A 57,671-nucleotide genomic window follows, 5' to 3' on the forward strand; every position below is an offset into this window, starting at 1 on the left:
GAGCTGGGTAGTGTGACGTTGAGCATGCATCGTAAGCTTTCTGATGCTAACTAGAAATCTTTAAATCACTGGATAATAAGTAAGGTGCTATGCAATATCGATAAAGGTAGACGGTGTTCTTCAGCGTCTTAAAATGGCAAAATAGCAGCATATTTATCTATTACCTGTTATTTATTGGACTCTACAATATTGACTAGTATATCAAGATAGAGTATCTAAGCGACACAGACTGACGTGCACCATAGGTAGCCTATAGATATTTCGATAAAAATTGGTTAAAGTAAAATTATACAATTGATAGTGCCAACTGATGCTATCAGATAACGATTAAAACAGTTTATTAAATTATTCATAAGTAAAAGGAAGGTATCATGCGCGGAGTCAATAAAGTTATCATCATCGGTAACCTCGGAGCAGATCCTGAGGCACGCCAATTCAGCAATGGCGGTAGCGTAACCAATATCTCGGTTGCGACATCAGAGCAATGGACAGACAAACAAAGCGGTGAAAAAAGAGAAGCGACAGAGTGGCATCGTATCGCACTTTTTAACCGTTTAGGTGAAATCGCAGCGCAATACCTGCGCAAAGGCAGCAAAGTCTATATCGAAGGTAGTTTGCGTACACGTAAATACCAAGACCAAAGTGGTCAAGACCGTTATATTACTGAGATTCGTGCTGAACAAATGCAGATGCTTGATGGTCAAACTGGCGGCGGTCAGGGTGGAGATAGCTTTGGTGGTCAAAACCAAGGTCAAAGTGGCGGCTATAATAATCAAGGTGGGCAAAACAACCAGAATAACTTTGGTCAGCAAGCAAATAACCAGATGGCACATCAAGGTGGCTACAACCAACCAGCGGCTCAAGGTGGTCAGAACAGCTTTAACAATCAGGCGCCTGCTCAGCAAAACCAGTTCAATCAGCCAGCACAGAAACCTGCACAATCTAAGCCTACAGCAATGCCAGATGGCCCTGTAGATGATGATATTCCGTTCTAACTTATACCTTAGACTTTAATGTAAAAATGCTAAAAAAGCCCTGCAACTGCAGGGCTTTTTTAATGCTTGCTATAGTTGATTCAGTTTAAAAGAGATATAAGGCAACTGAGTGCAGATGTAACTGTGATACTTCAAACGAGGTTAACACTGTAGCTCTTTTATAGAGGATTAACTATATCCAGAAATGTAATTCAGTTGATGCTTTTTAGAATAGTTAAACTAAATTTTTATTAAAGAATTTTTTAATTTATTTAATATGCTCTTAATACCTAAACGATTAAACTTAAGTTTATTTGGTATTGGTTTAATACTATTGGTTTTCACATTAGTTAATATGCTTACTACCTTCTATACTCTATATTGACCGCTTATACCAAAAAACAATTATGATTAGTGACGTTTGGTTTTAAAAATTGCTATACTAACTTTATATGGTGTATAGTTAATATATGTTGACTATCTATAAATAAAATAAATTTCGATGATAATAGCCAAAGTTTTACTTGTTTATTATTAATAAATTGAAAGCTATTTGGATAATAGATCTTTATATGAAATGGTTAACTTCTTCAGAAAGCTCTATAGGAACGACATAGTAAGTTACTGAGTTAATGCAAGACTACCCTCAAGATTAGCAGTATTTGAGAGTATAGTGCATAGAGGTACTACTCTATTATTTTAAAAGTAGATTTTTGTTGAAATATTACTATGGAACTTTCGCAATAGTTAAAATATCAAAGCTTTGTTTTATTATTAGGAAATGCTTTCAAAGCTATAATAGCAATATATAAAGAATGGTGACTTGCGTGTTTAGATTTATCTAAAACTAATCTTATTTAAAATGGATACAATAAGCATCTATTGTCATATATTTTTATCTATGGTGGACTGCTCTAGATACCATTAGAAATTAAATACTCTTCAGAATTAATTATATTTTATGAATAGATTTAATGGCTAATGAACGATTTGTTCCCCGCATGTTTTCACGAAAAACAATACCTCAATAGAGGCCACACTCTTATTCTATAGTTGGATTTATTATGAGCAAAAATAACGCAATTGATTTAGAAAATTTGAACGTAGATGAGTTACGTGCTATCACTGAAAACGCTCAACAACTTATCGCCAAAAAACAACATCAACGTTTGTATGATGCCTATATGCAGTTCGAGCAGATTGCAGAAGATAGCAATGCAACGATTGAAGAGATACTGAAAGCTGGTGAAAAGTTAGAGAAAAAACGCAGTATTAAATATCGTAATACTGATGACCATAGTGAAACTTGGACTGGCCGTGGCCGTAAGCCAACGTGGTTAGTCGAAGCGCTAGCAGCAGGTCGTGATATCGAAGATTTTGCTATTTAATTAGCTGTTTTCTTATAAAGTTACTTTCTGTGAACCAGTTTGAAATTGCTACTGATAATGGTGTATTTACAACCATTTAGCGACAGACATAGCTGCTTTCGAGAAAATAAAAGCCAGTATCTTTACTGCCAGTATTTTGGCAAAAAGATACTGGCTTTTTTTCTGTCATCTATATGCCATTGTTTGTTATGATAATGACGTTTTTGTCTTATATAAGAGTTATACGTCTGTGGCCCAAGTATCTGAGTTTTCTCATAAACGTCCCCGTAAGCTCTGGTGGCTAGTTGGGTTTGTGTTGTTTGCGCTATTTGCCATTTTGCAAATGCCAGCAGCATGGTTACTTGAGAAATACGCGCCAGATACGCCTTATGTCCAGCATGTATCTGGCAATGTATGGCAGGGTGCTGCCATTTGGCAGTTGCCTATGTCATCGACGTCGCTTACAGGTATGGCAGAATGGTCATGGCAGCCTTGGCAGTTACTCATAGGTAAGCTAGGTGCGGACGTCAATATTCACTCAGCACAGACACGTCTGAATGGGAAAGTTAAACTTGGTCTGAACTCATGGGAAGTTGACAACATGAGTGGGAAAATTGCACCTGAGACGCTAGCGAGTGTGGTCAACTGGCAACTGCCAAATACCCCTATTCAAGTAAACAATGTATCGCTAACGCGTCAGGCTGATAAAAGTGACGCATCTAGTAGTGAGCCTGCTAAAGACGATGGCGGGTTTAGTGCAGCGGATGGTCAATTGACTTGGGTTGGCGGCGAGGTAGGCTATCCTAGTGGTGGCAAAGTTTTTTATATTACGATGCCCGCTCTAATAGCCGAGCTTAGTACAGAGCAAAAAAACAATAGAGATTTGCTGCATGTTAATTTATTGAACAATCAAGATAAGCGTTTGGGTGATCTGTATCTCGATAGCGATAATATGCTCGATGTCAGTTTGACGCAGCGTTTGCTAGAGAACATGCCTGAGTATAAGGGACAAGCCCCTCAAGATACGCCAGTTGTCAGTGTGCGCCAGCCATTGCTAGCTGGTTTGGGGGCGAACTAAATGCTTAATATCGCCGCAAGCCTAAAACCTGTTATCAATACTCTCAATCGCTTTTCAGGTTGGCTATTATTGTTAGCCATTGCTTGGCTATGTTGGACAGCCGCTCGTCTTTTATGGCTATTGCTAGCAGCACCTTTAGCGCCTGCATTGCCTTTAGCGCCTCTACAGAATAATGCCAAATCCACCAACGATTATAGTGGCTTATTTGCAATCTTTGCTGATCCCGATCCTGTTACCGCAGCTGTGCAACCACCTCCCAACATTGAGCTCAAAGGCGTACTACTAGCCATACCTGAGAGCATGTCTTCCGCCTTATTGAATGTTAATGGCGAAGTCAAAAATTACCGCATCGGTGATGAGCTAAAAGACAGCGATTATACGCTCGTGGCTGTTGACTGGAATTCAGTTATCATCGCTGATGCTAACGATAAAGAAACCGTCATTAAAATGCCAGAGGCAATGCCATTAGACCAAAGTGATATGCTAGCAAGCGGAATAAGTAATCAACGTTTGCCAAATAATAGCATGTTGCCTACAGCGCCCCAGCCAGTACAAAACGCTGTTCCTGAGACAGAAGGGACAACTGGCGCAGACACTTCAAGTAATCCACAGTCGGCTATCGAAGAAGCGGTTACGGCCTTGCAAGAAAACCCCGCCAGTTATCTAAGTAGAATGGGGGTGATGGCATCAGGTGAAAGTTACCAAGTCACAGCGGCGATGCCTGCTGGCCTACGTAATCGTTTAGGGCTAGAGCCAGGCGATAAGGTACTGACCGTCAACGGACAGAGCGTAGGTAATAACCCAGCGCAAGATGCTGGTGTACTTCAGCAAGTACAGCAAGCAGGTGAAGCGCAGATAGAGGTTCAACGTGGTGAGCAAGTTATTACGATTCGCCAGCAGTTCTAGCAAGGTAGGTTTTTAGCAAAATTGCTCCCTAAACACTCAGCACATAGTAAGCAATATCACTGTAGGTAATCATCAATATGGTAAGTTTTCAGAATTTTTCAGCCACGCCTTTGTACCGTAGCCTGCAGCGTTTGATGCGCCTGTGTCGTCCACTTTGTCTAGCAGTACCATTATGGGCTGCTGGTGTTGGTCTTGCCAATGCTGAGAGCTGGAAAGTCAATTTGCAAGACGCTGATATTAAAGCCTTTATCAATGAAGTTGCGACCATCACCGATCAAAATTTTGTGCTTGATCCACGGATCAATGGTAATGTCACGGTCATCTCCAACAAAGCCCTGTCCCGTGATGAGATTTATCAGCTCTTTCTAAGCGTGATGCAAGTGAATGGTATCGCCGCGATTGAATCGGGAACGACGACAAAACTGGTGCCAGATAATATTGCTAAGCAATCTGGTGTGGCGGTTGATTTACGCGGTGATAGTGTTGGAGAGTCGCTCGCTACTCGAGTTATTTATTTGACCAACACCCAAGCTGCAGAAGTATTAGGGGTTATTCGCCCATTGATGCCGCAGTCGGCTCACGCGGCCGCTGTACCTGGTGTCAATGCGCTAGTATTGTCCGATCGAGCAGACAGCCTTAATCAACTGACGGCCCTTATCCGTGATTTAGACAGTAATGTAAATGACAGTTTGCAAGTGATACCACTACGCCACGTCGATGCCGAACGTATGATGGAGTTGATTAGCGCCTTAGTCTCAAGTGCAGGTAGTGGACAAGCACAAGGTGGCAACAATCAGTTAAAGGTAATTGCTGATACGTCGAGCGATAGGTTGCTGGTCAAAGGCAGTCCTGAAATGATTGCTAAAGTCCAAGAAATGGTCAATCAATTGGATACGACGCCGACCAGACGTTTAAGTGGTCTCCGTGTCTTTCGATTAAAGTATGCTAGTGCTGGTCATATCGCTGATATGTTACGCGGATTACTTGCTAATCAATCTATCAATAGTGCTGGCGCGACCTCGACGTTAGAATCAGCTTCGCTAAATGATGTAAGTAGCACAGGCGCCGCAATTAATAATGCAGCCAGCGATAACCTTGGTAGTAGCAGTGCGGCCGCTGTCTCGACTAGCAGCACAAGTGGCACAAATACAGGAGTGGGCGGTCGTCCGTTTAGTATTATCGCTGACGAAACTCAAAATGCCGTTATCGTCAATGCTGCACCTGAGCTAATGTTTGAGATTGAAGATGCGGTCAACCAATTAGACAGTCGCCGCGCACAAGTATTGATTCAAGCCGCTATTGTTGAAGTGTCAGGCGATGATGCCACCCAGCTAGGTGTTCAGTGGGCGTTAGGTAACGCCAATAGTGGTTATGGAGTGGTCAACTTTAATAATGTGGGAGCCAGCGCGACGACACTTGCGGCTGCCGCTTTAGCAGGGACGAGTACGGCAGGTATTAGCGCTGCTGCTAGCTCTATCGCAGGTGCATTGATAGGTATTGGAGACAGTCGTAAAGACAGTCAGGGCAATACAGAGTTTTATGGCGCTATTTTACAGGCGCTTGACTCTTCTACCAGCGCCAACTTGCTGTCCATGCCATCGATTTTGACACTCGATAACGAAAAAGCCAGTATCTTGGTTGGTCAAAACGTACCCTTTGTTACGGGCTCTTTTACCACCAGTGGCAACAATTCAAACAACCCATTTCAGACAATTGATCGTCAAGACATTGGTATTAATCTGAATGTCATTCCTCATATTGGTGACAATGGCACCGTACGATTAGAGGTATCGCAAGAAGTCTCGTCAGTCGTACCAGGTAGTACGGGTAATGCTAGTGGGCTAATTACCAATAAAAGCCTTATTAATACGACCATCCTAGCGGATGATCAGCAGACGATTGCCTTGGGCGGCCTGATGCGTGACAATACCACCACACGTCAACAGAAGGTTCCTGGACTGGGTAATGTTCCTGTTATCGGTAGACTCTTTCGTTCTGACAACGACAGCACCCAAAAGAGCAATTTGATTATCTTTTTACAGCCGACTATTTTACGTGATGGCGGCGCGGTAGCGAGTGTAACTGAACGCAAATTCAATCAAATGCGAGTGTTGCAGCTGGTCATTGATAAAAACGGTACGATTAAGCAATTACCATTGAGCGGCACTGAAGGTTGGAATGGTAATGTCAGTGCAGATTACGAGCTTATGCTGCTTAATCCCCTTATCCCTAAACGTGATCAAGCGCCGAAATCTACCTCGCAAGGTTTTACGAGAGTAGATAGTCCTAATAGCGGTATCACGACCTATCCTCTTAATCGTTAAAATATTAGCTATATATATAACGGTTCATGTGATTCAACTGACATAAATTAATGTACGATGTGATAGATACTAGTTACATCGTACATTAGCTTGCGTATTCATAACACAGATAAACATAGCCGCTTTTATATTTGAGTATATTAGTTACTAATAGAATAATGAATTACGTATTATGTTTTCCGCTATAGTAAATCAGAAGCTAAAATGACAGATGATAAAAATACAAAAAAATGGCTTTTACTAAGTGTGGCTGCAACTGCGCTATTACTCATCCCTAGGCGCAGTAGTCGAAAGGACAATACGGAGACAGTAAATAATCATAATACCGTATCTGAGGGTAGTGATATTGACGATGCTCACGAGAATGCAGCTAATAAATAGAAGCTAGTAATTAAAAAGTAGAAGATTAAAAATGCGTCTATAGCAATATTCTTATATAAAAATACTTATTTAGGAAAAACTGTTTAGCATTTACTATTCAATTCTATGTTTTGAAAAGTTAGTTTTGGAGTTTATTAATGTGTGGCAACGAATCAGCGACCAATGCTGAGAGAACAAACGCTCGAGAAGCTTTAAAAAATGTCTATCCTCTTATAGATACGCATACACATTTTGATGCTCCAGTATTCGACCATGATCGCAGGCAACAGGTGGAGCAAGCTTATAGTCAAGGTGTCCGTCACTTAGTGCTAGTAGGTTATCTGTATCAGTATTTTGATCGAATGTACGATACTCAAGATTTCATCAATAAAATGTCGCAATCGTCTGCGACGAAAGCAAACAACCAAGATAAGTGCGATGTTGCAGCCCATATCGCGCTCGGTTTACATCCTTTTTATATTGAGCAGCATACCGATGATCATTTGATACAACTTGAGCAGATAGTAACTGATAATCGTCCATTAGCCATTGGTGAGGTTGGATTAGACACCTTTACCGATGCAATGAAGCAGCCTGATATGTTTGCTAAACAAAAAAGGTTCTTTGCGGCGCAGTTGGATATAGCAGTAACCCACAATCTGCCAGTGATGCTGCATATTCGTAAAGCGCATGCTGAAGCGCTCGCAATATTAAAAGCGCATAAATACGATGCGCATAAATTAGGCGGTATTGCCCACAGCTTTAGCGGGGGTGAGCAAGAGGCGAAGGCTTTTGTAAAATTGGGGTTTAAGCTTGGTGTTACGGGTCAAATTACCAATCCGAATGCCAAAAAACTGCGCCGTGCTATTCAAGTAGCAGTTGAGAGTCATGGCATCGAATGCTTGGTCATTGAAACGGATTGTCCAGATATGACACCTATTATGTGTCAGACAACGGATGATACTGATTCACATAATAGGAATGTACCAGCCAATCTGCCATGGGTATTGGCAAGCTTAAGTGAGCTATTAGAAATACCACATGATAAACTTGCCAAGCAATTATGGCAAAATAGCTGTGATGCTCTGAAAGTAGACTGGGCTTATTCAGTGTAACTGTGCTATTTATAAGAAAAGCATAGCTGTAATTAGAAGCTAAAAAGTACTAGCCGTATAAATGATAACCAAAATATTTGAAAAGAGAATTTGATCTGTTATGAGTGACACGCGACAATTTGAACAACTGGAATTCGACGAAGACAGCCTTGTACAAGATGGATTAAACCAACAGGATGAGCAGTACGATCGTCGTTTTCAAGGTACACGGACACTATATGGTACCTCTGCGGTTGATACTTTTTCGGCAGCTCATGTCTACATTATTGGTGTAGGAGGGGTTGGCTCTTGGGCAGCCGAGGCGTTGGCTCGGACAGCAGTAGGAATGATTACGCTGATTGATTTGGATGTATTAGTTGCGTCTAATGTCAATCGCCAACTGCCTGCATTGGACAGCACATTTGGACAAAGTAAAATTGAAGCAATGGCAACTCGTATTAGAGAGATTAATCCCACAGTAATGTTAAATTTAGTCGATGACTTTTTGACGGTAGATAATGTCGCCACACTCCTACCAAGTCGTGAAGCAGTCAAATCCGCTACTGCTCAGGGCAAACCGATTGTTATTTTAGATTGCGTAGACGATATGAATGCTAAATTAGCAATCGCTTTACACTGTCGTTTTAATAAACTAAAGTTGGTCTGTGCGGGCGGTGCAGGTGGTAAGATAGATCCAAGTCAGATTAGAGTAAGTGATTTGCGTGACTGTTATCAAGACCCACTACTAGCAAAGCTACGCAACAAGTTACGCCACGAGAAAGGCATTAATAGTGCTTTAAAAGAAAAATTTGGTATCAAATGTGTCTATTCGACAGAGCCGCCAATTGTAGATAAAAGCTGTCAGACAGGTGGTCTACAGTGCGGCGGTTATGGCTCAGCAGTGGTCGTTACATCAGTGGTGGCGATGATTATGGTGAGTGAAGCATTACAATTATTAATAAGACAGACGAGTCGTAACTAATGCGTCTGATATTATTTAATGGAGTTTATCTTGTCTATGTCTAACTCGCCAAAGCAGAGCTACCCTGTAGCAGTAGATGAATCAGAGCGTATTAACAAGCTGAAAAAGTATCAGGTACTCAACGAAGATGAGGAGCCTGCATTCGATCGACTAGTCGCGCTGGCAAAGCTGTTCTTTGATGTACCAGTAGTTACGATTACCTTTATGGATGAGGACACCCAATATCTAAAACCAGCTTGCACATTTGAAGATGCGCCTGAGAGTATAACCAAAGGACCACGTGATACGGCTTTCTGTAATTATACAATATTGTCTAATGAAGTATTGATAGTACCAGATACATGGAACGACAGTCGTTTTAGCCAGAACCCTATGGTCACAGGTTTCCCATATTTACGATCCTACATTGGGGCACCTATTATTTTGTATGAGGACAATAAGAATTACCGCCTAGGAACTTTATGTCTTATGGATACGAAGCCTAATCATAATTTTAGTGAGCAGCAGTCAGCGATATTAGTAGAGTTTGCAAAAATGGCAGCTGATGCTTTGCAGTTGCAGGATAAGCAACGTGATGCAAAGCACGCTAATGAAATGAAATCGAGCTTTTTGGCTAATATGAGTCATGAGATTCGTACACCGATGAATGGAATTATCGGTATGGTAGATATGTTAGGTGATACCGATCTTAGTGATGAACAGCGAGAATACGTTGATAATATTAAGGTTTCTAATGAGCATTTGATGGTCATCATTAATGGTATTTTGGACTTATCGAAAGTCGAGTCTGGAAAAATGACGATAGATTCTATTCCATTAAATTTATCTAGCTTATGTAATGAAGTCGTCAGTTTGTTTGCTATAAAGGCGCGCCAAAGAGGCTTGACTTTAGATTATCATTATACTGAAACATTATCGCCCTACGTTAAAGGGGATTCTGTACGGCTTAAACAGATTATCGCAAATTTAGTCAATAACGCGATTAAGTTTACTCGTGAAGGTGGTCAAGTAAGTATCGATGTCAAACATATGGACAATTGTTACTGCCCAGATAACATTGATGAAAAATTCGTTAGTACGAGCCAAGAGAAAGAAGCAAACAAAACAGAAGGCGATAAGACTAGTCAAAATATGACTTTGTGTATAGAAGTTAAAGATACAGGGGTCGGCATTAAGCCAGAATCGTTAGAAGCTATATTTGATGCTTATGATCAGGCAAATAAATTTACTCATCGTCTTTATGGTGGCACTGGACTTGGACTTTCTGTTTGCAAATCTCTAGTCGATTTAATGGGTGGTCATATTCATGTGAGCAGTGAAGTAGGGGTCGGTACGACATTTAGTGTCTTATTGCCGTTAACTACTATTGATGAAGACAAGTATGAGACATGGCAAGACTCCAATGATATGACGATGATCGAACCTAGTCACGAGCGAGCTGGTCATATATTGTTGGTTGAAGATGATACTGTTAATGCGATTATTGCCAAAAAAGCACTAACTAACAGTGGTCATACCGTGACTCATGTTACGGATGGTCAGCAAGCAATTGAGGCTTTTGCTTTATTTCCTGAACGTTATGATGTGATATTAATGGATCATCACATGCCGATCATGGACGGTGTACAGGCAACTATTAAGCTGCATGAATTATATGATCCCCAAGTATTGCCGCCCATTATTGCACTGACTGCTAATGCAATGGACGGCGAGCGTGAGAAATATCTAAAAGTTGGTATGCAGGATTACTGCACCAAACCTTTTAAGCAAGAGCAGCTAAATGCCTTAGTACAGTATTGGCTGATACAGAAGCAATCATTGGCAGAAGAGTAACTTACTAGTTATTAGTATTAGCGCCATTGATTATCATTTTGATGTAACTATGATCGGTAAATATAAAAAAAGCTTAACCGCCTATATGGTGGTTAAGCTTTTTTATTGATGATAGAGATATCAGTAAATATCAACTACTAGTCATGTTCGGAGCAATAATTAGTTCACGCGAGTTTGGTAGTCGCCAGTACGCGTATCAACACGTACCACTTCACCTTGTTGCACGAATAATGGTACACGTACAACGGCACCTGTCTCTAATTTAGCAGGTTTGCCACCACCGCCTGAAGTATCGCCGCGTACGCCAGGATCTGTTTCTGTGATTTCTAACTCAACGAAGTTAGGCGGCGTGACTGACAGAGGAGCACCATTAAATAACGTAATGGTACATAGAGCATTGCTGTTTTCTTTTAACCACTTGATTGAGTCACTCATTGCGTTTTTGTCCGCTTGAATCTGCTCAAAGCTCTCAGGATGCATAAAATGCCAAAACTCGCCATCGTTGTATAGATAGTTCATTTCAGTATCCATCACATCAGCAGCTTCTAAGCTGTCACCTGATTTGAAAGTTTGTTCCAGTACTTTGCCACTACGAAGATTGCGCAACTTAACACGGTTAAAGGCTTGACCTTTACCAGGCTTGACAAACTCGTTTTCAAGAATGGCACAAGGATTGCCATCAAGCATCACTTTTAGACCAGCTTTAAATTCATTAGTAGAAAAACTTGCCACAAGAAACTCCTAGGGGTTGTAAATATAATAGTAAGACATAGGGCTGACTGTACCAAAATTTTCTGTTATGCCAAGTATTTACGGATTAACGAGGATACTTTGATAGGCTAGACACTAAGGGCGTATAATATCGGATTTTGGGCACAGGTAATAGGCTGTCATGATAAACCATTTAATCACACAAAAAAACTGGCAAACGCAATTATCGGAAGCTATTACATCTGTTGATGAGCTATTGAGTATCCTCCAGCTTGAATCAATGCGTGCAGAAGTTTACGTACCTAAGCATTTTGAACTGCGTGTGCCGCGTGGCTTTGTGACAAAAATGGCTATTGGCGACCGTAATGATCCCCTGCTTAAACAAGTGTTGCCAGATCAGCAAGAGCAAATCAACGTCACAGGCTACGTAGCAGATCCACTAAGCGAAAACACGCAAAACCCTGTGAAAGGCTTGCTTCATAAATATCAATCAAGAGTGTTATTAACGATTACGGGTGCGTGTGCTATTCATTGCCGTTACTGCTTTCGCCAGCATTTTGACTATAGTGCCAATATGCCGACTGCTGATGCAAAAGAAAATATCATCAACTATATTAATGCAAATCCTGAGGTCAATGAGGTAATTTTGAGTGGTGGTGACCCACTGAATGTGACTAATAGACGTTTGTTTTCATGGTTAGATACTTTGGAGTCTCTTCCGCAGATTACTACCATTCGGCTGCATACGCGCTTGCCATTAGTAATACCCGCACGCTTGGACGCTACATTGTTAGAGAGGCTGTCTCAAAGCCGCTGCCATATTGTAATGGTTATTCACTGTAATCATGCCAATGAGCTAGATGCACCAACCGCTGAATACTTGCAACGTACTAGAGCAGCTGGAGTTACGCTATTAAACCAAGCCGTGTTGCTAAAAGGTGTCAACGATACTCTTAACGCACAAGTAAAGCTTAGTCAGCGTTTGTTTGCTTGTGGCGTGCTACCATATTACTTGCATGTGTTGGACAAAGTGGCTGGCGCGGTGCATTTCGATAGTAGTGAGCAAGCAGCGATTGAGCTTTATTGGTCATTGTTAGCATCATTGCCAGGTTATCTCGTCCCTAAGTTGGTCAGAGAGTTACCGAATAGACCTTTTAAAGTGCCGATTGATATTTACAGCAATAGCTAATGTAGGGCACTATAACAATTTAGGGGAATTAGTAAACAAAGAGCGGCTCTTAAAAAAGATGCGGATAGTATCTTTAAAAATCAAAATCTAGGATTTATGCTTTTTTATAAGTGTAAATAGATATATGATTGGAACAGGATATAGGTTGTCAATATATCAGTTAATCAAAAGCATATAACGCTAGTTTCAAGACTCTGCCAGTATGTAGGTATTGTCAGAGCGTACTGCTAGTTTCAGGCTCACAATAAATAGATAGCATCACTTTTCTATAGTCGAGCTTCACAAACATTTTTTATGCCATACATGTATTTGTACTGCTGCATATTACTGATTGCCTCAGAGTGACTAATAGAGAGTAAAGATACTGATGATAACGTTATCAATGTTTCAAGAGCATTTAGATTCTACAGAGCCATTACCTCCACTATCTAATCGCTCAGTAAATGGTCAAGAGCGTTACTTGTTAAAAATGTTGGCAACGCTACCTACGCTTACCCAAGAACAGCAAACAGAGCATTTAGAGAGTTTACTGACAGTATTACGTGAATCCAATATGGATGAACAACAGCGTCTTAAATTGATGGTAACAGTCATTGATGCCTCAGACCGACTGATTGCAGCTTTTAGGCAGCACTATATCTATGAGACAGGCGCGCTTAGTCAGGATCAGATGTCTTATATCGCTCAAATGCAATCGCTACATTATTTAATTATCATGGTTTACGACAAAGTCATACGTCGTGAGACGCAGTTGTCAGAAGCCTCCTTAAACCAATCTTCTGGTAAAGGTTGGCAGCGTTTTTTTGGTGCTGAGACTAAACCTGATAGCACGCTTGCTATTGCGATTTATCAATCACTATTAAGATACCAAAAACTATTAGCAGAAGAAACACTGTGCTATCGAAAGCCATCAGATTACCTGTGGTCTAAGGTCAATCAGTTGTATTATCTGGCTCATCAGAGAAAAGTGACTGATATTGATTTGAGCCTACATACCGTCACGAATCAAACACACAGTATCCATCAGCTATATTGCCAAATCTGTTTGCATCACTTGTTAAATTTGCGTGCTATGAGGCGCCCGAATATCTTACTCGTACAGCGTCTATTGCCTGACTGGGCTAAACACATAGTCGCGACAATGGAGCCCGCCACCGAGACAAAGGTTTTTGTTGATCTTCATAGTAGTAAGCCACCAAGCTATCTAACAGTCAACTCTCATATCAACCCCTATGAAGATCGTCATGACTGTCTATTTATAGAACTGACACCGATAGTTGAATATTTTGAGTCACGTAAAAAAGACTTTATCGAGGAAGGTGGTACAGTAGAATATAGTCTGATTAATGCTATTTCGATGACCATTAGCTACCGCTATTTGCAGCCGCCACCTACCTTGCCAACCAAATATACTAGCAAACAGCAGGCAAAGTTAATCACCAATTTTAACGATATACACTACCATGTAAGTCATTCAAAAACTTTTGCCAATTTAATCGCTATCAAACATCTACGAGAAGAGGACAGGCCTTTATACGATACATTTGATAGCGAGCGTAGCCGCAGTGGCGTTATAAACATTGAGATATTTGACGACTATGAAAGTTCTTCAGCATATCGCACACTGCATTTGTTGCCAAAAACTGGTAAGCCTAATGAGAATGTTGCCGACGAAATTATTTTCAATAAAGAAGGGCTTAACGTAGAAAAAACTGTCCCTGACCTTTCTAGGACAGCACCTCAGCCTTTACACATTATGAGCCTAATTTTGGTCTATGGATCTGAAAATACAGAACAACCTAATTGGTCAATAGGGGTAGTACGCTGGTTCAATGTCGATACTAAAAATCCAGAAGTAGAATGGCAGGTACTTGGGCATAAAATTGTGGCATGTGGATTACGTTTGGAAGGCAGTAAAACGCGAAGTCACCATTTTGTACCAGCATTTATTCTTGGTAAAGATGAACAGCTACAGACGACTGGCACACTAATCGTACCACCTTCGTACTTTCAAGCTGATGATAGAGTTGTTATGCGTATTGGTAATAAACAAACCTCCCTACGATTAGGTCGCAGGCTGATGATGACTGATAAGTTTAGTCAATATGAGGTTGCTCAGTTATAGCGCTTAGGGATGCTTAGATGTGACAGGAGTTTCAGGTCATAACGAAGAATTTATATAGATTGTCGCCATTAATATAGTAGGCGACGAAGGGTATAAGTTAATCTGCAGTTGGTCTAATTATTGTCTATAATGATAAATATTGTTACTCTGACTTTTATGATATTTCTAACTATAAAATAATTATCATAGTGAAAACTCAGTCTATACTGATAGAATTCATAGAATATTAACGCTAGCGTCTTTTATGTGCTAGGTTAGTTTTAGACAAAGATGTAAAGTAACAAAATAATAGATAACAATACGTACGACTAAAAGGCTCCTTATGCGCTCTCAATCTCTTTTAAATTTATTGGTGATCAATGACGATCAGCTCTATGCTGAACGTCTTGTGCAGTTATTGAGTCCTTATTACGATAATGTGAATTTGGGGTTTTTGGACGATAAAGAAGAGCTATTAAAACTTCTGCGCCAACCGTGGGATGTACTGGTATTTGGCAAAGCTTATAATATGAGCTTTACAGATGTGGTAAGCCTCGTACAAGAGCAAAATATCGATCTGCCAATGATCTGTTTAACGAATGAAGAGATAGCGTCGACTGCCTACAATGAGTATGAGCTACCGACTGTGATTAGTGGCACGATGGTCAAAGCGCTTGAAATGGATCAAGAGATGCCAGTGGTAATGGCTATTTGTTTGCAGCATAATAGTTTGCGCAGTCGCCGCGAGCTAAAAACCTTACGTCAAGTGCTTTCTGAAGCAGAACAACGTGCCAATGTGTTGATTAAGAACTCTAAGAGCGCGGTCGCTTATATAGACGAGGGTATCCACATATTTGCTAACGATCCCTATCTTCAGCTATTCGGCTTTAAATCGATGAATGAAGTGGTAGGCGTGCCTATTATTGACCTGATTTCAGGTAGAGATAATGTTCAAGGGTTTAAACAATTTTTACGTCAATTTGACAAAGGTAGTCGCAAAGACGTTGAGTTTAATTTTGAAAGTGTACGGACAGATGGTAGTACTTTTGAAGCGAAACTACAATTGGCATCAGCCACGTTAGAGGGCGAGCCAGTCATTCAGATTATTATTCAGCAGAATAGTAATAATAGTGCGGAGGTTGCTAAGCGTTTAGCTGAAGCTGAACGTAAAGATAATTTAACTGGCTTAGATAACCGTCGTGGTTTTGAAGAGCAGATGATAGCAATACATCAGCAGGCGTCCCAAGGACTAATGACCGCAGCCCTGCTATATGTGCAGGTTGATAATGTAGGAAAAATAAGAAGTAGCTTAGGTTTACAAGGAATAGATGCAACGGTCAAGCAAGTTGCTCACACGTTGACTGAGTTAGTACCTGATGGACATGTGAGCCGTTTCAGCGATACCGTATTCACGATTTTAGTAAAAAACAAGACGACGAGTGATATTGAAGAACTTACTGCGCATATCGGTTCGTCTATAAAGGGTATGTTTATTGAAGTTGATAAACGTACAACCAATACAACAGTTAGTATTGCTATTGTCAAAATTGAAAAAAATACGGTAGAGCCTGTCATTATATTAGAACGCGCCATGGATGCTATCAGCCAAATTATGGTAGAGACTTCTAATAATGGTGGGTCTTACCGTATATATGACCCAAGCGAACATGCCAATAGCGATGATCATGCGCTTGCTGAGTCATTAGTGGATGCCATTACTAATAACCGTTTTGATCTATCATTTCAGCCAATATACGACATCAATAACGATCGTAGCGACTTCTTTGAAGTGTATCTACGGTTACCTTTGTCAGATGCTGACAATACGGTATTAACTCCTGATCAATTTATGGCGGTGGCTAAAAAACATCAACTGTTAGAAAAGATTGATCGATGGGTGCTTATCAATGCTTGTAAGAAAATCAATGACGTCCGTAAAGTTCATCCTGAGGCTAAGTTATTAGTACAGTTAACCAATGCTTCATTGGTTGATAAAAAACTGCCGATAGTGGCCAGCCAATTGATAAAAGCGGTAGGCGGCGCAGCTGGTGTATTAACCCTACAGTTCAATGAAATAGATATTTCTGATCACTTAACCGTCGCCAAGTCTCAATTTTCTGCGCTTAACGATGTTAACTGTCAAATAGGTATTAATAATTTTGGCTCGTCTGTCAAATCTATTGAAATTGCCAATTTTGTCCAGCCTGATATGGTACGCTTGGCACGTAGCTATATCCAAGATATTGGTGCAGCAGAAAATCTAGAAACGGTTAAGTCTCTTATTATGCGTACTAATGACATTAAAGTCGATGTACTCATGCCTTATATTGAAGATGCAGCCACGATGTCAGTCGCTTGGAGTGTGGGCGCACGCTATTTACAAGGGTATTATTTAGAAGAGCCTAGTAGCACAATAAAGGTAGCGAGTTAAAAGGCCAGTACATCATATCGTTTATGTCATGGCGATAATATTCCTCAACCAAAGATTGCTAAAAATGTCCCTTATCAGTAGATATCAAATGAGCAGCCTTTTGGCTGCTGTTCTGTTGCTTGCAGCTTGTGAGAAAACGCCACCTGACCATCGTGCTCCTGTGACTCTGCCCTTATATACTGACGGCGATGCAGACAACGGCTCGATAATTTATAAAGATGCTTGTGGACAATGTCACCAACGTAATGCGGGTCTGAATAAAAAAGGCCCACAATTAATGAATATATATGGTGCGCCGGCTGCCGAGTTAAAAGATTATACCTACAGCAAAGGGCTAGAAGGTTCAGGTTGGGTATGGGATGCAGAGACACTCGATCCATACATTGCAGATGCCCAAAAAGCCATGCCAGATTCCAAAATGCTGTCTGACCCGATGCCAGATGCGAAAGAGCGTGCCGATATCATCGCTTATTTATCTACGCTCCGTGCCGCTGCACCAACCGTTACAGATGATGTGAACTGACTTATCATCGTTATGACCTAAAAAATGAGCCAATAACCTACTATGACCCATGCAGCTAACAATAGATCATTATCTACCTCTCATATAACAGCGAATCCGCTCAGCCAGTCCATACCTAGTACGGCTGATTTTCAACGCAATCAGCAGCAAATTGCACAGCTGTTAGCGCAATTAAATCAGATTGTATTGGACAAGCCGCAAGCAGTTAGGCTAGCGCTCAGTTGTATATTAGCGGGCGGTCATTTGTTATTGCAGGACTTGCCTGGTATGGGTAAGACGACTTTGGCACAGGGCTTGGCACAGTTGTTAGGTTTGAGCTTTAGCCGAGTGCAATTTACCAATGATATGTTGCCTGCTGATATTTTAGGTATGAGCATCTATGACCAAAGTAAACAGCAATTTGAGTTTCGTCCGGGACCTATCTTTACACAGTTATTACTTGCTGATGAAATCAACCGTTCCAGTCCCAAAACGCAGAGTGCGCTACTTGAAGCGATGGAGGAGCGACAAGTCACGCAAGATGGCCAGACTTATCCTTTGCCACAGCCGTTCTTTGTCATTGCCACCCAAAATCCATTGCAGCAAGCAGGTGTCTATCCGCTCCCAGAGTCGCAGTTAGACAGATTCTTATTATGTTTGTCATTGGGTTATCCATCGCCTGCTGCAGAGCGTGAGCTGCTAAAAGGTAAAGACCGTCGCGAGCTACTCAAAGATTTGAATACGGTACTTGATACTGAGGCTGTACTATTGGCTCAGCAGGGTGTCAGACAAGTTTATGTAGCAGATACTGTATTGGATTATTTGCAGAGAATGGTTGCAAAAACTCGTGCAAGCCAAGAATATCACGGCTTATCGCCTCGCGGCGTGTTGTCACTACAACGTGCTGCCCAAGCGCATGCCTATGTATCGGGATACATGGAAGTAACCCCTGAAGATATTCAAGCAGTATTTGCTGCGGTTACTGATCATCGCCTCGGTCAGCGCTTTGTACCTGCGCATGTGACTGGTGGTCAAGCAACAAAAACTATCGCCCAACGTATCCTAGCAGAAGTGTCAGTCGTCGCTTAGCAGCTGACAGACTGTTTGACCGTATTGATTAACTGCATCGGTGAAACATAGTGCTACACATAGTCAAATCTATATAATTTAGAAAAAATATCAAAGTCACTCAGTTCACTATTTACGGTATTTTCACCCGCTCTTCTCGTATTCGAATTGTCCTAAATCAACTATATCGTTCTATTCGTGAGTTTGTTTGTCAGATGATATAAATACAAATGATGACAACATTGTCAATCAGATGGTAATAATAAGGTAGTCATGAGCTTGTTACCAAAGGCCTTAACCGCACCAATAAAATCAGCTCTGAGCCGCTGGTTTGCCGCGCGCGCACCTAAGAGTGATAGTGCTACGCTTAATTTGCGTAATGTCTATATTTTCTTTAGTCGTGAAGGAATGCTATTCGCCGTATTGTTAGTAATTACCTTTATCGCGGGTATCAACTATGGCAATAACTTAGTGCTTGGTTTGTGCTTTTATCTGGTCAGTATTTGGCTGATTAGTTTTCATGTTACTTTTGCTCATATATCTGGTCTGCAAGTGCGTCTGCTAGAAGTCACTATGACAGAAGCTGGCCTGCCTGTCTGGATTACGCTGCAGTTGAATAGTGATAGTCGCCAACCACGGCGTCAGTTGCTATTTGAATTTGAGCAGATACCCAATAAGAAAACCAAAAATGTCACAATCGCGCAAAGTTCAGTGCTCATCACGCGATTACAAGGCGAGCAAGTCATTCGACTGCCTATTCAAACCATTAATCGTGGCCAACTTGAACTACCACGGTTAAAAATAAAAACAGTTTATCCTCTAGGTATCATGCGTGCATGGTCTTACGTATACTTTGCGCGTACAGCGTGGGTATATCCAAAACCTGAAGTTTTTGACTGGCAAGCAAAATATGCAATCGCAAGCTTAGAGGACTTACCAATAGGTGGGCAGTATAGACAGGGTCAGGACGACTTTGAGCGATTAGATAATTATGTCGAGGGTGAGTCATTGGCCCGAGTCTCTTGGGGGCATGTAGCGCGGGGACAAGGTATGCTGACCAAGCACTTCGCTGATCCAGTCGGTCATGAGCAAACGCTTGATTATGCAGATATGCCAGCTGCACATCACGAGCAAAAACTTGCACAATTGGCTTATGGAGCATTGACGCTGGGTCAGCTAGGTGTACCGTTTCAAATGCGTTTACCTAGTGATACTCCTGCTACTGCAGAGATGAGTAACGGAGAATCCTTTGCGCAAGCATGCTTGCTAAGGCTTGCGAAAGCACCATGACCAATTCTAAACGCTCATCTTCTGCTGATGTTGATATACTATCCACAGAGTATTCTGTGGTCGATGCTACAAAAACGGCCAGCTTTGAGCAGTTGGCTTTAGGTCAAAAGGTCTCGTTTCAACCTGAGCGAAATGACGCTAAATGGTATCGTAAGTTATTTGCACTGCCAGCTTATTATTGGGTATTAATTGCCCAAGTCGTCGTCGTGTTACCGCATGCCGCACATTTACCATTATGGTTGATAGGATTTGCCGCCGTCAGTATCGCCGCTCAATTGCCTTATATCAAAGCTAAATTCAAAAAACTATCGCACCTAAAGCGTATTTATCAAAGTGTACAAATGCTAGGCTTTCTGCTGGGGCTATTAGGTCTGTGGCTAACCTACAATACGGCATTTGGGCTTGATATGGGCGTGGCATTTTTGGTGTTATGCCTAGTTAGTAAGCTATGGGAGCTGTATAAGCGCCGCGATGCCTATGTCGTATTGAATTTATCATTGTTCGTGCTTGCGGCATTGTTTTTGATGGACCAAGGTTTACTGACTACTTTAGAAGTGATCGTTGGCGCAGTCATTGTATTGCTAGCATTTATTGCGCTTAATGATGATAGCAATGCTAACGGTGATGGACGCTTGCGTACATTGGGCGTGTTAGGGGTTGGTGCATTGCCATTATTGGTGGTGCTATTTTTGTTTTTTCCGAGACTGCCACCACTGTGGTCCGTACAGCTCTCAGGTCAGCAAGCCGTTACAGGTGTGTCTGATAGCATGTCTCCTGGTGATTTTGCCAATTTAGGGCAGTCAACTGAGCTAGCCTTTCGGGTAGAGTTTGCTGATGAGCGCCCACCACAACAGCAGCTGTATTGGCGCGGTTTAGTATTTAGTGATTTCGATGGTGTCACATGGCGTCCGGCTTCCCAAAAGGATCAATGGTCGTCGAGATTGCAAGCACCTGCATGGATTCAGAACGCCTTCGCTACTGTACCTGATGAATCAAGGGCGGCACCTGTCAATTACAAGGTTATCTTAGAACCCACTCAGCAAAACTGGCTATTTGGTCTTGATTATCCGTTCTCCCAGCAGCCAGATATTAATACTACCTCTGAATTTACTTTATCAAAGGATCAACCTGTTAAGCAGCAGCTTCGCTATGATGTGTTGCAGTTTGCACAGATGCGTATTGATCCAGTTCTGACAGAGGCATCAAGACGTGAGAACCTTGCCTTGCCTAATGAAGGTAACCCTCAAGCACGCGCGCTTGCTAAGCAGTTATTTGAGCAGTCAGGTTCAGACCCTGTTCGCTACATCGCTGCTATTGAGCAATGGATCAATCGAACAGAGTTTCGCTATACGCTGTCGCCACCACGGCTCAATACCAATCGTATTGACGAATTTTTATTTGAAACCAAAGCAGGGTTCTGTGAGCATTATTCTTCAAGCTTTACCTTTATGCTACGCGCCGCTGGTATTCCTGCACGAGTAGTAGCGGGTTATCAAGGCGGTGAACCAAGTCGTAATGGTAACGTATGGGAAGTGCGGCAAATGGATGCACACGCATGGACTGAGGTTTGGCTTGAGGGCCAAGGCTGGGTACGTGTAGATCCGACAGCATTTGTGGCGCCTGAGCGAGTAGAGCAAGGCATGAATACGATGACCCAGCAGCAAGGGGCGGCTATGTTTGGCAATGGTGCTAGTGCACAGATCAGCTATCAGCAGTATCAAATGCTGCAAACGCTACGCCGATTATCAGACCAAGCGAGCTACTATTGGCAAAAAGACGTAGTCGGCTATGACCAAGACAAACAGGCCGACTCGCTACTCAAATGGTTCAATATCAGCTCAATCATGCAGCAAATCATTTGGTTAGCCACCAGTGCGGTTTCCGTTATGGCTATCTTAATATTTGTCATTTGGTATCGCCGCCGCAAACGATGGCACCCAGCAGACCTACCTCTTGCTCAGCTCTCAAAACGTGTTGCCAAACATGATAAATTATTAGCTCGCAATGATAATGAAGGGCAGCTAGCTTGGTTGGAACGTTTGGCATCAGCTATTGATAGCCGTAAGGATAACAATGCTCACTCTGCTATAAGTCAGCTAACAGATAGTAGCGACCCAATCGTTATTCAGACAAAGCTTATTGAAATTAGACAAAACTACCGTCAGTTACGCTACGGACGACTGAGTAGATTTGATAGCAGTCATAGCGAGTATCAAGAACGACTCAAACAACTTAAAAAAGATGTGCGCGCATTGTTATAAAGGTTTTTGGTGATAATGCTATTAAGTTGCTAAGGTGTTTTGAGCTAATTAAAAAACAGATAAGCGAATTAGTGAATAAGTAGAGAGGCGGTTATATGGCGATATATGTAGATTTTGTGCAGATAAAATTCAAAGGCCATAAGTGGTGTCATATGTTGGCGGATAGCTTGCAAGAGCTGCATGACTTTGCGGCGTTTATTGATGTGGATGCGCGTCTATTTCATCGTAACGCTAGCTATCCTCACTATGATATCACGGTTCAAATGCGTGAAATCGCTATTGCACAAGGTGCTATTCCTGCCGATAGAAAAAAGATTATCGAGTGTGCAAAGAAATTAAAAGTAGAGCTGAATGACCAGATAGAGCAATCTAGTCATTCTTAATATGAGGATTTTTCAAGTAAATAAGTAATGTTTCAATTGTCTGTTCACTTATCTAATCGAATGTATATTTATTCAACTATACCAAACACATTATTTTGCCGTTGCTGCAGTACTGATAGCGTTAAGTGCTTTTGAAATATTAGCAATCTCAGTATCGCAACCTTTGATATTGTGACGTGTCTTGAGGTAGTCAGGGTTGTTGTATGACAGCCATACTTTCTTATCAGCATCTTCGCTAATCAATATTTTTTGCGGCAAATCAATGGCAACGGTTTGCTCACAGTTCATTAATGGCGTACCCGCTTTAGGGTTGCCAAACATAACGACTTGCGTTGGTCTCAATGATAAGTCGGCACTCTGTGCATTTTTCTGATGATCGACTCGTGCAAATACTTTCATACCCTTGCTTTCGATCACTGAGACCAGTTTGTCTGCGGTATCTTGGACGGAGTGATGACTCTGTAAAGTTACCAAGCCTTTTTCGGCATTGATAGAGGTTGTGGTGTCTGTCATAGTACCGGTGCTATTGGTTTTATCCAACAGCGTATCAATACTGGCACAAGCGGAAACGGCCACTGCCAGCGCAGCGATAGAGACGATTTTAATCATAATTACACCTTTAAGTTGTCTGTAGTATGGTCAGTCCTAACTATAATGAGCAACATCGAATATTCATTGTGCGTAATCAGGTCTGTGATTGCAATACGTCTTAACAGAACGTTAAACCAAATGTTCTGCCAAATAATCTACGAGCAGTCTAATCTTTGGTGATAAATGACGGTTATGCGGATAGATGGCCCAAATGCTTTCTTCGGGCTCTCTATAATCATCAAGTAAACTGACCAACTCGCCGGATGCTAAATACTTTTGCACATAATAATCAGGCAGCTGTACGATACCCAGACCTTTTAGCGCAGCATCGACCAGACTATAGCCGCTGTTATATTGCACCGTACCAGAGACACGCAGATTCCTTTCTACGCTCGTTTGTTGGTTATCCGCCTTACCATGAGTATTACTATTCTCTTTTACTTTAGCAGTATCTATAAAGTGCCAGTAGTCACGAGTACCTAGTAGGCAGTTATGTTGACTTAAATCACTCAGTTGGTGTGGTATGCCGTGTTTTTTTAGATAAGAGGGCGCAGCGCAGACAAAGTTAGTGCGCAAGCTAAGTTTTTTTGCCATCATCGTCGAGTCATGCAATTTGCCGATACGAATGGCCAAATCATAACCCCCTTCAATCAAATCAATTTTCTGATTACTCAAAAAGGCAGTCACTTCGATATCGTGATACTGCATCATAAAATCATTGATAAGTGGTAATAACTGCTGCTCACCATAAGTAACGGGCGCTGTCAGTTTGATTCGGCCTTGGGGCTTTGATTGTAAGTTGCTTACGGCTTGCTCAGCGGCATCCAAGCCGTCGAGTACACTGCGGCAATGCTGATAGAATACACGTCCTTCTTCAGTCAGTGAGACCTTGCGCGTGGTTCGATATAGCAGCTTTATGTTTAAACGTTTCTCTAACGCGCTGATCTGGCGGCTGACTTGTGCAGTCGAGATACCCAGCTCTTTTGCACCACGCGTAAAGCTCTCGAATTCTGCGACATAGACAAACTCACTAATTCCTTCCCAGCGCATGATTATTACCAATATGTAAAAGATATTTGCAAATATAGCATATTGTTATCCGCTCAGAAATAAATATAATGGTTAGTATCAATGTAAACAGATGGTGTTTTACTGTCATCGATGCTTGCCTATAGAGGGCAGGCAAGATAAGCTCAGTCTATCTTTATTTGTTTTAACTATAGATATAGTAAACGCCAGAAGCCATAAAATACTTTAGCAAGTGACTAGAATGGCTTGCACTTATCGTAAAACTGTTATGTCATTACCTATAAAAAACAATCAATTAAAAAGAGAGATTTTTATGTCAGATAAATTTATTAAATCAAAAGCCGCCATCGCGTGGGGTCCAAAGCAGCCGCTATCTATTGAAGAAGTGGACGTCATGCTGCCACGCAAAGGTGAAGTATTGGTCAAAATCGTTGCCAGTGGTGTGTGTCACACAGACGCTTTTACCTTATCTGGTGAAGACCCAGAAGGTGTGTTCCCTGCGATCTTGGGTCATGAAGGTGGCGGTATCGTTGAGCAAGTTGGCGAAGGCGTGACCAGCGTTCAGGTCGGTGACCATGTCATTCCGTTATACACGGCAGAATGCGGCGTCTGTAAAATGTGCCGCTCAGGCAAAACCAATCTTTGCTCGGCAGTGCGCGAGACTCAAGGCAAAGGCTTAATGCCAGATGGCACCACACGTTTCTATAAAGATGGCGAGCCTATCTACCATTATATGGGTTGCTCGACTTTTTCTGAGTACACGGTTTTACCAGAGATTTCTTTGGCTAAAGTTAATAAAGAAGCGCCATTAGAAGAAGTTTGCTTGCTTGGTTGCGGCGTAACTACCGGCATGGGCGCAGTCATGAATACTGCAAAAGTCGAAGAGGGCGCTACAGTGGCTATCTTTGGTCTGGGCGGTATTGGTCTGTCAGCGGTCATCGGTGCTGCCATGGCAAAAGCCAGCCGTATCATTGCGATTGATATCAACGAAAGCAAGTTTGAATTGGCTAAAAAACTAGGTGCAACTGACTGTATCAACCCGAAAGATTATGACAAACCGATTCAAGAAGTGATCGTTGAGCTAACCGATGGCGGTGTTGATTATTCGTTTGAATGTATCGGTAATGTCGATGTTATGCGTTCAGCGCTAGAGTGCTGCCATAAAGGTTGGGGCGAGTCGGTCATCATCGGTGTGGCCGGTGCTGGACAAGAGATCTCAACCCGTCCATTCCAGTTAGTGACTGGTCGAGTCTGGAAAGGTTCCGCATTTGGCGGTGTAAAAGGTCGCACAGAACTACCAGGTTATGTCGAGCGCTATCTAGCAGGTGAAATTCCTTTACAGGATTTCATCACTCATACGATGCCGATAGAAGACGTCAACGAAGCATTTGACTTGATGCACAAGGGCGAAAGTATCCGTACGGTTGTACACTTCTCAGAGTAGTTAATGACAGCAGTAAGGACGTTATTGTCTTAGAAATACTTTATTAAAAAAGGCTGCTTCGATATTGAGGCAGCCTTTTTTTTAATGTTATTTGCACACACGGCTTTGTGATTGAAAGTATCAAGCACTTTTTTTGCTAATGATTTGATCCGCTAATGTCGATAAGTCTGATGCGGTCAAATCTGGAACTGGTACATTGGGCGCGTTTAGCATCGCATTATAAGGACGGGTCAAAAATGCACCGCGACAACCTGCCGCTTGTGCGCCTATGGTATCTCAGAGGTGACAGGCGACAAGGCATAAATCTGACGTATCAACGGCTAGCGTATCAGCCACCAATTGGTAAGTATCAGGTGCTGGCTTGAATTTGCCAACAGTCTCAATACTAAAGTGCTGCTCAAAGAATTGACTGAGTCCTGCTTTTTCTAATGGCGTTGGAGACGCACTGCTTGCTGAATTGGTCAGCGTGACCAGTCGAAACCCTGCATCGCGCAAACGAGTCAGGGCTGGCGCTGCATCAGGATGCGCAGGCAACGCGCTCATTCTTTCTTTGAACTCATTGATATCGTCGTCTGTCAAAGTCACTTGTCTGATGTTAGCAATCATTTGCAATGCACCAACGCCGAGCTCGCCAAAAGGCGTATAGAGACCGGATAACGTCATGGTCTGCGAGTACAGTACTAGCTGAGCGAACCATTCTCGCAGCACTCTTTGCTTGCCAAAGACGCGCGTGAATAAAGGCGTTAGCGTGTCGATATCGAGCAGTGTTTCATTGACGTCAAACACAATAATCGAGGGAAAGCGTTCAGAAGACATAAAGTATCCTTTTATAGAATGACATTTTTATAACGTCAGGTGGTTTACTCAGTCATGTTGGCCAATTGCTCTAAAATACTGATGTAGTTCTCGACCCCTTGGGCACCGCTGACCAGATGACGCTCATTAAAGATAATCGCTGGTACACTATGGATGCCTTGCTGTTGCCAATGCTGCTCTTCTGCTCGTACTTCTTTCGCAAAGAACTGACCTTCCAACACTGCCAATGATTCACTACGATCAAGCCCAGTCTCTGCTGCAATATCGGCAAGCACATTGATATCTGAGATATCTCTGTTATTGGTGAAATGCGCAGCAAACAAAGCTTGCTTTAGCTCATGCATGCGGCCTTGCTGATCAGCGAAATGTAGCAGCTGATGCAAGTTAAAGGTGTTGTGCATACGTGTGTCATCATTGAAATTAAATTCAAAGCCAACTTCCTGTCCAGCTTCAGTCATTCTGACTCGGCTAGCATCTGACTCTTGCTTGGTAGAGCCGTACTTCTCGATGATGTGCTCACGTAGGTTTTGACCTTCGCTTGGCATATTTGGGTTTAGCTCAAACGGGTGCCAGTGGATAGTGTGAGCAGTATTGGTTTGCTCAAGCGCTGCTGCCAATTGACGATAGCCGATGAAGCACCAAGGGCAGACGACGTCTGAGACGATATCTATTCGGAGTGGTTTTTCTGATGTACTCATATTTCCTCGCGGGTATTATTATTTATGTTTTATTTGAGATGTATAGATAGTGGCATATCAGTTGGAATCAAGCAGATATACCTAGTTATCAGACAACTATAACTAGTTACCATATATCAAGTCAGTTCATACTAAGAGAATGACTAAGTGATTACAATGTAGTCTGCGCAGTCGGCGTTGCCAATTCGGTAGCGTAATTGTAACCATTACTAATAAGAAAGTAGGCGTTTTTGCAATACGCTGACTCAGTCATAACAAAACCTACGAATACTTAACCAAGCAGGCATGGTCATAAAATAGCTTTTTATTTAAAGTGTTTTCGTTGGAATGATAATTGAAGAAAAATTCTAAGCAAGAATAAAAAATTAATATCAATAATGGAGTCACAGATGAAAAATATCACTGAAGCGATGAACTGGCGCTACAGCACAAAAGAATTTGATACCCATAAGAAAATCTCAGCAGAAGATTTCCAAAGTCTAAAGGATATTTTGCGCCTCAGTCCTTCGAGTACCAACATTCAGCCTTGGCATTTTGTCATTGCTGATGATGAAGCTGGTAAAGCCCGAATCGCAAAAGGCACTGAGGGCATGTATGAGTTCAACGATGCCAAAGTAAAAGGTGCCTCGCACGTCATTGTATTCTGTAGCCGTGTCTATGCAGATGATGAGTTTTTGAATGACATCTTAGAAAAAGAAGATGCAGATGGTCGTTTTGCAGAGCCAAAATTTAAAGAGCAAATGCATCAGACGCGTAAAATGTTTTTAGACATTCGTCGTTATGAGCAAAAGGACGAGCCACATTGGTTGATAGAGCAATTGTATCTTAATATGGGCGCTTTGCTACTAGGAGCGGCAACTTTAGGTATTGATGCGGTGCCGATGGAAGGGGCTGATTTAAAAGCACTTGATGAAGAGTTTGATTTACGTAGCAAAGGCTACACCGCTGTGGCAGTCGTATCACTTGGTTATCGTAGTAAAGATGACTTTAACGGTGAGCTGCCAAAATCACGTTTTAATGAAGAAACGATTATCACGAAAGCCTAGCCAGTTATTAGCTAATCCAAGAACGGATTTAATAGACATATCTACTAAATACTATACGTAAAAAGTCTATTTAAGAGCCTCATAAACTGACTGTTTATGAGGCTTTTTTTATCGAGATTTACTTTTAGATAACCTTAAAAACTGAGGATAAAAAATATACCACCTATTAGCAGCACTAACATTTCGATACTCTTGCAGATTAGAAACTACACTGGAATCCCTACAAAGTAAAAACAAAACAACTGTTTTCATACGTCATAATAAATTTATTGACGCTGTCATTTTGAAGCGTATTTCATCATTCTATTATTTTCATCTGCCAGCGAGAAGCCAGCATGTCTACTTTGACCTTAACAATCAATAAGCAAGATTATCAGCTTGAAAATCTTGACGCCCGTACGACACTGCTCGACGTCTGTCGTCAGCACCTACAAATTACTGGACCCAAAAAGGGCTGCGACCACGGTCAATGCGGGGCTTGTACCATGCTCATTAATGGACGACGGGTCAATTCCTGTCTGACACTCGCCGTTATGCATGATGGTGATGACATCACAACGATCGAAGGCATCGGAATGCCAGAGTCATTATCGGCATTGCAGCAAGCGTTTAAAGACAATGACGCTTTTCAGTGCGGATATTGCACGCCTGGTCAGATTTGTTCAGCGACCGCATTGATAGAAGAAGTGAAACAAAATTGGCCAAGCCATGTCAGCACAGATTTGCAAAACCCTGATGGTCGCCTTGTACAAGAAATTGCTGAGCGCATGAGCGGTAATATCTGCCGCTGCTCAGCTTATCCAAATATTATCAAAGCCATTTCACAAGTGCTTGAAAGCCAGGTATCAGATAGTCAAACACAAGAGCCTAGTACTCAAAAAGCAGACAACACAGTGCAAAACTCAAGCGTGACAGGTATCTGGTCACCGCCACCGAGCGAGGCGCAACTTGGCAAAACCTCAGCGAATAACAAGACAGCAACTGCTACAACAGGAGGCCGCTCATGAAACGCTTTGAATACAGTCGTGCTGATGCACCAGAGCAAGCGGCAATATCTGCCAGTACTGAGGATGCGTCTTTTATCGCAGGCGGTACCAACTTATTAGACTTGATGAAATTGGAGATTGAAACGCCAATTAAATTGGTTGATATTACCCGTTTAGAATTAGAGCAAGTCGAAACCACTGCTGACGGTGGTTTGCGTATCGGTACGCTTGTGACCAATAGTGATTTGGCAGCGCATCCTGAGGTTATTGTAAATTATCCAGTATTATCCCGAGCGATTTTGGCAGGAGCGACTGGTCAGTTGCGTAATAAAGCAACGACTGGCGGTAATTTCTTGCAGCGCACACGTTGTTATTATTTTTACCAGACAGACAGCGCCTGCAACAAGCGTGAACCGGGGACAGGTTGTCCTGCTATCAATGGCGAGAACCGTACGCTAGCTATTTTAGGCACGAGCGATGCCTGTATCGCTCAGCACCCATCTGACATGGCAGTGGCGATGCGCTTGCTGGATGCCACTATCGAGACAGTTAAGGCGGACGGCTCGATTCGTACTATCAATGTAAAAGACTTTTATTGCTTACCGAAAGATACGCCGCATATCGAAAATGTATTAGAGGCAGGTGAGTTAATCACTCACGTTGTATTACCTGCGCCTATCAAAGGTATGCACACCTATGACAAAGTGCGAGATCGTGCTTCTTATGCCTTTTCACTCGTATCCTGTGCAGCAGTAATAGACGCTGATGATAGCGGTAATCTAAAGACGGTACGATTGGCATTTGGTGGTATCGGTACGGAGCCATGGCGTAATGAAGAAGTTGAGGCGCTATTAACAGATACCGATGGCAATACTGATGTCATCACGCAAGCCGCTGATCTGTTATTGCAGGATGCCAAAGGTAATGGTCAAAACGACTTTAAGATACCGTTGACGCGTCGCCTACTAAAACAAGTCATTCAGCGCGCACTAGCGGGCGAGGGAGCATAATCATGTCATTATTTGAATCAATCACTCAGTCAGAACCGACCAAAAAAATGACTATGGATGAGCCTGTTGAGTCTTTGTTTAGCACAACAGCGAGCAAACTGGTTGGTAAGCCAATTAACCGTGTTGACGGCTCGCTGAAGGTTAGTGGTCAAGCGCCTTACAGTGCTGAAATCCATTTAGACAATAAAGCGTACGGTGTCTTGGTCGGTGCGACCATTGCCAAAGGACAAGTCGAAAATATCGATAGTAGTTCTTTAGATGGCATCCCTAATATTATCAAGGTCGTGACAGACCCTAAGCACTTTTTGCGTAATTCGCAGCAAGGTGGATTAAAAAAAGCCCCGAAGCAGGGAGCGACTGAGATTTTTTATCATGGTCAGCCTATTGCGGTGGTCATCGCTGAAACCTTTGAAGCAGCAACGGAAGGAGCGAATGCGCTTAAAGTCACTTATAAAGATGAGACTGACCAAGCGGCATTAAATTTTACCAAAGAGTTGTCTAACGCCCATGAAGTTGATGAGAAAAAAGGCTCTGATAAAAATTATGTCCAAGGTGATCCTGAGCAAGGATTAGCTGATGCTGAGGTAACGCTTGATCGCTTTTATCATACGCCAAGTCAAAACAGCTCTGCGATGGAGCCACATGCGACATTGGCACATTGGGAAGGCGATAAGCTCGTTCTTTATACGGCCAATCAAATGCTGGCGTCTTGTAAGCAGCAAGTGATGGATGCGCTAGACTTAAATAAAGATCAAGTTCAATTAATTGCGCACTATGTCGGTGGTGGGTTTGGTAGCAAGCTCGGTATTGCGCCTGAATCTATTGCCGCTGCAATTGCGTCAAAAGAGCTTGGTCGTCCAATATTGATTACCATGACCCGTCCACAAGTGATGGAAGCGACAGTTAGACGCTCAAATACTCGTCAGCGTATCGCAATCGGCTGTGATAAAGATGGCGTTATCGATACGTTGATTCACGATACCATTTCTAGTAATTTGCCAGACGAGGCGTTCTTTGAGCCAACTGCCTTGTCTACGCATTATCTATACAGTGGTAAAAACCGCCGTGTAAATTATGAAATGGTCGACATGAATCAAGTGTTATCAGGTTCGATGCGTGCGCCTGGCGAAGCGGTCGGTATGATTGCCGTTGAATGTGCAATGGATGAATTGGCTGCGCAATTAGACCTTGATCCTATAGAGCTACGCCGCCGTAATGAACCCGAAAAAGACCCTAGTAAAGACATTCCGTTTTCGACGCGCCAGCTGATTGCCTGTATGGAGCAAGGTGCTGAGCAGTTCGGTTGGAGTCAGCGCAACGTAAAGCCTGCCAGTCAATTAGAAGGTGACTGGTGGATAGGCACAGGCATGGCTGCCGCCGCACGTGGTAATCAGTTACAGTCTTCTGAAGCACGAGCAACTCTGCAAATCGATAAGTCAAAAGCGCTCGGTGTCAAAGCAGTCATCGAGACAGACATGACAGATATTGGTACAGGGTCTTATACAGTGTTTTCTCAGGTAGCGGCAGATTTATTAGGACTACCTATTGACCATATCGAGATGAAGTTAGGCGATAGTGCCCTGCCACCTGCATCAGGTTCCGGTGGTAGTTGGGGCGCTGCGAGTGCAGGTAGTGGTGTCTATCTCGCTTGTGAGCAGTTGCGTGAGATGCTAGCAGAAAAAGTCGGTCTATACCCTGATACGATTCAGCTGGATAAGGGTCAAATTAAGCAAGTAGGCAAGCACGATTTGACAGCGGTAGAGACAGCCAAAGAGAACGGTCAAGCGTTTGCTGATAGCACTATTGATAAAATATCTGAAACTACAGGAGTCTCATTTTCAGAGAATGTATTAGAAGAACAGTCAGAATCAGAAAAATATGATTTTGACAATACAGAATCATATGCGCTTGCTGACGTGATCGCAGGCTATGAGGAGCAAAAAGTCAGTGCCAAAGGTCAGATAAAGCCAGGTAAAAATGGTAAGAAGTATCGTCAGTCCTCTTTTGGTGCAAACTTCGCTGAAGTAGCCGTGCATAAAGTCACTGGTGAAATTCGAGTCAAACGCATGACAGGCGCATTTGCTGCAGGTCGTATTCTTAACCATAAAACAGCGACTTCGCAATGCTATGGCGGCATGGTATTTGGTATTGGTTCAGCGTTAATGGAAGAGGTCATCCATGATAAACGTGACGGTCGCCTATGTAACCATGACCTCGCTGAATATCATGTGCCGGTCAATGCAGACGTACCACAGTTAGATGTGATATTGGTCGAAGAGGATGACCCTTATACCAACCCAATGCATATCAAAGGTATTGGTGAGACGGCTATTGCTGGTGCTGCCGCTGCAATTGCTAATGCTGTCTACAATGCCGTCGGCGTACGTGTTTATGATTTTCCGATTACGCTTGATAAATTGCTTTACGAGATGCCAGAGTAATTTTTTGAGCCATATGTACGACAGGAACCCGCTTAATGAGCGGGTTTTTATAACTCAATCAGCAGTATATTTCGTCATTATCAAGAAAATAACTACCAAATAAGAGGCGTTATGAATCAGGTCGCTGACATTCTTAAGCTGGCAATCAAAGCTAAGCAACAGGGTATTGATGCTGTATTGGCAACGGTCGTACGTACTGAAGGCTCAGCATATCGCCGTGCTGGCGCGATGATGCTTATCTGTGAGGATGGTCGCTCAGTTGGGATGATTAGTGGTGGCTGCTTGGAGCCGCACATTATCAAACGTGCCTTCTGGCTTACTCGTAACGGTGCCAATGTGCAAGTTTATCAGACGGGTGATGACATTCAATATGCTGACGATGGCCAAGCGCAAGCAGGCGTGAAGCAAACTAATTCTGATATATATGATGGATCGGATAACGGTTTAAATGACGGTTTAGATGACGGTTTAGATGTCGGTTTAGATGAAGAGGACTTTGATGAGCTAAATTTTGGATTGGGCTGTAATGGGCGGGTGCATGTATTGTTTGAGCGACTAACGACAGCAACGCCATTGTTAGAGACAATCCGTAATGTTCGACGCACTCAGCAGCCGATTACTGTAGCGACTTTGATTCGTGCTAACGACTATCAGCATCAAGATTCTATAACGCAAAACAGTGATAAATTGCAAATTGGGATGCGTATTAATTTAGATGAATACCGCAGTTTGGGAAGCGTTTCTGCACTAGGGAAAACAGCTCTTTCCAGCATACTTGCCAATACTGTAGAAGAGTTAGCAGAATATAAGCTGTCTGATAAAAACGCCAAATATGTGACGGTGGAAAACGGCGAGGTAACAACAGAGTGGCTTGTGCAACGCCTGCAACCACAATTGCGTCTATTGATTTGCGGGGCAGGTAATGATGTGATGCCACTGGTGACCATGGCTAAACTACAAGATTGGCATGTGACAGTTGTAGATAGTCGCGCGCAATATGCGACGCGTATGCGGTTTCCTCAAGCAGACACTGTGATGTTGCTACCTTTAGATGATAGTGAATCTTTGCTTAAGCTAAGCAATAACGCAGCAGTTGCCTTGATGTCACACAGCTTGAGTCAAGATCGCGCGCGCCTAGCAATACTGCTCAAGCATCCAGACAATTATAAATACTTAGGACAGTTAGGGCCGAGCTATCGTACCGAACGCTTAATTAATGAGATTAGCATAAACCTTAGCAATCCTACTATGTTAGAAGCTGGTATTCATAAATTGCATTATCCGATTGGTTATAAGCTGGGCGGAGACGGCCCTGAGGCACTCGCGCTTGGCATCATGGCAGAAATAAATACGGTCATGCACAATAAAACTGCCTCAATAAGTGGCTCACACAGTAGTTTCTCAAATATCTCAGCGGTGAGTAGTGATACAGATGCCAATACTGTCCAGAGTGGCGTATGAGTAAGCGTGCATTTAGAGAAGGTGCTGAACATACAGAAAGTACTGAACAGCAGAGCCAAAATCATGCGGTTATTATCTTAGCAAGCGGCCTCAGTCAGCGTCTCGGTGAACCCAAGCAGCTACTCATTAAGAATGGCGAACCGTTGGTTACTTATATGACTCGACTGGCAACAACTACCAATCCGCAAGTTATTATAATTGTCATCCCTGATAATCATCATTTGATTGCTAGTACGATGACAGAGTTGGCTAATCAATATCCAACGGTTCAAATAGTGGTGAACTCGCAAGCTAATACTGGTATGGCGCACAGTTTGAGTCTGGGTATTGAGACAATTGCTGCTTTTGAATCGACTTCAATCGATCGAGTGCTCATCATAGGAGTCGATCAAGTATTATTAGATGAGCCACATTTAACGGCTTTGCTAGCGGGCGAGCAGCCAGTAGTAGCCAGTCGCTATCACAGCTGGCAACGTTTAGAAAAACATCAAAATCGAGATAAAACGGTATCTGATATCACAGGTCTACCTTTAGCAATTAACTATAAACTGCTGAGACAATGGCAGTCAGAATTGATAGGAGATAAAGGGCTTCGTTACCTCATTAGAGGGTTGCCCGCTGATCAAATAGGTGAGGTCGATAATGACCAACTTAGTTACGATATTGATACGCCCGAGCAGCTAGCATTTGCCAAACAAAAAGGCTGGCTTGATAGCTAGCATAATTAATTTAATTTATTTTGAACAGTATTCATTTTGAACAACGAAATGCGAGAGAGTAAAATTATAAATACGATAGAAACCGAACGACTGTACCTACGACAATGGCGAGCGAGCGATTTTGCGCCATTCGCTGAGATGAATGCTAACCCTGAAGTGATGGAATACTTTCCTAAGTTATTGACTACTTCCATGAGTAATACTATCGCCAAAAAATGCCAGTCGCTGATTGATGATAATGGGTGGGGTTTTTGGGCGGTGAGTCTAAAAGAGACAGATACTTTTATTGGTATGGTTGGGTTAAATCATGCGCATGCCGACATGCCATTTTCTCCTGCTGTCGAGATTGCTTGGCGGCTACATAATGACTATTGGGGATTAGGGTATGCGACTGAAGCTGCCCGAGCATCTCTGAATTTTGCCTTTGTTGAACTAGGGATTGAGGAAGTAGTTTCATTTACAGCAGTCATTAATAAGCGCTCACAACTGGTTATGGAGCGCCTTGGTATGACCAATACACAGAAGGATTTTTTTCACCCTATGCTTGAGTCTAATCATCGGCTCGCTGAGCATGTGCTGTACAAAATAACTCGGCAGCAATGGCAGGATACTGTGCTTACTTAATTGCATTGACGGCTGGCTTTTACTCTGTTTGGCTACTATTATCACGCGAAAACGTCAGAATATGCCCTTTAAATGGTAAGTCTAGGTAAGTCGTATTTTCAGGTTTTACATGCTTACTACTAAAGCCGAATTCAGTCATCTTGTTGGTTAGTTTGTTCTTGCGACCGCGACCAGGATCGACCACGATGACCTCGCAAGTCGGCATAGCATGACGGTCAATGAACTCAGCTAATATGTCAATGTGTTGGTCTTCATAGAGTAGGTCACTACCGATAATCATATCAAACTTACCAAGATGGCTATTGTCCTCTGCCCAATCTAAACGCTCAAAATTAATCTCTTTGTTATTATTCAGCGTGGTATTCCTATCAAGGAAATACTCAACCGTTGGATGATAGTCAGTCGCTGTGATGTCCGCATGCCTATGATTCAGTAGCAGACTAGAGAGCGCCATACCGCAGCCAACTTCCAAGATACGTTTGCCTGCAATATCGTAATCAAGCATATGATTGGCCAGCACCAAGCTTGACGGCCATATCACCCCAAACATCGGCCAAGAAGCGGAGCAAATGCCAAGTTTTAACGCTTCGTCATCAGGGTCACTAAATTGTTGATTGTCACGTAGTGTACAAATATGAATGTCGGTGTTGCCAATTTCAATCGTTTGATAACGCACGCGCACAGTGGTCAGCGAAGTCATAAACTGTCCTAAAAAATAAGCAAGAATGCAAGGTTTGGCAGGGGTTGCCGATTTCGGTAGGGTACAACGTTGAAAAAGATAATTAAAATGTTGGAAGCGGTATAGATGTTTGAATGATTAGAGATTTGTGGCAACTTAAGTCGTGGCAAGAAAATACTTAAGTATGTGAGGAGAGTATGACCTAAATTCTCACAAGTTATTGTTAATTCTGAGAGTATTGTTATTGCTGCGTAGAGTTGGCTGATATTAAAGAGTGATATAGATAAAAATGGTACGAAAAAGATTTATATGAGAATAAGCGGTGCGCTTGATTTTAGCTAAGCGCACTGCTTATGCTCGCGTAAAAGATTGAGATTAGGCATCATATCAGTCGATACAGTGGAATGAATTAAGCGAGTTAAATCAGTTAAGAAACCTCCTTAGTTAAGAAATCTCAATCCAGACGTTTTAAGTGCCCATACCAGCTCTACAAAGGCACGACTATTGGTCAGAGGTTCGCCATCGATGATGAGAACGTAGCCTGCATTGTCTATCCATAAAAACACAAAGCTGGTCTCAGGAATGAGTAGGTCGACCTGCTGAAAAAACGAGATGGCCTGACTCTCTACTGCCCACCCACGTTGCTTTTGGCGGAGCATAAAGCCTGAAAAATCAGCGGCGGCGACACTGAGCATGTCCGCTTCTTCTTGACTATAGCCAACTCGCGCTAAACAAAACCCTTCATCAGAGCCGATCGCGGCACGGCGTTTACCAGATAAGCTCGCCACGACATAAGGCAAAAACTGGTCCAATGGCAAGTTAGGCGCTGGTAAAAACAGTGACAGCTTTTCAATCCAACCTTTTTCGATAAAGCTCTGTAGCCATTGTTCAGAATAGCGCTGAAGCCAGTCAGCGGCGAGCAGTGTCTGATCATAAGATAGCAAATCCTGTAATGCCAACTGCTCATCAGTCGGTTCGTTCTGTGAAAACGCCTCAAAAATACCAGCTGGCGTCAGGGTAAGATAGGTTTTATCAGCATTTAAGTAAGAGGACATAGTAACTACCATTATGATAAAAGTGATTAATAAGTAACAAATTAAGCTTTCATATCGTTGAGTTCAAATAATTTCGGTACAAGGAAACCGAGCGTAAGTTATACATTATTATGCTTAGCGAGGATAACGATGTAGCGGATTTATGTGGATTTGACTATAGTTTGATCGAGATGTTGTTGGCAGTTGTCCCAGCGTGCATCGAACTGCCAATCACTTCTACCCAAGCGAAACCATACTAGCGAAAATGCGAGACGATCATTGCGCGCAGTACAATGGGCAAAAAACTCATTTTCGATTTGCTCAATCGTACCCCAGTCTTCGTCATCACGCGCTTGCATCAGCTCAGTGGTGATGTCTTTAGCGATTTCTCGGGCATCGTCGCTGCTGATACGCAGCCGTTGCTTTTGCTCATTGAGAGAAGGGGATATCAGCACACTCCAACGAGTGGCCAACATACTATTGCGCTGGATGTATCTTTTCTTATCAATGCAATCGCGAAAGCCTTGCTGGACATGAGGATACAAACGATCTTTGATACGAGTAAATAGGTTGTTTACATCATATGGGATATCAAACCAGCACCCATAAAAAAAGTCCGCTACAGCGCCTTGTAACGGCTCTTTCTCCGTCAACAGTAACGCTGCATTGATACGCTGCTCATGAAAGTGACGGTTGTTGGGTGCCAAAAATACTTTACGAGAGTAAAACCGCAATACTCGATGCGCGACTCTTTCATTTTCTTTGATCAGGTCTGAATCAGACATAATAATACCCTCCTGTCATCGCTATTATTACGACGGTGCTTGCTTCAGTGATAATGATGTCATACGACAAACGATGACTTCATTTCGCAAAATAGCGCTTGATATCAATACAATGATTGAGCGATTAGTCCAATAACGTTTGCATCAAATCAATCATAAATTCGGCATCTTCTTCGCTCATTGGCTCAAACCCTTGAGGCATGCCAAGCTCAGCCAAGGCCTCTTTACCATCTGCATCGTTGTGCAAATTCAGGATGGCTTCTAGGAAGATTTGTGCATCGGGAAAGTCTTCTTTAACAAGGAGTACATGGCTAATATCAGCCAAATCACTTTCGATAAGTACCGATAGCTGAGTCTTGGTCAAGCGTGAAAAGCTATGAAAAATCTCTGCCAAAAAGAACGCGACATGGGCTTCACCTTTGATGACTTTGCGGGCAGCCGCTTGATAGGTCTCGGTCACATCCCAGTTGAGATCAGACGCTTCTATATCGACGGCTTCTAGCAATCGCAAACCAATCAGTTTGACATCTCGGTTGTCAGCCATCGCGACATTAGCCCCTGCTTGAATGTCTTCCAAACGGCTGATAGTGCTATTGGCAGCGGCTGCAATGATCATTTCATCAGATTTACCGATAGGTCGCGCAATGGCTCGATAGCCTTGCTCTCGGATGAGAGTGGCTGCATCAAAAGGGTTGGCGTAAATAATTTGAATGTCACCAGCATCAATGACCTGCTCTTGCTCAGCGTGAGAGGCAGGAATATTGAGATGCATGTTTAAGTTGGCACGTTTTTGAATCAAGGTGTTGAACATGTGCCAGCCTGCAAAGCGATCAGGCGAAAAATCAGGGGCGATTAACATATTGTGTGTCGTCATGACTTAGCCTTCCTCATCTTGTTTCATTTGGGCATATTGAGTCATCGCCGCTTCAATTTTGCTGCGTGATGGTTTGCGTCGTACCGAGGTGTAGCCGACGGTTTCGCCGCGACGCACGTTAGGCACCACAGTGGCATAAACCCAATAATGACTGCCGTCTTTGCATAAATTTTTGACATAGCCATGCCATTTTTGTCCAGACTTAGCCGTACTCCATAAGTCTTTATAGGCGGCTTTTGGCATATCAGGATGACGCAAAATATAGTGCTGTTGGCCAATCAATTCATCTACATGATAGCCACTGATTTCGACAAAGGCGTCGTTGACGTGAGTGATGATACCGTCGAGATTGGTACGCGAGACAATCAGCTTACCGTCTGGGTAGGGGCGCTCTAGACCAGTATCATAGACAGTCCGTGAGGTGCCATCATGATAAGTCATCGTGATTTGCTCAGCAAGCATATCGGATTTGTGTGCATCAGGGATTGGAGAACCCATGGTCATCTCCTTCGTTAATCGTTATATCGTCAATCCTCTATAAATTGGATACGGTGTCAGCCTTGCTTAGCCTACTACTTGTAGTACTCTCACTCGGCTTCCTTGTATTCAAATTCTATTGAACCGACTATATTTATAGTAATTAAAAAGCTAATAAATTCGATAAGCAGTCGCTAATCAAATGAGCTTTGCCAACGCTTCTGAGGCACGCTTAATATCTAGGAATATCAAGCCAAGCTTGGCATTGGGTTTTGCCATGATGGTGAGTACGGCTTCATCGCCTGATGAGGTCATGATGACGTAGCCTTTCTCGCCTTGAATCATAATGCGATCAATACTACCGCGTGCCAACTCGCGTCCTGCACGATCACCCAATGATAATAATGCTGCTGACATAGCACCCACGCGATCTTCATCCACGCCGGTTGGTAGAGCTGAAGCAATCATAAGACCATCGTTAGAGATTAGCGCAGATGCTTCAACATCTGCTGATGAACTGTTTAAGTCTTCCAATATCTGCTGAAATGAATCTGTACGCATATCGCTTTCTCTATACTGTTTGTTAATTTTTATTTATGAACTATAGTTAGCCAAAAATAACCCTGTTTAAAAAAGGGTATTATAAATCCTTACTAATAATATTGATATAGTAAATCCCTATTTAAAGTGAGGTTATGAAGTTTTTTTTCTTCAATTCCATAAAATTTGCAACATTGTTATTAAAAAAGCCCCAATCACTCAATGATTGGGGCTTTTTTAATGACGATAAATAAAGGTAGGTTGATTACAGTGTCTCGCGCCATTGTCCTTGAACCATGATACCTTTGATAGGGTTTAAGCCCATCTGATAGGCCAAGTCAGCGGGACGAGCGATATCCCATAGCGCTAAATCGGCATCACAGCCAACCTCTATTTTACCTTTATTAGGTAGTCCTAGTGCCTGCGCCGCATAAACGGTCGAGCCTGCCAGTACTTCTTCAGGCGTGAGATAAAATAGCGTACAGCCCATATTCATCGTCAATAAAAGCGACGTTAACGGTGAGGTGCCAGGATTACAATCGGTTGAAATAGCCATAGGAACTTGATGTTTACGTAATGCCTCAATCGGTGGCAACTTGGTGTCACGTAGCGTATAAAATGCCCCTGGCAATATCACGGCAACGGTATTGCTAGCGGCCATTTTTTTGATATCTTCTTCTGACAAGTGCTCTAGATGATCGCTCGATAGTCCTTTATATTCAGCAACTAAGGCACTACCACCTATATCGGATAGCTGTTCAGAGTGCAGTTTGACTGGTAGATTTAATGAGCTAGCCACTTCAAACACTCGTCTAATTTGCTCTGTACTAAAAGCGATATTTTCACAAAAGCCATCGACTGCATCGACTAAACCTTCTGAGTGTAGAATGGGTAGCCACTCGCAGACTTGCTCAATATAGTCATCCGCACGGTCCTGCTCGTGAGACTTGTATTCAGGTGGTAGAGCATGCGCTGCTAGATAAGTGGTGCTCACATGAATGTCATATTTTTCGCCCAGTTGGCGAGCGACCGTGAGCATTTTGCGTTCAGTGTCCAAGTCCAAGCCGTAACCAGACTTAATTTCGATACTGGTGACGCCTTCTTTCATGAGCGCGACTAAGCGTTTTTCACTTTGGGCAAATAGCGTCTCAATACTGGCAGCACGGGTAGCACTGACCGTCGCGACAATACCGCCGCCTTGTGCAGCAATCTCTTGATAACTAACGCCTTGCAAACGTGCTTCGAACTCATTGCTACGATTGCCACCATAAACGATATGCGTATGGCAATCGATGAGTCCAGGCGTTATCCATTTACCATTTACATCCGTGATTTGGCTAGCTTGATATTTAGACAAATGAGCAGTGATTTGATTCTGTGTGCCAACCCAAGCGATTTTACCGTTTTTAATACCGATGACAGCGTTCAGTAATTGTCCATATGGGATGCTATCAGCGTGCTCATTTGTATCTACACATGCATCAATACCAAAACCATGCTGCGCTGAAAAAGTCGCAATATTGGAATTAATAATAATATGATCAAGTGATGTCATAGTAGATGCATCTAGCGTTTGTTCTATAGGATTTTTCGATACGGAGTTCTTTAATTCATTCATAATATGCTCCTAACTATTGGGAGGCTAATGTGTTTAAGCGCTAAGTAAATGCTGCTCTACAATAGTCGCTAGTAAGCGAGCAGCGACTTTGCAGCTACGACTGTCAATATCAAAGGTAGGGTTAATCTCAGCAAGGTCTGCCATTTTTACTTTGCCTGATGCCATGATGGTTTTGACCATACGCTCAACAAAACCAAGATCAATGCCGTAAGCAGCAGGTGCGCTTACACCGGGCACAACACTAGATGGCAAGCAGTCCATATCGACGGTTAAATATATGATATCGACCTGATCTACAAAGCTTTTGACCCGCTCAGCAAGTGTATCCCAAGGCTGATCATGACAGTCTTCATCACTAATGACCTGTACGCCCAATTGCTCGGCACGATCGAAAAGCGCCGCCGTGTTAGAGAACCGACTGACGCCAATGCAGCAATAGTGAAAAGGCTGATCGTGTGCATTAAGGTGCTCGGCAATTTGGCGAAACGGTGTACCGGAGGTCGCTACATCAGACTGACGAATATCAAGATGGGCATCAAAATTAATAATTCCGATAGTAGGCGCTGTGTTTGTGCTGACAGCTGTATCGCTTGTATTTTCTAACGCCTGCCATAATCCTAAAAAGCTACCATAAGCAATGGCATGACCACCGCCAAGCCCGATGGGTAGACCACCTTGTTTGATAACATTGCTCACTGCATCGGCATATTTGAGCTGAGCTTGCTCAAGAGAGCTGTCGGCAAAGCCATCATTATCATCACAATGAATGTCGCCAGCATCACCCAATAAGGTTGGTAATTGACCATCAAAACGTTGTTGCAAATCAGCGATGACTGGCAGCGTAGCAAAAGCTCGACGAATCAATGGCGGAGCAGCTCTAGCACCTACGCGGCCTTGATTGCGTCTGACGCCTTGATCACAGGCAAAGCCAATTAGTCCGATATGTTGTTTCTCGTAGGGCTGAGCAAGCTGATACCAATAGCGGGCACGTGCAGTCTCAAACGGCTCTGCACGTCCTGTCCACTGGCTCATATCAGCAGGTGTATGGCTAATGCGTGTGGTAGTCGTTGCTGTTGTTCTCGCTATTGTCATCGCTGCTCTCCGCACATCAATATTTATTTAGACTCATACCAATCGCTGCGTAGTGACTGCCAATGTTCAGCAAGCGTACCGTCTAATACCAACTGCTTAGCTGCTTCGATATCAGGGGCGAGGTAGCGATCTTTATCATAGAAAGTCACTTTCTCACGTAGTTTTCGATGCGCCACAGTCAACGGCTCTGACGTATCTAATCCACGATGAAAATCAATCCCTTGACCAGCAGCCAATAGCTCAATGCCGATGATGGTGGCAGTGTTTTGCGCCATCTCGTATAGGCGGCGTGCGCAATAGGTGGCCATAGACACATGGTCTTCTTGGTTGGCAGAAGTCGGGATACTATCGACGCTACCAGGGTGGGCGATAGATTTGTTTTCTGAAGCCAGAGCCGCTGCGGTCACATGCGCAATCATAAATCCTGAGTTTACCCCAGCGTTATCAACCAAGAATGGCGGCAGACCACCTGACAGCGTCGCATCGATTAGCAAAGCGACACGGCGCTCAGACATCGAGCCAATCTCAGCGATAGCTAACGCTAGAATATCTGCGGCAAAAGCCACTGGCTCAGCATGGAAGTTACCACCTGATATAGCAACTGGCCCATCTTCGTTATTAAAGATAAGTGGGTTGTCTGTCACCGCATTAGATTCGATGAGTAGCGTTTTCCCTGCTTGGTTGATGATATCAAGGCAAGCACCCATGACCTGCGGCTGACAGCGTAGGCAGTAAGGGTCTTGCACTCTATCGTCTTGCTCACCGTCATGTGAGGCACGGATAGCACTGCCTTTGATGAGTTGACGATGTGCTTTGGCGATTTCGATTTGACCATGATGGCCACGTACTTCGTGAATACGCGCATCAAATGGTGAGTCTGATCCTTTGGCCGCATCAATCGACAGTGAGCCAACAATGGTCGCAGTCTCAAGCAAGTCACGCGCTAAGAAATAACCACGTAACGCTAGAGCAGTTGAGACTTGCGTACCATTGATAAGCGCGAGGCCTTCTTTAGCTGCAAGAGTAATAGGCTCAAGTCCATGCTGTGCTAGAGCGTCAGCAGCAGGTACTTTTTTGCCAGCAACAAACACATCGCCTTCACCCATCATCGCAAGTGTCATATGCGACAAAGGGGCTAAGTCACCAGATGCGCCAACTGAACCTTTGGCTGGGATATTGGGTGTGATTTGATTATTGATTAAGGCAAGTAAACTATCAACTACCTCGCGGCGTACGCCGGAAACGCCTTGCGCCAGACTGGCAACTTTCATTACCATAATCAGTCGTACTACGCCGGCAGGAAGAGCTTCACCAGTACCCACTGAGTGAGAAACGATTAGGTTACGCTGAAGTAGCTCAAGCTGATCATCACTGATACGTGTCTTAGCAAGTAGGCCAAAACCAGTATTGATACCATAAGCGCTTTTGTCTCGCGCAATGATGGTACGTACATCTTCATGCGAGGCATCTATCGCCTCATAAGCGCTCTCAGGCAACGTCAATATGACAGGCTGCTCGTAGATATCACGTAGCATCTTAAAGCTAAGCTGGCGAGGATGTAGGGTTAGTTGTTTGATATTGCTCATAAGGGTAATCCTAGTGTTGTAAGCGGGGTTAATTATATTATTTTTAAGGTATATCGTTGTGAGGGTAAGCTGTTTGGGCGCTTTTAGATCATTTAATGTATCTTCTTTGATGTCATTTTTATTAACCAATCCAGTTCATATACAGCGCCAATTGTCCAAACGCTGCGGCTAGCAAAATACTAAAAACCACGCGCTCGAACCAAATAATGACCATTTTGCCAACAGAGACAGGAATTTCAGTGGCAAGCACGCATGGGATCATGGCTGAGAAGAACAGCACACTGCTAATGGAAATGACCCCTGCAACATAGCGTGTCAGAATATCTGCCTCACTTAGTAATAATGCTGGCAAGAACATCTCAGCCAATCCCGCTGACATTCCTTTGGCAGCGACGAGCGGTTCTGGTAAGCCGCCAAGCCATGTAAAGGGATAAAGAAGCAAACCTAATGCATCGAATACGTGTGTATATTTTGCTAATAGTAATCCTGTTAAGCCGACAGCGATGATAGATGGCACAATGGCGGCTGCCATCGTTAGGCCATCACGAAAGTTAGACCACAAGATTTGTTTGAGGTCAGTGGCACGGCGTGAAGTGGATAATCCCAAGTCAAACGCAGCTGCTAGCCGTGTACCATGTTTATGGTCTAAAGCGGGACGTTCAACGCTATCATCAAAGAGACTAATAGGCGGAATACGAGCAGTAATCGCAGTGACAATAAAGGTAATTACCAATGTAGACCAAAAGAACACATTCCAGAACTCCATCAGACCAAGCGTTTTGGCAACAATAACCATAAATGCCGCCGATACAGTCGAAAACCCGGTCGCAATGATAATGGCTTCACGCGCTGAATATTGCTTTTGCAAGTACACACGATTGGTGATGAGTAAGCCAATGGAGTAGCTGCCGACAAAGGAAGCAACAGCATCAATCGCTGATGAACCTGGGGTTTTCCAAATAGGTTTCATAATTGGCTGCATGAGCACACCAACCATTTCTAGTAAGCCAAAACCAACCAAGAATGCTAATATCAACGCCCCAAGCGGTACAATCATACCGACTGGTAAGGCCAGTTTTTCAAACAGAAAAGGCAGCATGTCCTTTTCCATCATAAAGGCAGGCGCTATGTCAGCCACATACATCACTGCCAACATCAGACCGATGATCTTGAAAGTCGTCATAATCATGTGAGTGATATTTTTACGCCATGAGCCATCGATAAATGGCTTACTCACGCCATAGAGCATGAGTAAAAACAATAGCGTAACGGACAAAGTATGCTGCTGAGTCACCAGATAGGTCGCACCATGATCGAACAAAATCGTGCTTTTCTCGCCAATGGTAAATGGCACAAAAAACATCACCAAACCGATCGCACTGAATACGATCAGCTGTATTAATGCAATAGGGGTTGATAGTAGTTTTTTCGATGATGTCGTTGTAATTTCATCGTTCAGACTAGATGTCGTATTTTGCTCAATCATATTATCCTCCTTGATAAGACGCCGATTATGTCCTTATACCCAGCTACAGCGTATAAGAACAAGGGACAAACTATTTGACCATTGGCAAATTTAGACCATAGTCTTTCGCTGTTTTAATCGCCAACTCATAACCTGCATCGGCGTGACGCATAACCCCTGAGCCGCAGTCATTGACCAGTACTCGTGCTAAGCGTTTGGCTGCGGCGTCAGTACCATCCGCGACGATGACCATACCTGAATGCTGCGAGTAACCCATGCCAACGCCGCCGCCATGATGTAGTGATACCCACGTCGCGCCGCCTGCCACGTTCAGCATACCGTTTAATAACGCCCAATCAGATACGGCGTCTGAGCCGTCTTTCATACTCTCTGTTTCGCGGTTTGGACTGGCGACAGAGCCCGTATCCAAATGGTCACGACCAATAACGATCGGGCCTTTTAGCTCGCCGTTTTTGACCATTTCATTAAATGCCAAACCTGCTTTATCACGCTCACCAAGACCTAGCCAGCAGATACGAGCAGGCAAGCCTTGGAACTGAATACGTTCCTTTGCCATATCTAACCAGCGATGGATATGTTTGTTTTCAGGGAATAGCTCTTTGATTTTTTGATCAGTCTTATAAATATCTTCTGGATCGCCTGATAACGCTACCCAGCGGAAGGGGCCTTTACCTTGGCAAAATAGCGGACGAATATATGCAGGGACAAAGCCTGGGAAGTTAAAGGCATCTTTGACCCCTTCATCAAAAGCGACCTGACGGATATTATTACCGTAATCAGTCGCTGGAATGTCCATCGCTTGTAAGTCTAAAATCGCTTGGACGTGTACGGCACAAGACTGAGCAGCGGCTTTGGTCAGTGCTGCATGTTGCTCTGGATCTTCTTGAGCAGCTTTCCATTCTTCGACCGTCCAACCGCTTGGTAGATAGCCATTGATCAAGTCATGCGCTGATGTTTGATCGGTAACCAAATCAGGCTTCATGCCACCAGCATTAGCACGCTTGACCATTTCAGGTAAGATATCTGCGGCATTACCAAGTAGGGCGATAGAGACAGCTTCGCCAGCGTCAGTATGTTGTTTGATCAGCTCATAAGCGTGGTCAAGATTATCTGCTTGCTTATCGACATAACCAGTACGTAAGCGGAAATCGATACTAGACTGCTGACACTCGATGTTTAACGAAGTCGCCCCTGCAAAAGTCGCGGCTAGTGGCTGCGCGCCGCCCATACCGCCCATACCAGCGGTCAAAATCCAACGACCCGCCCAGCTACCGTCATAATGCTGACAACCCGCTTCCACAAAAGTCTCATACGTACCTTGGACGATGCCTTGCGTGCCGATATAAATCCAGCTACCTGCAGTCATCTGACCGTACATAAATAAGTCTTTGCGATCCAACTCGTTGAAGTGCTCCCACGTTGCCCAGCGAGGCACAAGGTTGGAGTTGGCAATCAATACGCGTGGTGCGTTTTCGTGTGTTTGAAACACGCCGACTGGCTTACCAGACTGTACTAGCAACGTCTCATCATCTTCTAACTCTTTTAGCGATTCTAGGATTTGATCATAGCTTTCCCAGTTGCGGGCTGCACGCCCGATACCACCATAGACGACTAGGCTTTTTGGGTTTTCTGCCACATCAGGATGGAGATTGTTTTGCAACATGCGATAAGGGGCTTCGGTCAGCCAGCTTTTGCAATGTAGCGTGCTACCGGTAGGCGCAGCAATATTACGGCTCTCATCGCGGCGAGTCAGCTTAGTCTCTTTGTTGGTTCCGTTGTCAGTAGTCATGATCATATCCTTGTGATAGCGAATAGGGCGATAAAGTCATCAAAGTAAGTGTCTTACAGTCAGTCTAGATATTTATTTACTAAGCATTTATCTACTACTAGGCGTTCATCTAAATTCATAAAAATATCGAATCGATAAAACAAATTTTCTAGCACTGCTGTAAAGTTGTATATACAAATTATCAAAGATACTTTTTTCATGCAAGGTTTTTTTTCGTGAGCTGATTATTTTTGTTATTCACTTAGCCGATTTAGATAACATCGAGTGAGTTGAAAAGCGCCCTAGTTAATACTGAACGCTCAGACATTTTGACTAAGGCTTGCACGGTGGTCTCGTGATATTATGTGGTCATTCCTATTAGCAAAACTGACGGTCAAGGCGGATATGACAAAGACGATTCCGGCGTATCAACGCATAAAAAACGCCATACTAGACAATATTCATTCTGGTAAGTGGCAAGCGGGCAACGCAATTTCGACAGAAATGGCACTGGCTGAAGAGTTTGGTGTGTCAAGGATGACAGTCAACCGTGCGCTAAAAGAGCTGAGCGAGGAGCGGGTACTAGAGCGTCGACAAGGGTCAGGGACGTTTGTTGCGCAGCAGCAGTTCAACCATACGTTTGTTGAGGTACGCAACATCGCTGAGGATTTGAAGTCGGCCAATCGCGACTATGAGGCACAGGTCGTGAGTAAGCGTGCTATTACGGCTGATATGCTCGATAATGAGCTGCGTCGTAAGTTTGGTATTGATGAAGAGTCTGTGATTGATAAAGGGACTGTACCTGTTAACACAAGCGCTCGGACAGACGCCAAGGATGAAGCTGTCCTGTATGAAGTAAAAATTATTCACTTTGCCGATGGTCAGCCCATACAGTTTGAAGAACGCTGGGTCGATGCCAAAAAAGTGCCGAAGTTTATCGATCAGGATTTTAGTGTGGTCAATACCAGTGATTACTTAATTGCCAAAAGTCCTCTAGAGAGTGGTAGCTATACCATCCGAGCATTGGCAGCCCCTGATGAAATAGCTGAGTTTTTGCAAATTGCGCCGCAGTCACCAACGCTTGTGCTGCGTCGACAGACCTATTCAGCTGGCCAAGTCGTTACCTTTGTCAAAATGTGGCATGCAGGTGATCGCTACCAGTTTTCGGGTGAGTTGTAGCAGATATAGTCAAGCCTATACAAATCCGATACATCGTCATCCTCGCTAAGCATACTAATGTATAACTTGCACTCGGTTTCCTTGTATCGAAATTATATTGAACTGACTATAGCTTACGTATGCTCACTGATTTTGTACGTTTTTCTGTCCAAAGTGAGATACTATATCCATAAGCTGCTATTTAATAAGATAGCAATTGCTCTTACTTAAAGTCGTCAGAATATTTGAACAATCGTTAAAAATTAAAATATAATATAGAAACAGTATTGAAAAATAGCCCAAATAGCCTCAAATCGGGCAACCAAAGCCGAATATCATAGAGGAGCTTATATTGTTCTTCTGTGTCGGCTTGCCCTATTTATTAGCACCGTATATTTTATTAGTGCTGTGTGTCTTATTAACATTATGCGTTTTTACTTTATTCATTCACTCTTATAAGGACGTCTTATGAAACGTCGTACTCTCTTAGCCCTTGCCGCCAGCACTATGTTCCTTGCCGCTTGTGGTCAATCTACTACCAACGAAGCCGATACCAGTGCAACTGACAGCGCTGCAACAGGCGGTTCTGATTTGCTACAACGTATCAACAACGGCGGCACTATCAACGTCGGTACAGAGGGGACTTATCCTCCGTTCACGTATCATGATGAGAGCGGCAAACTAACGGGTTATGATGTTGAAGTAACGCGTGCAGTCGCGGATAAACTGGGCGTAGACGTTGAGTTTAAAGAAACCCAATGGGATGCGATGCTGGCTGGTTTGGATTCAAAACGTTTTGATATGGTGGCTAACCAAGTCAGTTTGACCACGCCTGAGCGTAAAGCAAAGTATGACAAAGCAATGGCTTATAGCTGGTCAGGTGCGGTTGTATTGGCACCTACTGATGACAACCGTTATAGCTCGTGGGAAGGTCTAAAAGGTTTACGTACTGCGCAATCACTTAGCAGTAACTACGGTGAGCTTGCAGAGCGTTATGGTGCAGAGATCGTTCCTGTCGATGGTATGGCACAAGCGATTCAATTGGTTAAGCAAGACCGTGCTGACTTTACGATGAATGACAATCTAGCCGTATTAGATTATCTCAAAAAATTCCCAGATTCTGATCTTGAGATTAAATTAACTGCACCTGCTAGTGAACAAACTGGTTCAGGTCTAGTGCTTATCAAAGGTGATGATGAAGTTGTAGCAAAACTGGATGAAGCGATGGCTGAATTGGCGGCTGAAGGCACACTTACCAAGCTTAGCGAACAGTTCTTTGGTGCTGATATAAGTCAACAAAAATAATGCCAGTTTCTATCATGTCAGCTTCTGTAATGTCTACATCATGGTTCGCGGACTTATTGGCAGTACTGCCATTTATGAGTCCTGATCGAGCGCAGATTGTCATCTCGTCGTTTTGGCCAATGCTCAAAGGCGGTATCTATTATTCGATACCGCTGGCATTGATCTCATTTGCGATTGGTATGGCCATTGCACTAACAGTGGCATTGATTCGTATCATTCCGCGTGCCACTTGGTTCCATGAAATCATTTATCGGCTCGCTCGTGTCTATGTGTCCGCCATTCGCGGTACACCGATGCTGGTTCAGCTGTTTATTATTTTCTATGGTCTGCCAAGTGTTGGGGTGAAGCTTGATCCCTTTCCCTCAGCGATTATTGCATTCTCATTGAACATCGGTGCGTATGCATCAGAGACAGTGCGTGCTTCGATTTTATCAATACCAAAAGGGCAGTGGGAAGCAGGCTCGACGGTTGGTCTGACGTATCTACAGACTTTCCGTCATGTAATTTTACCGCAGGCGCTTAGAGTGTCGGTGCCGCCGTTGTCTAATACCTTTATCAGTCTGGTAAAAGATACCTCACTTGCTTCACTGGTACTGGTCACTGAGCTGTTCAAACAAGCACAAATTATCACGGCTCGTAACTATGAGTTTATGCTGGTCTATACAGAAGCGGCGATTATCTATTGGGGTATCTGTCTGTTCTTGACCTTTATCCAAGGCAAGCTTGAAACTCGGCTAGATCGCTATGTGGCAAAATAAGCTACGTAGTAAAATAAATTATGGCTCAATAGACACGCCCTAGCACAACAGGAATTTTTATGATCAAAGTCACTAATATTCATAAAGCCTTCGGTGGAAATCAGGTGCTAAAAGGCATCGACTTGACCATCAATAAAGGCAAAGTGGTCGTAATATTAGGACCTTCAGGATCGGGTAAAACCACCTTTTTGCGTTGTTTAAATGCGCTAGAGATTCCTGATCAAGGTGTGATTGCTTTTGATGACGATAGCTTGAGCGTCGACTTCGCGACTAAGCCAAGTAAAAAAACGCTATTAGCCTTACAGCGTAAGTCAGGTATGGTGTTTCAGTCTTATAACTTGTTTCCACATAAGACAGCCATTGAAAACTTGATGCTTGGGCCTACGGTCGTACAAGGGCAGAGCAAAGCACAAGCCCGTGAGCAGGCATTGGTACTACTGGAGAAAGTTGGACTGTCGGACAAAGCAGATCTCTATCCGTTTCAGCTATCTGGTGGTCAGCAGCAGCGTATTGGTATTGCCCGTGCGCTGGCTATTGAGCCATCATTGTTACTATTTGATGAGCCAACTTCTGCGCTTGATCCAGAGTTGGTACAGGATGTGCTTGAGACGATGAAGCAGCTAGCCTCTGAAGGTTGGACCATGGTTGTAGTAACTCACGAAATCAACTTTGCTCGTGACGTTGCCGATCATGTTGTTCTGATTGAGGATGGTCATGTGGTTGAAGAAGGCAGTGCCAAGCAGCTGTTTGAAGACTCAAAGCATCCTCGTACGCAGGCATTTTTGCAACGTATTGAGCAGTAAAAACGTTTGTTTTTGCGTAAGTAATGAAACAAAAAGGCCCCAATCATGATGCAATGGTTGGGGCTTTTTTTATCGCAATAAATAGGACATATTTCAAATAATAGACAGTAAACTATATTTTTTGTCGTTGCTTTAACCAGCGAGGTACGCGAGTAGCAGTACCATTTAATACAGCATTTAACAAAGCCGCCAGCAAAATAAGCGCCACGCCCAGATATTGAATCCAAGACAAAGATTGATGCAGTAACAGCATCGCGAGCGCAATCGCAGTTAATGGCTCAAAAATCGTAAATACCGATGCACGAGTGGCAGGCAGCTTCTCTAATGCCTTCATATATAGCCCAAATGGCACGACGGTTCCCAATAATGATAATCCTAAAACATAGCCCCAAGTCATCAAGGGGAGATCTAATAGCTGATCATAAGTGTTATAGGTCTCAGGCAAGAGCAGTAGTACGCCAGCACTAATGATAATGGAAGTGAAAAACACCAAAGGGGCAGGGTGAGCATAATGCATCGCGCGCTTGCCCAATACGCCATATAACGAATAACACATCCCTGCTGATAGACCGAGTAAAATGCCCCAGTTAACTTTTGCTTGTTCACCTAACATGGTTAAGCCTACGCCAAACACAGCCATCAATGCAAGTAACACTGATTTGCGAGTAATGGACTCACTCAGTAAGAATTTTGAGAACAATAAGCTAAATACGGGTGCGGTATAGAGTAAGGCAACGGCAGGGCCAGCACCAACATAACTGACCGCAAAAAAGTAGCAGACCGACATGCCAAGGACACCTATCAACGACTGCATCGCCATTCCAAGCCACTGTTTTGGCTGTAATTTGATAAGGTGTGGCCACAGTTTTGGTAGCATGGCTAAGATGATAAAGGCCGCCGTGACAATGCGTAATATGGTTACTTGCCACCCACTAAATCCAATTTGGTTGAGATAGGTCGAGAATATACCCAACGTACCCCAGCAAATAGCAGCCGTAATGATTTGAATGGTGCCTAGCCATGATTGATGCGAGTGGGTCGTCATTCCGTTGTCGATGTTTGCCATACTGTTTTCTTCTTACGATCTAAGTGACACAAGATGTTGTAAGATTGCTGTTGATACAATCTCTCCAAGCAATGCTGAAATAAGAAAAGACAACCTGATTAAAGGCTGTCTTTTGTTTGTTCTTTTGAGTCTATCATTAAAAGATAATAAATGACTACTAGGTCGTGTGCTAAATTCAATTGATAGTTATCTAAATGGCTAAAAAATGGCTAGCGTTTGCTAAATAACCTAAACAATATCGAATCATTCACTCATATCATATTTGTGTTCGCACCATTTTTTTATTTCTATAGTCTCTGTTAATCAATCCATAAAAAGAATGTTTGCTCTCGGAGAGCATTTCGCTGAATAAAGCACACTTTTTCCACTTGGGTTCTTGGCAAATGATCCGTATCAGCTCCGCAATTTTTTGAGCGCTGTTTTATCCACTGAGTCTGCTCTTTTTTAAGATCAGCCGCCATATCTTCACCGTACAGGCGTCTGACTTCATTTCGCGTTACTCGGTAGCTTTCATTCAATGCTTTATCAGACGTGTTATATATATGATCAACCAGATCAGCTTGTGATGCTAATGGTAGATAAGTCGCGTTTTCTTTGTAGGTGGCACTATAGGTATCGACTGTCCATTTACTTTTTATAGATATCTCATGGTTCGAGATACCTATAAACCCGTCAAAATCTTCGCCCTCAAAGGTATAACCCTGAAGTCGACACGGGGTCACGCCATCTTTACATAAGCTATGCTTGGTTTGCGCAGAGTAGTATTTGACAGCATAGGGCGACTTACTAGGTTCTGGTGTTGTCTGTAATAGCCGTCCTAAATCGGGAGCGACCAGTAGCATATTGTTGCAAGTGACGCTTCCTTCTGCACAGCTCTCATAAAGGTTGAGACGTTGACCTTGGATGTCCATGCCCATGGTAAAGTTTGCCTGTACAGGTGTTACAGCCGAACTGACAGACGTCATTAGCATCAAGCTCAAGAACAACGCAGTACGTCCGAGCAAGCTGGATGTATTTAGGCTTGAGGCAGACATGGAGACGGACATATAGGTTTATACCTGCAGCAAGAAGTTACTCAGCAATCGCTTAGCACCTTCAGTAGCAAATGACTCAGGGTGAAACTGTACGCCTTGGATTGGGTACTCTTTGTGCGCCAGTCCCATAATCTCATCACCAGTCAATGCTGACTCAGCAAAGCTTAATTCAGCACAGCTATCATTGGCGACTACCGAGGTAATCGTCAGACAGCTTGGGATGGTGTCGGCTTTTACCACCAGTGAGTGATAGCGCATGATCTCAAGCTCTTGTGGTAAGCCTTGATAGATACCTGAGTTATCATGGCGAATCGATGAGACTTTGCCATGCATCGGCACACTAGCGCGTACCACATCACCACCAAACACATGAGCAATGCCTTGCATACCTAGGCAGACGCCCAGTAGTGGCACCGTTTTGCCCAGTGTCTCAATGACCTCGCTACAGATACCAAAGTACGCTGGATCATCAGGGGAGCCAGGTCCAGGTGAAATGATAATTCTATCAAGATTCATCGCTTGCACATCTGCTAAGGTGATTTCGTTATTGCGTTTAACGATGACGCTGGCTTCTTTGTCACTGTCTAAGGTTTGCAAAATCTCACCCACGTATTGGTAGAGATTGAAGGTAAACGAGTCGTAGTTATCGATAATTAAAACATTCATGGGTCATAAACTCTTTTGTAAAAATAGTGCTAGGTAAAATATGGTCAATTTATGCAGTACGTTTGGTATCCGTTATGATTGCATAAAGCTATCTAACACGACTTTCATCGCCGACAGTTTACGCTGAATCTCTAAGTATTCATCTGCTGGGTTGGAGTCGTAAACGTTACCACCACAAGTTTGAGCGTAGGCAGACTCGCCATTGATAAAGAGGCTGCGAATTGGAATGGCAAAGATACAATCACCATTAAAATTGAACGAGCCTAATGCACCGCCATAAGCACCGCGACCATCCGGCTCTAGCTCATTAATCACTTTGATGGCTTCTACTTTAGGTGCGCCTGATAGCGTACCAGCAGGGAAATTGCTAGCAAGGGCACTAAACATATCTTCGTTAGGATGCAGGATACCAACGATCTCAGAAGAAATATGCTGCACGTGAGAGAAGCGTTTGATATCCATCAAGCTACGTACTTTTACCGTACCAAATCGTGCCACACGGCCAATATCATTGCGATGCAAATCGACTAGCATATTGTGCTCGGCAATCTCTTTGGCATCGTTGAGCAAGGCGCGGGCAAGCTGACGATCCTCTATCACATCGACGCCGCGTTTGGCAGTGCCTGCGAGTGGATAAGTTTCCATTTCACCCTGACGCAAGCGGAATAGCAGCTCAGGAGAAGCGCCAATGATGCACTGCTGCGCAAATTTCATAAAATACATATGCGGCGATGGATTGACGGCACGTAGCTTTTCATAAATCGGCATCTTGTCACCGGCAATACGGTACTTAGATTTAAACCCAACCTCACACTGAAAAATACGCCCAGCGATGATGTCTTCTTTGACTTGCATAACGACATTGGCATGCTCTTCTTGGCTCATGCCATCACCTAAAAATGCAACTTTAGGCGCTTCATAGCTGGGCGTTGGCTCATCGAGTAGGGCTTTGATTTGCTCGATGCGGTTTTCTTGCTGAGCGGTGGGGTAATAAAAGTAAAAGATTTCCCCAGTCATCTTATCTAGGGTCAATCCATCTAGATACACGCCAAACTTAAATGGTTCAAAGTCTTCGCTGGCTTTTGCATTGAGGCTAGGTTCAAAGAAGTTCACGCAGTCATAACCCAAATACCCGACTAGACCACCGCTTTGATCGCGAGCGATGACATGCTGCGGCGTTATATCACGCAGTAGCTGATAAGGGTTGTCGGTTTGATAGCAGTTTGTTTCAGCAGTTTTATTGTCGGTAATCGCAAGCGTGTTACGGTCTAATGCGGCGATAGTCGTCACAGGGTCAAAGCCAATCGCATGATGGCGCGAGATATGGCTGTCTTCACCCAATGATTCGAGCAAATAGCAGGTATCAAACGCGCTTTCGATACGTTTGAATAATGCAAAAAAATCGATATCTTGCGTCAGTTTGATGCGTTGTGGTTTGCTCGGAATATCGATAGGGGCAGGCTTGGTCTGTGTGCGAGTACTAGAGGTCATAACAAAGTCCGAAATGGTTCAAATGTGTGTTGATTAATAAGTGTAGATTAATAATTGTGAGAGTCGCCAGTAAAAAGCTAGATAGTATGGTCAAAATAGTTAATAGTGATCTCTATGAGTAGCCAGTAACGCGCTGACATCATGGCTTTGCTTGGCCTTGGCACCGCGAGAGACAGTGGCGATACCAACGCCTAGTTGCTCTGAGATATCACGCTGAGTGATGCCACGATCTAGCAAGTCAAAAATGCGAATACGATTGGCGATGTCATGCTGTTCTTTATCGGTCAGCAGGGCACTGAGCAGCTTTTCGATATCTGCGCTATCAGTACAGTTGGTCAAATGTTTCACTAAGCTTTGATAAGGATCGGTAGTCATAATAGGTAATCTTAGCCAAAGAAAATAGATAGGTCGCTTGTTGAGCGATTTTTCGCTGAGAACTATCTTGTTTCAGTATTCTAGTACAGTAGTACAAGAAAAACAAGTGATGAGCTAAGTTAATATCAGACTACTATAGACGTGATTAGTTCCTATGCCTGACTACATATAGCCTTAATACATAGCCAGAATTATATTGAAGGATTATCTTATAACCAGTATCGAAGCGTTTCTGCACTCTCTCAGCATATTCAGAGCTAAAACTGAGAATTTATTATATTAATTATTGCCAAAGTGTTAATACTTCGTTATTATGCCTCTCATTATTTAAACGCAAATCATTATCATTAACATTAATCATGTTATTCGCACGATGAGCTTAAGTGTTTTGAGGTGTTTAATCTTCTGGTAGGCACTATTTTAAGGGTTGTTTGACGACAACTTTTAAAAATAATTCTAAAAATTCTAATTTCTGACAGTAAACAAAGTGAGTAAATGTGTTATGCGCGAAGTAAAGTTATCTAGTCAATTGACAGTATTGTCTATCGGTGTTGCCGCTGTATTGTGGACGCAAGCTGCCAGTGCCGCAACAGCAGCAGATATGCCAAACACGACATTGCAGACTATCACTGTAACAGCGAATAGCTCAGTACGTGACGCTGTACAAGAAGACTCTGTCTACATAGATGACTACACCCCAGCTGCACAAGCCAGCCATTTGAGTGATTTTCTGGACGTTGTACCAGGGGTAAGCGTGGGCGGTACTTCATCGGTCAACCAACGTATTCGTGTACGTGGTCTTGATGATACCAACCTAAAAGTAACGATTGATGGCGCACGTCAAGAAGGCGCATTGTTCTACCATATGGGTGATGTCACTATTGATCCAGATCTGCTAAAACAAGCAGAAGTATCAGTGGGCAATAACTCAGTGACGCTAGGCAATGATGCCATCGGCGGTGCAGTTGCTTTTGAGACAGTCGACGCGGCAGATTTACTTAAGCCAGGTCAAAAAGTAGGTGCTAAGCTGCATACAGGTTATGCTAGCAACAATGATGAACTGCTAACTTCTGCCACTGTGTATGGTGCGCCAACAGAAAATATTGATTTGCTGGCTTATTATGGCAAACGCAATGCGGACGCTGGTGAAGACGGTAAAGGCCGTAAAATCCAAACGGAAGACAGCGAAGGTGAAAACATCCTATTAAAAGCTGGTGCTTATGTCGGTAGTGACCATCATGTAGGCGCTAGCTTTAGCCGTACCGAAAACAAAGGCAAGTTCCCTTTACGTCCAGATTTTCCTGCTGGTGGCTGGAACCCAATCATCCCGCAGGAAGTCAAACGTGATACCTAT

Annotated in this window: 51 protein-coding genes (2 of these 51 running past the window's edge); 30 read left to right on the plus strand and 21 right to left on the minus strand. The window is 43.3% G+C overall.

From position 1 onward, the window contains the following. From Q0788_RS07550 to Q0788_RS07590, 9 genes are all read left to right on the plus strand, one after another. Window positions 1-54, plus strand: the final stretch of a protein-coding gene (locus Q0788_RS07550) for a DUF3833 domain-containing protein (protein ID WP_298809231.1). Its footprint begins 558 nt before the window's first position; 54 of the gene's 612 nt are visible here — the last part of the coding sequence; its start codon lies beyond the left edge, outside the window; its stop codon occupies window positions 52-54. A 317-nt stretch (window positions 55-371) separates the two neighbouring features. Then, complete coding sequence (ssb, locus tag Q0788_RS07555; protein WP_101204383.1) at window positions 372-995, plus strand: single-stranded DNA-binding protein; 624 nt, start codon at window positions 372-374, stop codon at window positions 993-995. Between the two features lie 1,043 nt (window positions 996-2,038). Beyond that, entirely contained in the window at window positions 2,039-2,362 is a 324-nt protein-coding gene (locus tag Q0788_RS07560) for an H-NS histone family protein (RefSeq protein ID WP_101204384.1), read from the plus strand. A gap of 229 nt (window positions 2,363-2,591) precedes the next feature. Next, a complete protein-coding gene (gene gspN / locus Q0788_RS07565; protein ID WP_298809232.1) occupies window positions 2,592-3,419 on the plus strand; it encodes a type II secretion system protein N in 828 nt (275 codons plus the stop codon). After that, window positions 3,420-4,325 (plus strand): type II secretion system protein N, encoded by a 906-nt coding sequence (locus tag Q0788_RS07570; protein ID WP_298809233.1) that lies wholly within the window; start codon window positions 3,420-3,422, stop codon window positions 4,323-4,325. Window positions 4,326-4,402: 77 nt separating this feature from the next. Beyond that, window positions 4,403-6,649 (plus strand): type II secretion system secretin GspD, encoded by a 2,247-nt coding sequence (gene gspD / locus Q0788_RS07575; protein WP_298809234.1) that lies wholly within the window; start codon window positions 4,403-4,405, stop codon window positions 6,647-6,649. 518 nt (window positions 6,650-7,167) lie between these two features. Beyond that, entirely contained in the window at window positions 7,168-8,124 is a 957-nt protein-coding gene (locus tag Q0788_RS07580; RefSeq protein ID WP_298809235.1) for a TatD family hydrolase, read from the plus strand. A gap of 100 nt (window positions 8,125-8,224) precedes the next feature. Further along, the gene (locus tag Q0788_RS07585; RefSeq protein WP_298809237.1) at window positions 8,225-9,085 is read left to right on the plus strand and encodes a tRNA threonylcarbamoyladenosine dehydratase; all 861 of its coding nucleotides are present in this window, start codon (window positions 8,225-8,227) and stop codon (window positions 9,083-9,085) included. A 36-nt stretch (window positions 9,086-9,121) separates the two neighbouring features. Beyond that, window positions 9,122-10,918 (plus strand): ATP-binding protein, encoded by a 1,797-nt coding sequence (locus Q0788_RS07590; RefSeq protein ID WP_298809238.1) that lies wholly within the window; start codon window positions 9,122-9,124, stop codon window positions 10,916-10,918. A gap of 159 nt (window positions 10,919-11,077) precedes the next feature. Here the strand turns inward: Q0788_RS07590 and efp are convergent, their stop codons facing one another. Next, window positions 11,078-11,650 carry an elongation factor P gene (gene efp, locus Q0788_RS07595; protein ID WP_057761310.1) on the minus strand — a complete coding sequence of 191 codons (573 nt, stop codon included), beginning with the start codon at window positions 11,648-11,650 and terminating at the stop codon, window positions 11,078-11,080. A gap of 160 nt (window positions 11,651-11,810) precedes the next feature. On the opposite strand from efp, the gene epmB reads away from it, so the two are divergent. From epmB to Q0788_RS07635, 8 genes are all read left to right on the plus strand, one after another. Next, window positions 11,811-12,818 carry an EF-P beta-lysylation protein EpmB gene (gene epmB, locus Q0788_RS07600; protein WP_298809240.1) on the plus strand — a complete coding sequence of 336 codons (1,008 nt, stop codon included), beginning with the start codon at window positions 11,811-11,813 and terminating at the stop codon, window positions 12,816-12,818. A 367-nt stretch (window positions 12,819-13,185) separates the two neighbouring features. Then, entirely contained in the window at window positions 13,186-14,943 is a 1,758-nt protein-coding gene (locus Q0788_RS07605; RefSeq protein WP_298809242.1) for a hypothetical protein, read from the plus strand. Window positions 14,944-15,265: 322 nt separating this feature from the next. Then, window positions 15,266-17,353 (plus strand): EAL domain-containing protein, encoded by a 2,088-nt coding sequence (locus Q0788_RS07610; protein WP_298809244.1) that lies wholly within the window; start codon window positions 15,266-15,268, stop codon window positions 17,351-17,353. A gap of 88 nt (window positions 17,354-17,441) precedes the next feature. Next, complete coding sequence (locus tag Q0788_RS07615) at window positions 17,442-17,876, plus strand: c-type cytochrome (protein ID WP_298809246.1); 435 nt, start codon at window positions 17,442-17,444, stop codon at window positions 17,874-17,876. A 42-nt stretch (window positions 17,877-17,918) separates the two neighbouring features. After that, the gene (locus Q0788_RS07620) at window positions 17,919-18,944 is read left to right on the plus strand and encodes a MoxR family ATPase (RefSeq protein ID WP_298809248.1); all 1,026 of its coding nucleotides are present in this window, start codon (window positions 17,919-17,921) and stop codon (window positions 18,942-18,944) included. Between the two features lie 252 nt (window positions 18,945-19,196). Continuing rightward, window positions 19,197-20,213 carry a DUF58 domain-containing protein gene (locus tag Q0788_RS07625; protein WP_298809249.1) on the plus strand — a complete coding sequence of 339 codons (1,017 nt, stop codon included), beginning with the start codon at window positions 19,197-19,199 and terminating at the stop codon, window positions 20,211-20,213. Next, the gene (locus Q0788_RS07630; protein ID WP_298809251.1) at window positions 20,210-22,474 is read left to right on the plus strand and encodes a DUF3488 and transglutaminase-like domain-containing protein; all 2,265 of its coding nucleotides are present in this window, start codon (window positions 20,210-20,212) and stop codon (window positions 22,472-22,474) included. The genes Q0788_RS07625 and Q0788_RS07630 overlap by 4 nt, the downstream gene beginning before the upstream one ends. A 95-nt stretch (window positions 22,475-22,569) precedes the next feature. Next, window positions 22,570-22,857 carry a DUF4031 domain-containing protein gene (locus Q0788_RS07635; protein WP_057761296.1) on the plus strand — a complete coding sequence of 96 codons (288 nt, stop codon included), beginning with the start codon at window positions 22,570-22,572 and terminating at the stop codon, window positions 22,855-22,857. A gap of 90 nt (window positions 22,858-22,947) precedes the next feature. Here Q0788_RS07635 and Q0788_RS07640 read toward each other — a convergent pair whose 3' ends face one another. Beyond that, window positions 22,948-23,466 carry a DUF302 domain-containing protein gene (locus tag Q0788_RS07640; RefSeq protein WP_298809254.1) on the minus strand — a complete coding sequence of 173 codons (519 nt, stop codon included), beginning with the start codon at window positions 23,464-23,466 and terminating at the stop codon, window positions 22,948-22,950. Window positions 23,467-23,577: 111 nt separating this feature from the next. Next, on the minus strand, window positions 23,578-24,498 hold the full coding sequence (locus Q0788_RS07645) for a LysR family transcriptional regulator (RefSeq protein WP_298809256.1): 921 nt from the start codon (window positions 24,496-24,498) through the stop codon (window positions 23,578-23,580). 292 nt (window positions 24,499-24,790) lie between these two features. Between Q0788_RS07645 and Q0788_RS07650 the strand changes: the two genes are divergently transcribed. Beyond that, the gene (locus Q0788_RS07650; RefSeq protein ID WP_057761290.1) at window positions 24,791-25,921 is read left to right on the plus strand and encodes an S-(hydroxymethyl)glutathione dehydrogenase/class III alcohol dehydrogenase; all 1,131 of its coding nucleotides are present in this window, start codon (window positions 24,791-24,793) and stop codon (window positions 25,919-25,921) included. A 276-nt stretch (window positions 25,922-26,197) separates the two neighbouring features. Here the strand turns inward: Q0788_RS07650 and Q0788_RS07655 are convergent, their stop codons facing one another. Both Q0788_RS07655 and Q0788_RS07660 read right to left on the minus strand, forming a co-directional pair. After that, a complete protein-coding gene (locus tag Q0788_RS07655) occupies window positions 26,198-26,737 on the minus strand; it encodes a haloacid dehalogenase type II (protein ID WP_298809258.1) in 540 nt (179 codons plus the stop codon). A 44-nt stretch (window positions 26,738-26,781) separates the two neighbouring features. Further along, complete coding sequence (locus Q0788_RS07660) at window positions 26,782-27,435, minus strand: DsbA family oxidoreductase (RefSeq protein WP_298809261.1); 654 nt, start codon at window positions 27,433-27,435, stop codon at window positions 26,782-26,784. A 389-nt stretch (window positions 27,436-27,824) separates the two neighbouring features. Between Q0788_RS07660 and nfsB the strand changes: the two genes are divergently transcribed. From nfsB to Q0788_RS07695, 7 genes are all read left to right on the plus strand, one after another. Next, window positions 27,825-28,481, plus strand: a complete 657-nt coding sequence (nfsB, locus tag Q0788_RS07665) for an oxygen-insensitive NAD(P)H nitroreductase (protein ID WP_298809263.1) — start codon at window positions 27,825-27,827, stop codon at window positions 28,479-28,481. 335 nt (window positions 28,482-28,816) lie between these two features. Continuing rightward, a complete protein-coding gene (locus tag Q0788_RS07670; protein ID WP_298809266.1) occupies window positions 28,817-29,488 on the plus strand; it encodes a 2Fe-2S iron-sulfur cluster-binding protein in 672 nt (223 codons plus the stop codon). After that, on the plus strand, window positions 29,485-30,477 hold the full coding sequence (locus Q0788_RS07675) for a xanthine dehydrogenase family protein subunit M (protein WP_298809268.1): 993 nt from the start codon (window positions 29,485-29,487) through the stop codon (window positions 30,475-30,477). The genes Q0788_RS07670 and Q0788_RS07675 overlap by 4 nt, the downstream gene beginning before the upstream one ends. Window positions 30,478-30,479: 2 nt before the next feature. Continuing rightward, the gene (locus tag Q0788_RS07680) at window positions 30,480-32,918 is read left to right on the plus strand and encodes a xanthine dehydrogenase family protein molybdopterin-binding subunit (protein ID WP_298809271.1); all 2,439 of its coding nucleotides are present in this window, start codon (window positions 30,480-30,482) and stop codon (window positions 32,916-32,918) included. Between the two features lie 111 nt (window positions 32,919-33,029). Beyond that, complete coding sequence (locus Q0788_RS07685; RefSeq protein WP_298809273.1) at window positions 33,030-34,379, plus strand: XdhC family protein; 1,350 nt, start codon at window positions 33,030-33,032, stop codon at window positions 34,377-34,379. Further along, a complete protein-coding gene (locus tag Q0788_RS07690; protein ID WP_298809275.1) occupies window positions 34,376-35,098 on the plus strand; it encodes a nucleotidyltransferase family protein in 723 nt (240 codons plus the stop codon). Before Q0788_RS07685 ends, Q0788_RS07690 begins: the two co-directional genes overlap by 4 nt. A gap of 48 nt (window positions 35,099-35,146) precedes the next feature. After that, complete coding sequence (locus tag Q0788_RS07695; protein ID WP_298809278.1) at window positions 35,147-35,722, plus strand: GNAT family N-acetyltransferase; 576 nt, start codon at window positions 35,147-35,149, stop codon at window positions 35,720-35,722. 19 nt (window positions 35,723-35,741) lie between these two features. Here Q0788_RS07695 and Q0788_RS07700 read toward each other — a convergent pair whose 3' ends face one another. The 11 genes from Q0788_RS07700 to hutU all read right to left on the minus strand — a co-directional run bounded on the left by Q0788_RS07700 (window position 35,742) and on the right by hutU (window position 47,682). Continuing rightward, the gene (locus Q0788_RS07700; RefSeq protein ID WP_201607575.1) at window positions 35,742-36,422 is read right to left on the minus strand and encodes a histidine kinase; all 681 of its coding nucleotides are present in this window, start codon (window positions 36,420-36,422) and stop codon (window positions 35,742-35,744) included. 419 nt (window positions 36,423-36,841) lie between these two features. After that, entirely contained in the window at window positions 36,842-37,456 is a 615-nt protein-coding gene (locus Q0788_RS07705) for a hypothetical protein (RefSeq protein ID WP_298809281.1), read from the minus strand. A 140-nt stretch (window positions 37,457-37,596) separates the two neighbouring features. Beyond that, a complete protein-coding gene (locus Q0788_RS07710) occupies window positions 37,597-38,220 on the minus strand; it encodes a hypothetical protein (RefSeq protein WP_298809283.1) in 624 nt (207 codons plus the stop codon). Between the two features lie 124 nt (window positions 38,221-38,344). Then, window positions 38,345-39,094, minus strand: a complete 750-nt coding sequence (locus tag Q0788_RS07715; RefSeq protein ID WP_298809285.1) for a PhnD/SsuA/transferrin family substrate-binding protein — start codon at window positions 39,092-39,094, stop codon at window positions 38,345-38,347. 3 nt (window positions 39,095-39,097) lie between these two features. Continuing rightward, the gene (locus Q0788_RS07720) at window positions 39,098-39,592 is read right to left on the minus strand and encodes a PAS domain-containing protein (protein WP_298809287.1); all 495 of its coding nucleotides are present in this window, start codon (window positions 39,590-39,592) and stop codon (window positions 39,098-39,100) included. A gap of 177 nt (window positions 39,593-39,769) precedes the next feature. After that, entirely contained in the window at window positions 39,770-40,132 is a 363-nt protein-coding gene (locus Q0788_RS07725; protein WP_010201036.1) for a roadblock/LC7 domain-containing protein, read from the minus strand. Between the two features lie 244 nt (window positions 40,133-40,376). After that, a complete protein-coding gene (gene hutI, locus Q0788_RS07730) occupies window positions 40,377-41,666 on the minus strand; it encodes an imidazolonepropionase (RefSeq protein WP_298809593.1) in 1,290 nt (429 codons plus the stop codon). 96 nt (window positions 41,667-41,762) lie between these two features. Continuing rightward, complete coding sequence (gene hutG / locus Q0788_RS07735) at window positions 41,763-42,821, minus strand: formimidoylglutamase (protein ID WP_298809289.1); 1,059 nt, start codon at window positions 42,819-42,821, stop codon at window positions 41,763-41,765. A gap of 23 nt (window positions 42,822-42,844) precedes the next feature. Next, window positions 42,845-44,407 carry a histidine ammonia-lyase gene (gene hutH / locus Q0788_RS07740; RefSeq protein WP_298809292.1) on the minus strand — a complete coding sequence of 521 codons (1,563 nt, stop codon included), beginning with the start codon at window positions 44,405-44,407 and terminating at the stop codon, window positions 42,845-42,847. A 121-nt stretch (window positions 44,408-44,528) separates the two neighbouring features. Beyond that, window positions 44,529-45,893 (minus strand): YjiH family protein, encoded by a 1,365-nt coding sequence (locus tag Q0788_RS07745; RefSeq protein ID WP_298809294.1) that lies wholly within the window; start codon window positions 45,891-45,893, stop codon window positions 44,529-44,531. Between the two features lie 70 nt (window positions 45,894-45,963). After that, window positions 45,964-47,682: a urocanate hydratase gene (gene hutU, locus Q0788_RS07750; protein ID WP_298809295.1), complete on the minus strand. Its 1,719-nt coding sequence runs from the start codon at window positions 47,680-47,682 to the stop codon at window positions 45,964-45,966. 384 nt (window positions 47,683-48,066) lie between these two features. Between hutU and Q0788_RS07755 the strand changes: the two genes are divergently transcribed. The 4 genes from Q0788_RS07755 to Q0788_RS07770 all read left to right on the plus strand — a co-directional run bounded on the left by Q0788_RS07755 (window position 48,067) and on the right by Q0788_RS07770 (window position 51,685). Beyond that, on the plus strand, window positions 48,067-48,840 hold the full coding sequence (locus Q0788_RS07755) for a UTRA domain-containing protein (RefSeq protein ID WP_298809298.1): 774 nt from the start codon (window positions 48,067-48,069) through the stop codon (window positions 48,838-48,840). A 447-nt stretch (window positions 48,841-49,287) separates the two neighbouring features. Further along, window positions 49,288-50,124: an amino acid ABC transporter substrate-binding protein gene (locus tag Q0788_RS07760; protein WP_296208476.1), complete on the plus strand. Its 837-nt coding sequence runs from the start codon at window positions 49,288-49,290 to the stop codon at window positions 50,122-50,124. A 14-nt stretch (window positions 50,125-50,138) separates the two neighbouring features. Beyond that, window positions 50,139-50,882 carry an amino acid ABC transporter permease gene (locus Q0788_RS07765; RefSeq protein WP_057762590.1) on the plus strand — a complete coding sequence of 248 codons (744 nt, stop codon included), beginning with the start codon at window positions 50,139-50,141 and terminating at the stop codon, window positions 50,880-50,882. 59 nt (window positions 50,883-50,941) lie between these two features. Continuing rightward, window positions 50,942-51,685 carry an amino acid ABC transporter ATP-binding protein gene (locus Q0788_RS07770; RefSeq protein WP_057761251.1) on the plus strand — a complete coding sequence of 248 codons (744 nt, stop codon included), beginning with the start codon at window positions 50,942-50,944 and terminating at the stop codon, window positions 51,683-51,685. Window positions 51,686-51,797: 112 nt separating this feature from the next. Here the strand turns inward: Q0788_RS07770 and Q0788_RS07775 are convergent, their stop codons facing one another. The 5 genes from Q0788_RS07775 to Q0788_RS07795 all read right to left on the minus strand — a co-directional run bounded on the left by Q0788_RS07775 (window position 51,798) and on the right by Q0788_RS07795 (window position 56,317). Further along, window positions 51,798-52,751 (minus strand): EamA family transporter, encoded by a 954-nt coding sequence (locus Q0788_RS07775; protein ID WP_298809301.1) that lies wholly within the window; start codon window positions 52,749-52,751, stop codon window positions 51,798-51,800. Window positions 52,752-53,050: 299 nt separating this feature from the next. Continuing rightward, window positions 53,051-53,785 (minus strand): lysozyme inhibitor LprI family protein, encoded by a 735-nt coding sequence (locus tag Q0788_RS07780; protein WP_298809303.1) that lies wholly within the window; start codon window positions 53,783-53,785, stop codon window positions 53,051-53,053. Window positions 53,786-53,803: 18 nt separating this feature from the next. Beyond that, complete coding sequence (locus Q0788_RS07785) at window positions 53,804-54,451, minus strand: aminodeoxychorismate/anthranilate synthase component II (RefSeq protein ID WP_102090496.1); 648 nt, start codon at window positions 54,449-54,451, stop codon at window positions 53,804-53,806. A 72-nt stretch (window positions 54,452-54,523) separates the two neighbouring features. Beyond that, complete coding sequence (locus tag Q0788_RS07790; RefSeq protein ID WP_298809309.1) at window positions 54,524-55,942, minus strand: anthranilate synthase component I family protein; 1,419 nt, start codon at window positions 55,940-55,942, stop codon at window positions 54,524-54,526. A gap of 99 nt (window positions 55,943-56,041) precedes the next feature. Next, on the minus strand, window positions 56,042-56,317 hold the full coding sequence (locus tag Q0788_RS07795; protein WP_298809311.1) for a Trp family transcriptional regulator: 276 nt from the start codon (window positions 56,315-56,317) through the stop codon (window positions 56,042-56,044). Window positions 56,318-56,819: 502 nt separating this feature from the next. Here Q0788_RS07795 and Q0788_RS07800 point away from each other — a divergent pair. Next, on the plus strand, window positions 56,820-57,671 hold the beginning of the coding sequence (locus Q0788_RS07800; RefSeq protein ID WP_298809317.1) for a TonB-dependent receptor. The gene runs 1,236 nt beyond the window's last position; the window shows 852 of its 2,088 coding nt (coding positions 1-852); its start codon is at window positions 56,820-56,822; its stop codon lies beyond the right edge, outside the window.

Origin of the sequence: uncultured Psychrobacter sp., assembly GCF_947500265.1 — a bacterium.
Taxonomy (GTDB): Bacteria; Pseudomonadota; Gammaproteobacteria; order Pseudomonadales; family Moraxellaceae; genus Psychrobacter.

Excerpts from the sequence above, each read along its gene's own strand:
- ssb (WP_101204383.1), top strand. The coding sequence starts at position 372 with ATGCGCGGAGTCAATAAAGTTATCATCATCGGTAACCTCGGAGCAGAT.
- Q0788_RS07560 (WP_101204384.1), top strand. The coding sequence starts at position 2,039 with ATGAGCAAAAATAACGCAATTGATTTAGAAAATTTGAACGTAGATGAG.
- Q0788_RS07570 (WP_298809233.1), top strand. The coding sequence starts at position 3,420 with ATGCTTAATATCGCCGCAAGCCTAAAACCTGTTATCAATACTCTCAAT.
- gspD (WP_298809234.1), top strand. The coding sequence starts at position 4,403 with ATGGTAAGTTTTCAGAATTTTTCAGCCACGCCTTTGTACCGTAGCCTG.
- Q0788_RS07580 (WP_298809235.1), top strand. The coding sequence starts at position 7,168 with ATGTGTGGCAACGAATCAGCGACCAATGCTGAGAGAACAAACGCTCGA.
- Q0788_RS07585 (WP_298809237.1), top strand. The coding sequence starts at position 8,225 with ATGAGTGACACGCGACAATTTGAACAACTGGAATTCGACGAAGACAGC.
- Q0788_RS07590 (WP_298809238.1), top strand. The coding sequence starts at position 9,122 with ATGTCTAACTCGCCAAAGCAGAGCTACCCTGTAGCAGTAGATGAATCA.
- epmB (WP_298809240.1), top strand. The coding sequence starts at position 11,811 with ATGATAAACCATTTAATCACACAAAAAAACTGGCAAACGCAATTATCG.
- Q0788_RS07605 (WP_298809242.1), top strand. The coding sequence starts at position 13,186 with ATGATAACGTTATCAATGTTTCAAGAGCATTTAGATTCTACAGAGCCA.
- Q0788_RS07610 (WP_298809244.1), top strand. The coding sequence starts at position 15,266 with ATGCGCTCTCAATCTCTTTTAAATTTATTGGTGATCAATGACGATCAG.
- Q0788_RS07615 (WP_298809246.1), top strand. The coding sequence starts at position 17,442 with ATGAGCAGCCTTTTGGCTGCTGTTCTGTTGCTTGCAGCTTGTGAGAAA.
- Q0788_RS07620 (WP_298809248.1), top strand. The coding sequence starts at position 17,919 with ATGACCCATGCAGCTAACAATAGATCATTATCTACCTCTCATATAACA.
- Q0788_RS07625 (WP_298809249.1), top strand. The coding sequence starts at position 19,197 with ATGAGCTTGTTACCAAAGGCCTTAACCGCACCAATAAAATCAGCTCTG.
- Q0788_RS07630 (WP_298809251.1), top strand. The coding sequence starts at position 20,210 with ATGACCAATTCTAAACGCTCATCTTCTGCTGATGTTGATATACTATCC.
- Q0788_RS07635 (WP_057761296.1), top strand. The coding sequence starts at position 22,570 with ATGGCGATATATGTAGATTTTGTGCAGATAAAATTCAAAGGCCATAAG.
- Q0788_RS07640 (WP_298809254.1), bottom strand. The coding sequence starts at position 23,466 with ATGATTAAAATCGTCTCTATCGCTGCGCTGGCAGTGGCCGTTTCCGCT.
- Q0788_RS07645 (WP_298809256.1), bottom strand. The coding sequence starts at position 24,498 with ATGCGCTGGGAAGGAATTAGTGAGTTTGTCTATGTCGCAGAATTCGAG.
- Q0788_RS07650 (WP_057761290.1), top strand. The coding sequence starts at position 24,791 with ATGTCAGATAAATTTATTAAATCAAAAGCCGCCATCGCGTGGGGTCCA.
- Q0788_RS07655 (WP_298809258.1), bottom strand. The coding sequence starts at position 26,737 with ATGTCTTCTGAACGCTTTCCCTCGATTATTGTGTTTGACGTCAATGAA.
- Q0788_RS07660 (WP_298809261.1), bottom strand. The coding sequence starts at position 27,435 with ATGAGTACATCAGAAAAACCACTCCGAATAGATATCGTCTCAGACGTC.
- nfsB (WP_298809263.1), top strand. The coding sequence starts at position 27,825 with ATGAAAAATATCACTGAAGCGATGAACTGGCGCTACAGCACAAAAGAA.
- Q0788_RS07670 (WP_298809266.1), top strand. The coding sequence starts at position 28,817 with ATGTCTACTTTGACCTTAACAATCAATAAGCAAGATTATCAGCTTGAA.
- Q0788_RS07675 (WP_298809268.1), top strand. The coding sequence starts at position 29,485 with ATGAAACGCTTTGAATACAGTCGTGCTGATGCACCAGAGCAAGCGGCA.
- Q0788_RS07680 (WP_298809271.1), top strand. The coding sequence starts at position 30,480 with ATGTCATTATTTGAATCAATCACTCAGTCAGAACCGACCAAAAAAATG.
- Q0788_RS07685 (WP_298809273.1), top strand. The coding sequence starts at position 33,030 with ATGAATCAGGTCGCTGACATTCTTAAGCTGGCAATCAAAGCTAAGCAA.
- Q0788_RS07690 (WP_298809275.1), top strand. The coding sequence starts at position 34,376 with ATGAGTAAGCGTGCATTTAGAGAAGGTGCTGAACATACAGAAAGTACT.
- Q0788_RS07695 (WP_298809278.1), top strand. The coding sequence starts at position 35,147 with ATGCGAGAGAGTAAAATTATAAATACGATAGAAACCGAACGACTGTAC.
- Q0788_RS07700 (WP_201607575.1), bottom strand. The coding sequence starts at position 36,422 with ATGACTTCGCTGACCACTGTGCGCGTGCGTTATCAAACGATTGAAATT.
- Q0788_RS07705 (WP_298809281.1), bottom strand. The coding sequence starts at position 37,456 with ATGTCCTCTTACTTAAATGCTGATAAAACCTATCTTACCCTGACGCCA.
- Q0788_RS07710 (WP_298809283.1), bottom strand. The coding sequence starts at position 38,220 with ATGTCTGATTCAGACCTGATCAAAGAAAATGAAAGAGTCGCGCATCGA.
- Q0788_RS07715 (WP_298809285.1), bottom strand. The coding sequence starts at position 39,094 with ATGACGACACACAATATGTTAATCGCCCCTGATTTTTCGCCTGATCGC.
- Q0788_RS07720 (WP_298809287.1), bottom strand. The coding sequence starts at position 39,592 with ATGGGTTCTCCAATCCCTGATGCACACAAATCCGATATGCTTGCTGAG.
- Q0788_RS07725 (WP_010201036.1), bottom strand. The coding sequence starts at position 40,132 with ATGCGTACAGATTCATTTCAGCAGATATTGGAAGACTTAAACAGTTCA.
- hutI (WP_298809593.1), bottom strand. The coding sequence starts at position 41,666 with ATGACATCACTTGATCATATTATTATTAATTCCAATATTGCGACTTTT.
- hutG (WP_298809289.1), bottom strand. The coding sequence starts at position 42,821 with ATGACAATAGCGAGAACAACAGCAACGACTACCACACGCATTAGCCAT.
- hutH (WP_298809292.1), bottom strand. The coding sequence starts at position 44,407 with ATGAGCAATATCAAACAACTAACCCTACATCCTCGCCAGCTTAGCTTT.
- Q0788_RS07745 (WP_298809294.1), bottom strand. The coding sequence starts at position 45,893 with ATGATTGAGCAAAATACGACATCTAGTCTGAACGATGAAATTACAACG.
- hutU (WP_298809295.1), bottom strand. The coding sequence starts at position 47,682 with ATGACTACTGACAACGGAACCAACAAAGAGACTAAGCTGACTCGCCGC.
- Q0788_RS07755 (WP_298809298.1), top strand. The coding sequence starts at position 48,067 with ATGACAAAGACGATTCCGGCGTATCAACGCATAAAAAACGCCATACTA.
- Q0788_RS07760 (WP_296208476.1), top strand. The coding sequence starts at position 49,288 with ATGAAACGTCGTACTCTCTTAGCCCTTGCCGCCAGCACTATGTTCCTT.
- Q0788_RS07765 (WP_057762590.1), top strand. The coding sequence starts at position 50,139 with ATGTCAGCTTCTGTAATGTCTACATCATGGTTCGCGGACTTATTGGCA.
- Q0788_RS07770 (WP_057761251.1), top strand. The coding sequence starts at position 50,942 with ATGATCAAAGTCACTAATATTCATAAAGCCTTCGGTGGAAATCAGGTG.
- Q0788_RS07775 (WP_298809301.1), bottom strand. The coding sequence starts at position 52,751 with ATGGCAAACATCGACAACGGAATGACGACCCACTCGCATCAATCATGG.
- Q0788_RS07780 (WP_298809303.1), bottom strand. The coding sequence starts at position 53,785 with ATGTCTGCCTCAAGCCTAAATACATCCAGCTTGCTCGGACGTACTGCG.
- Q0788_RS07785 (WP_102090496.1), bottom strand. The coding sequence starts at position 54,451 with ATGAATGTTTTAATTATCGATAACTACGACTCGTTTACCTTCAATCTC.
- Q0788_RS07790 (WP_298809309.1), bottom strand. The coding sequence starts at position 55,942 with ATGACCTCTAGTACTCGCACACAGACCAAGCCTGCCCCTATCGATATT.
- Q0788_RS07795 (WP_298809311.1), bottom strand. The coding sequence starts at position 56,317 with ATGACTACCGATCCTTATCAAAGCTTAGTGAAACATTTGACCAACTGT.